A 56,819-nucleotide genomic window follows, 5' to 3' on the forward strand; every position below is an offset into this window, starting at 1 on the left:
ATAATTGACACCAATCAATTATAGGTTGTTTCTTAGCAAAGAAGCGCTAGCTTCTGTATTTCTTTTATCGAAAAAACAGGGTATGTTTTTTCTTGACATACTGGTTGTTTTGTTCAGTTTTCAAGGAACAATCTTTTATAATGTCGTTTTTAGCGACAAGATATAATTTATCATGTTTGCCATCAGATGTCAACATCTTTTTTTGAAAAACTTTTAAAAGATATTCGACAATGTTTCTAGCTGACAACAGAAATTAATATACCATAGCTATAAAATAAAATCAACGGGAATTCCTAAAAAAAGTCTCTTCAGAAATTTTTGCAATCAATCTATTGTTAATAGAATATGTAAACCAACTCATTAGCTATTATTCATTCTGTGTCTTCTTCGGTATATATCGCATACACTCTTTATCGGTTGCTACACGTCTTAATAACTGAAATAAGATTTTATACCTTTCTCTCATCGCACTCTTAACCATATTATCAATTCGATTGTCATCTAAATCAAAAATGATTTCATCTAGCTCACGTTTAATTAGATATTCCAATTCTTTTAATTCTGTTTGATTTATCATTAACCCTAGCATCATATCACCTCAACAAAATTCAACATCTTTCTATTAAATTCATCGTTTACATATACTTTCGAAAACTCATTAGTTCTATGTCGGTTATATTATATCGTTCACATTTTCGCTTAATTTATGCAACGACCTCAAAGGATTAGAATTTAAATATCTAATAACAGCTTGTTCATATTTTAATATTTGCTTCATATGATGTAATAGAAAGCTTGTTTATTTAGGGGGTAGAATAGATGAATCATTTCTATGTTGTACGACTAAATAAGTTTAAAAGATGGACATTAGTAGTTGTTCTAGCATTTTTTACAGCTGGATTCTTATGGTTTGGAGGTAATGGTGCTTTATCTGTTTTCTCAAAGGAAAAACCAGTCGCCTTAACAAAAGGGAATGCAGATGAGCCTAACATTGCGTTAACCTTTAACATTAGCTGGGGGGAACAAAAAGTTCATGATATCTTAAAACAGCTTGAGCAGCATCAGGTTCAAGCAACCTTTTTCGTCAGTGGGGAATGGGCAGAGAAGCATCCTGAAATTCTAAAAAAAATTTCCGAAAGCAAACATGAGATTGGGATGCTTGGTTATCGTTACAAGAGCTATCTAGAACAGGAAAAGGAGCAGGTTAGAAAGGACTTACAATACGCAAAAGAAATATTCGGTAAGCTAGGGTATAAAGACTTGGAGCTGGTAAGAGCACCCCATGGTCATTTTAATGATGAAATTATTGAATTAGCAGAAGGCTTAGGACACAAAGTGATTCATTGGAATGTAAATCCAAACGATTGGCAAAATCCTGGTACACAGGTGATTGTTGACCACGTCATGTCTAAAACTACAAATGGTGATATCATATTATTACATGCGTCCGACTCCGTAAAGCAAACTACTGAATCACTTAAAACAATCCTACCAGGATTAAAAAATAAAGGATTTAAATTTGTTACAGTTTCAGAAATGATTAATCAAGCACATGCAGAGTCTAAAATTGTGGAATAATAAAAAACCTGATGATTTGATTGGTAATCATCAGGTTTTTTTACATTATTCAGCTTTGTTTAACCGATGTAGCATTAGCAGTTGATATGTATTACAAACTAGTAACGTCACAATCATGATTAAAGAGAAATCTGCTCCGATCAAACCAATCCGAAGAGCAGGGACCCATTCAACAACCGTGAAAACTACCATAAAAAATAGCGCCGGGATAAATGCGTGTTTCTTGGTTTCTTTTGCCTTGATCTTTGCAATTGCCCATCCATAGATAACGATTGCCACTGCAGCTAAGATGTACCAGATAATGGATACCTCCCCTTCCGCTTCCTTATACGGAAAGTAGATTAGGTCAAAGACAATAAATGCAATCAAGAACAATTGAACGGTTGGCCAAAATGAGCGAAATATACTTAATCCGAACCTATTAACAAACAAATAGGCAAAAAAGCCAGTCTGGCTCACAGCACTATATAACAAACCATGCCCAATAAAAAATAACATAACACCAATTAAGCCCCATATATTCAACGGCTGTAAGTTATCCGTATAAGCACCATTTACATTCACGAAAAAACTCATAATAAGGCCAATTAAGCCCCCAATAGCTAGGGTTTTTATAAATAAATTTACCACTTTTCGACTATTCAACGTATACGATCCTCCTGATAAATATTAAATCCGCTTCACACAATACGTATTTTAACATGAAAGCGATCTTTTTTCCTTTATCAAGTGTATATTTTAAAAATTGTCATCCATATTAAAAGATAAGTGGAAGGAGGATTAGGCATGCAACGTGTCTTTTACTTGTCATTTATTGGTGTTTTACTCCTCTTGATGAGTGCATGCGGTGGGGAAGCTGCCACAAAAGAGACAGATTATGATACAACCAAAAAAATGGTTGTTGACATATTGCAAACAGAAGATGGCAAAAAAGCCCTAGGGGAAATCCTAGCAGATGAAAAAATGCAACAACAGCTTGTGATTGACTCTGCTGCCGTGAAACAGTCTATCAATGAAACGTTAACCTCCGATAAAGGCACTGAAATGTGGAAGAAGCTATTCGAAGACCCTAAGTTTGTGGAGTCTTATTATAAGTCCATTGAAGAGGACCAAAAAAAGTTAATGAAAAGCTTAATGAGTGATGCTGAGTATCAAAAGCAAATGCTGGATATATTACAAAATCCAGAAATGACGGAACAAACGCTACAAACCTTAAAAAGCCAACAATTTCGTGCACATCTAGAAGAAACAATTCAACAGACCCTAGAATCTCCCCTATTTCAAGCAAAAATCCAAGAGATTTTACTAAAAGCTGCTGAGGAACAGAGTAAAGGACAAGAAAAAGGCGGCGAATCTGGAGGAGAAGGCCAAGGAGGAGGATCTGGCGGTGGTGAAGGTGGATCCGAAGGTGGCGGTTAGAAGGAACTTGCAAAAAATATAGGCATATCCCCCACAGGAGATATGCCTACTTTTTATTTATTCTTCCATTTTCGCAATTACTTTCGCAGCCATTTTATGATATTCTTTTCCATTCGGATGGTCTTCTTGATAGACAGATGGCGCAAAGACGTCCTCTTCTTCATAAGGCTGCTGGATTGGAAGCTGGCCAAGCACTTTTGTGTTTAGCACTTCTGCTAGCTTCTTACCTCCACCTTGCCCAAATACATATTCTTTTTCACCAGTTTTTTCACTCTTGAAGTATGCCATATTCTCGACAACACCCAAGATTTCATGCTCCGTCTTAATTGCCATTTGACCTGCTCTAGCCGCTACAAATGCTGCTGTTGGGTGTGGCGTTGTTACAATAATTTCCTTACAAGAAGGTAATAGCTCATGAACATCCATTGCGATATCGCCCGTTCCAGGCGGTAAGTCTAGAAGTAAGTAGTCCAAGTCTCCCCACTCAACCTCTTTGAAGAAGCTATTGAGCATTTTTCCTAGCATTGGCCCACGCCAAATAATTGGTGAATTATCCTCTACAAAGAATCCCATAGAAATTACTTTAACACCAAAACGTTCTACCGGAATGATTTTTTCAGCTCGTACAACAGGTCTTTCTTCAATACCCATCATATCTGGTACGCTGAATCCATAAATATCCGCATCGATAATCCCCACTTTTTTACCTAGCCTTCTAAGTGCAATAGCAAGGTTTACCGTTACAGTTGATTTACCTACGCCACCTTTACCACTAGCGATCGCTAAGAAATGAGGTTGTTTATTGCCACCCATTAATGCTTTTTCCTTAGCACTTTCAACAGCAGGCTGGAACTTCTTAATCACTTCATCTGGAAGCTGTTCGAAACGTAGTCCGACTGTTACAGCACCATTTCGTTTTAATATTCCTACCAATTCTTGTTGGAGTTGCATTTGTTCAGCCGTGTTGGTTTTACCAATAGCAACCTTAACACTAACATGATTCTTATCTTCTTTTATGGTTATTTCTTTAATACCTTCAGTTTCTTCAAGTGTTTTATGTAAAAAAGGATCTTTTACAGGATTCAGTAATTGTACAACTTCTTCTTTCGTTAACACATAATCACCTTCCTATTTCCAGCATTCTGCCTTCTTTAAATATATGTCCAAGGCTAGTATAACATAAATCGCTTAAAATCTAAGTGATATGAATTATGGAAGGGATTACTTTTCTGACAAGAATCACTGTAAAAGCACTTTATTCTTCCGCTTCCTCCTCTGGTTCTTCGGATACGTAACGCAGAATACCTTCATAAATACTTCCTGCCATTTGTTTTTGATAGGTGCCTTGCTTTAACAACTCTCGTTCTTGTTCATTCGATAGGAAACCAATCTCCACTAATGCACCCGGAATCTCAGCATGCTTTAATAAATATAGGCTATTTATTGCTAGAGCACTCCGTTCTGTGTTTTCTAAATTACGTTTGATTTCCGCTTGTATCATCTTCGCTAGATGCTTACCCTCATCTGATTTAGGATAATAAAATGTTTGTGCTCCGCTCCACTTCGTCGATGGAATGGCATTAAGATGAATCGTGATAAAAAAGTCAGCATTCTGTGAATGGATAAATTCCATCCGTTTTCGAATATCTTCTACCTTTCTTCTAGCCAATCCCTTGGTATCCTCAGCAGCTAGGTCCGTATCCTTTTCTCTTGTAAGATAAACAGTTGCCCCTGATTGCTGCAAATAATCCCTTAGTTTTTTGGAAACATCTAATGCAATATCCTTCTCTAACGTATCATCTCTTCCAACCGCACCTCCATCAGGACCTCCATGACCCGGATCAAGCACAATCGTCTTACCAGATAACGGTAAAGAAAAGCCTGCCGTATGCTCTACAACATCTGGTAACGGGAATTTTATTAGCATTACCAGTACGACTAACCCAACTACCCAAGCAACAATTTTTCCTAATCGATTCATCCTATTCGCCCCTTTAATAATCCTCTACCTATTCTATGGGACAAGTAATTGGATTATGACTTGCGCGAATATACGACTGTGAAACATTCCTTCTAAAAGAAGTCTGGGAAATAGGTTTGCTGACGTGGTATTAATTGCTCCAATTTATTAATTGCCTGAACGTCCCCTTGTATTAACCCTAAATGATATAAATCAAGTGGTCGCTTATATCCAAGAAACATCACCGTGAACTGCTGAATGGTACAGATAACTCCTACTTCTTTTTTTGTTTCATAGGTAACCACTTTACCACCTTGATGCAAGCAGTAGGTGCCTGTATTATCCGGTAAAAATTCATCCTCCACATAAATCGAAATCGTATCATTGCTTGTAGAACTTACGAATGGATATTGCTCTAAGAACTTCCGTACGTCCACTACTCTCGCCATAAAATACGGATCCACCTTCGTCTCAAATCTTGGTTCTCTGAGAAGTAATGGAATATTATCATTCTCTGGGACAACTAATTCTGCATTCTCTGCCATGGAATCATGATTTCCAATAAATTGCATCAGTAGCTTTAATCCCTTTAGCGATTGATACGCAATCTCAATAACGGTAAATAGCTTATCCTTCACCTCAAATACAATATAACCCTCAGGCTGACCTGTCTCATGAAAAGCCATTGCAATATGGACGTCATCTTTTAACACTCGTTGCTTCCACCATTTTTCATCACGCAAAATAGGGCCGGTATAATTTTTTGCATAGTTAAGATACACGTTATTTAGTAAATCAATATCTGGTTTAATGCGTCTGACATACCCATCAACATTCCAATTTTGCTTTAGCTTGTCAAAAGGAATTTTATATAGCTTTTCATTAAAGGTGATTTCCCAGCCGTACTTACGATAAAAAGGAACGGAGAAGGGATGTAAGTAGGAGATTAATTGATCATTCTCCTTCATGTGCTGTAGGGCGTGAGCCAACAGGTATTTTACCATTCCATTTCTCCTGAATTCTGGCCAGGTAGCAACAGAGCTAATCCCCCCCATTTCAAAAGGCTTACCATGTATCGTTACCGTAAGTGGAATTAAATGTAGCTTTGCGGCAAGCTTTTCCTCTACCATCACACCCCAAATCGTATGTCGTTCTGCTTCCTGCCGCTTCTTTGCGAGGTCTTCTTCTGAAAGCTTATATTGAAAAGCAAACTGCGACAGTGTAAAAATATCGTGATAATCATGGACCAAGTTTAATTGTTTAATCAAACACCTTACCTCCTAACAGTAATGAAGGTTAATTGTATATTCTCCTAAGAAATCCGGAAGCAATCGTAAATTGCGGACCTAGGAATAATTTCCTTCATTTGGTTGATAATCTTATTAATAGCATTTAAAATAAACACTGGGTAAAAGACCATTGCGCTTTTATCTATACAAAAGGATGTTAAATTTGGACAAGCAAGAAGCACAAAAGGATTTATCTAGTTACATTGGACGAATCTTACGAGATAACTTTGGACGAGGACCCGAATCCGTTTTTGTTTCCATAAAAAAACCTTTTATCTCCGTTTATATTAGGAATTTCCTCTCCCCAATGGAAAAAGTGCTCCTTACAGAGCATCAAGAAACAGTTGTACAGACTACCCGAGATATATTAATGGCTACGTTAATTCCAGAAATAAAAGCATACATACGAATCGTAGCCGATATGGAAATTGAACAATTTTATTATGATTGGGGACTACATAATCATTCTGGAATGTTTTTCGCTATTGCCTCGGATAAAACGGATATCGACAAATTATTACATGAGGACTTCTTTGGAAAAGATGCCCTCCATAAAGAAATTGATCACATTGGACAACAAGCTGAAAAAACTCCTGAAAAGGTATTTTCCATCAAACTTAACGACAGAACCTATGCGGTCATACGCAGAGGTTTGTTTATAACCATTGAACGAGAACTAATCCGAATGGGTCAGCAAGAAGTACTAAAGCTCGCAAAAAGACGCATTGAAAAACGGCTTTTACATAATAATATGCGTTTAGAAAGTATTTTAGATGGTAAAATTGATGACTCATTTGTAGATTGGGATTTTGAACGCGATCAAAGTGTTATTTTATTTAGTGTCAATCCAAATCAACCAGGCGGTAATGAACTAGACAAATAAGCTAGACATGAGCCAAAAAGCTGTAAGCACTGCTTACTTCTTTTTGGCTTTTTTTATTGTCTTAAAACAAGGAGAGAGATTTTGAAACGTATAAACTTTTATAAAAAAGTATCAACCGAGTTATTAGGCTGCTTCTATTGCTTTACCCTAGATAAGATTGAGAAACAGATGAACGTAAGCAATATGTTATATGAAAATAGCTTAATTGAAAAAGTAGCAAAGGAAAGGGGTATTTCTCTAATTGAATTACGGATTATTGGGTATTGGATTATACAAAAGGAAAGAAACCTTATCAAGGATGAACTAGAATAGCATGGTCAAAAGTAAGAGAGTGGTTTCATACCACTCTCTTACTCGGTAATCTATTATCGTGCTAATAATCCCATTACAAGATAATGTTTCCAGTCCTTATAATCACCTAGCTTTAACCAAGGCACTGTCTCAAATTTTAACGGTGTAATAAAAGGCATGTCCATAAAGGATGACTGCATACTCTCTGTTGCAATCGTATCACCAGCTACTACCCCATTCATTACCTCAACTTGATTACCCATGAAAATGCCAGTTTCTATTGGGACTTTTTCAAGTTTACCGTCCTTGCTTAACCTCCAAATATGGTTATGAAAGAGATACTTTTCTTGAATGGTAGCAGCATTAAGTGCCTCATTCACCGTGATCGTTAGATTTGCATGGTAACCAGGTAATACAGCATCTAATTGCGAATCATCTGCAAAAGCTACATCTACTGGATAGACACTTTGCTCATTAACAGCAACATCCCCCACCGGTGAGTCACCGATACCCTGAACACTACCTTTCAATTCTTGCTCACTCTCCACCAACGTAACCTCAACTGATTGACCAGGTTCAACACTTATGCGAGCATCCTCTGTTAATTCTCCCGCAACTTGTATTTCTGTTGTTTCAATGACAATAAGTGGATCCGCTAAAGTGGAAGAGATGGATTTCACTTTCCCCTGGTATGGACTGTTGACGGTAATCGTATCTCCGCCTGCCCTCAAGTCATCTAATTGTGATTCAATGTTTTTTCCTTGCTCACGTTTTGCAACCAGCTCTTGTTCCTTCTCTATTAGAAACTGCTTTTTTTGTAACTCTGCTTCTATTGGGTCACTCGACGGTACGACGACATTTATATCTTCCTCTTCATCTGTATTAACTACCGGCACGGTAGGACTTGGGATCGTATAGGCTACCATTTCTGCAATCGCATCTTCTATCGCAGAAATTTCTCCTTTCACTTGAATCAATTGATTTTGTAATGCCGCTTCCATTGTGGCATAATCATGAACGCGATATTCAAATAGAGGATCACCTTCCGCTATTTCAGTTCCTTCCTCTACTAAGAAGCCGTCGAAACTCCCAATAGATTTATCAAAGAACACATAGTTTTCATCCGCGTAAGCAACTACTCCCTTTGCATCTACCGTTTCAAATAAATCAGTTGTATACACATTGTCCCATTCAGATACATAGCCATGTCTTGTCACTTTTCCACTATCATCTATGAAAACTAATAGAATATTTACTGCAATAAATACGAAAATGACGAACCATATTATTTTTCTCCGCATTATTCAAACCACCTATTCATGAGATGAACATCTGCATAAGCTAAAACGGCTGTTAACGTCCAAAGGATGACGTGGAATAAAATGACCGTGCTCCAAATCCACCCTTTATGTATTGCTGATAACTTACATAAAAACTTTATTTGAAAACCTATAATCCATATCTGAAATATGGAGATAGCACCGAAAAAGTAAATAAGAAATGAAATATCGGTTATATATGATGCCATTATCCCAAATGAAAAAGGAGAAACATACCAATCTAAACCGGCATATACAACAAGCGGTATCCACAGCAGCCTTTCTATTAACATGACAAAAAGAACCACCACTTGCATTAATACCAGCTTCTTATAGGGTACTTTTGTTACCCAATAAAAAAGAAGCGAAGAAAGAAACAATATAAATAATACAAACAATAACGAATAGATAACTCGTCCAATAATAAACCAAAATTTCTGCAACTCATATTCTGCAGGATCTAATAATACCGCTCCATTAGAAATAAGCGAAGAGCCGATTCCTATCACACTCATCCATGTAAATACCAACACACTAAATAAGCCAAGTAGGGTTATAATCTTCCATGGGTTTTTAATTACTTCTGCTTGCTTAATTCGAAAAATATGATCGTCTACTGCAAAAAATAGTTTGATTATTTGTATGGAGTACGTCATCGTTTCACCCTTTTCCCGATTATGAAATTGTGGGAATCTATTTTTCCTAATTTTACCTTATCATTCAGCAAATTTCTATATTTTTCAATTAATTTAGAATATAATGGTGCTTAGTACCTAGTAACCGTTTTTATCTATTAGGAACAAAGCGCATAAAAATAAAGACTTTCAATATGATGGATTGAAAGTCTTTATTTATTGTTCCTATGCGTACCGGTTTACAGAGCAATCACTCTAGTACATACATTGTTTCGTTAAACGAAAATGATTAGGTATTAATGTTGTGCTGGTTTTAATTCTTTTGCTGGTGATTCAAGCGCTTTGTTTTTCTCCGTACCACGGGACTTACCAAACAACCTACCAACCTGCCATCCAATAGCCATATTTGTCACACCCATCAGAATAAACAACAAGTAATCGCCAATAGGCTCTGGAAGCATTAGATCAACAACCAACCATCCTCCAGCTGTTGCAGCTCCAATAATAGCACCAATAACTGATTTACGGTTCATTTCGAGCATCACCCCATATTCTTAAGTTAAGAATCTATTCCGTTATATAGAAGCTTATGTGAGTAGGAGTCGCGAAATAACTAGAATTTTGCCTAATGCTCGTCCACACACATAGCTACTAATGAAAAAGCATGGTTTCTTAACAAATAAAATTAGCAAACATGTAGAAAATAAAGAAGGAAAATAGTTTAGAATGGTGGGGTAAGATGACAACCGTATTTGAAGCTGTTAAAGATTTTCTACAACTAAACTTCGATAACGAACCAAAGAATCCGTTACATGTTGGAGAAGTAATGGGCTGTTGGATGTACCTTGCATTAATGGATGAAGCAACGATTTATATTCAAATCGGGTTAAATTCCACAAATGATGACGAGGTAAAGGAATTATTAACACAAAGCCTAAAACAATGTGAAGACCAAGGAAAAAGGTTTAAGGAATTAATGAAAACCGAGGGAATTTCCTTACCTCCTACTAGTGAGCAACGACCAAACTCTGACCCCAATGCTGTACCCTTAGGCACGAAGCTAACAGATGATGAAATTATGAATGGTCTCGGATTAAAAACCGCTGCGGCAGTAGTTCAATGTGCTACAGCAGCTAGTCAGGCCATACGATCTGACGTAGGGGCACTTTTTACGCATTGCATGCTAGAAAAAATGAAGTTTGGTAGTACGTTAAAAAAAGCGATGAGAAAGAGAGGGTGGATTAAAGTACCGCCATACTATTATCCTCCAGGAATGCCCAAACAATAAAAGGTAGACTAGAGAAGCTATAATCACGCTTAATATCTTTTTAGTTAAGTTCTATTATTCAGAGGCTAAACCACAGCTCCTTAAGCTAACAAAACTCCCTTGCGGAATGCATGGGAGTTTATTGTCGACATGATTTAGTTTAAGCAAAAACCTAACAACAGAGTTAGATAAATATACATAAAGTAAGCTATGTATGAGTTGGTAGTCGCTGCGGCATAATCACATAACCACTTGCCCTCCGTGTCTTTAGAGCTTTAATTAGCTGGCTCTGTAACGTCTCATGGCATGTTATCTGTAAAATCACTTCTGTTTTACGACTAGAAAAGATTTTTAATTTGCTTTTATTGAAAAGTAATTCAATTATTAATCCTAATATAAATCCACCTACTAACCCAATTAACCCCCAAATGATTGGTCCCCAATGCCATACAAAGCCATAAATCGTTCCAAGTACCATAAAGATTGAACCACTAATCATCGCACCATCCAAAATACTTCTGCCATCAACCCGGTGAATAGAATCTAATACGTGTGTCTGAGATTCTAAGTTTTCCAAAGGCAAGGCAACGATATTCTCAGGTGGAACTCCTAATTTCTCCATGTCATGGATCACCATCTCCAAAAAGGGAGAGTGTTCAAAGGTTGCAATTATTTGTACTGCATTATTCTCGACTTTGTTTTGATGTGCCAAATTTTCATCCCTCACTCTAAGGTGCCTCATTTGTTCAATATCGAATAAGGTATTATTTTCATTTACAGATGTATATGCTTGGTAGATTGCAAAAGCATACATGGAAGGCAAGAATAGAAACCATTGCCAGTCTACAATTGCAACGGCACTGCTAAAATCTCCAAGAAAGGAGTAGAGCACGACACGAACAGCCTCTGCCTTATAGGAAACATAGATCCACCATGCTAGAATAAATGTCCCAACAATCGTACTGCCACCATAAAATTGGCCTAAGCCGGGTGATAAAGATGACCAAACCATTCCAACCCAAGGTTTTTTCTTTTCAAGGATGATAACATCAAAAAAACTAACGTCAGAAGGCGCAACAGGTGCATCTTCAATTTCGGACAAAACATGACTCTTATTAATCTCAACGGAACAGCGATAACTATCCCAAATACTATATACATATACTGCCACATAAAGTAGAACCCATTCCTGATTTAACTGCGCAGTTGCTTCCTCAAACCTGCCATGGAAGGATAAAGCAATCCCCAGGTTAATATTAGCCATACCGTTTACGACTAGCTCCCAAATAATTAACACCAATCCATGTAGAAATTTCCCTATAAACATATGGCCAAAGCCAGGGAAAATTGCTGACCAGCCTGCCGCGACCCATGGAATCCGAGGGTAGATTGAGTTAATTCCAAATACGGATATTCTCCCTTTAGAATAGCGTGGTTTTATAGCATCTGACTGAAACTTCTGATGTGGCACAGGTATCCTCTCCTACAACATAAATCCTTATTTAATATTTACAAAAACTTCCTTTACTATTCAGGTTTTGAAACGAGGTATCCGAGTCCGAACGATTAACGTAGTAAAGATAAAATAGTTCTCAGTCGCGCTTCCTCATGACTTCGATTACTAGCAATAAAAAAGACTCCCAACCATATTGGTTGAGAGCCTTGAAAACATAACTAGAATCCTCTTTAACTTTAATAACATTTTCCAGACTATTAAATAATGTATTATCCAATAATCTAATGAGTTCACATACGGTATTCCATTATAAGGATCACAGGTTATTGTTCATCACTAGCCTCCGCTATTTTATCTTTTTGAAATTGATATAACGCTTGTGCAAAATCATCAAATTTTTCTGGTGTGAGCTTTTCCTTATCTGTACCCTTACCAGCATATTTTTCTACTGTACCATCCTCAAATTGCAACCATAGTCTCCAGCTGTAACCATCTTCATACGATTCAGCATCCTCAAAAGTATAATCAGATTTCCAATCTTGTACTGCATACTTTTTCAGAATATCTTGCACTTCATGGCTATTCTCTACAGTTGTCACTCCATCTTGCGCACGAAGTCCCCTTCGACTAATAATAGGGTTTCGATATATCTCATTATTCTCTACATCAATTGCCACAGCTTTATACGGCTGATCATTACTACTTTCATCAAAAAACACCTTGATTACCTCATCAATAGCATGCTTTTCAGTTGCTTCCTGCGCTTGTTGAATATATTTAAAATCAAAAATATCCACTTGATTCATTGCATTTTCAGAGCTATCTGGCTCAGCTTTATCATCTGACGATTGACAAGCTACTAGAAATAAACAAGTTATAAAAACAAAAGAATAAATTAATATATTTCTCATTCATCTTCACCCTCATTCATGGACTTCAACATTTCTTTCATATGCTCTTTTGCCTCAGGCAAGAATTCATCCATACTGTTTAACTGCGAGTCTCTAAAATCACTTTCCTCTATCATCACTGCTCCATAGTAACTAACAAAGCCTTCCTTATTGGGTTCGTTAACCCTTTCTTCTGATGCTTGTTCCAACTGTTTAATAATCCGTTGTTCCACATCACTATACATATGAGCTGTGAGTGTTTTTCCATTACTCGTAAATGTGCCTGCATCTTGTAATGCTTTAAAGCAATTATAACATTTAAAAGAAATAACAGAACTCTGCAACGGATGATTACTAGTCGTACTCATACGACTGAAGAATCGAAGAATTAAAAGTGAGAAACAACAAAAGTCCATTTTATCTCAGAGGCTGTTCAATTCCAAATTTGGACATGAAAAAGCCCTCTCTGCTTCATAAGAGCAAAGAGGGCTAACCATTGAAATATAAGGTTTATTAACGTTTTGAGAACTGTGGTGCACGACGAGCGCCTTTAAGACCGTATTTCTTACGCTCTTTCATACGAGGGTCACGAGTTAAGAACCCTGCACTCTTAAGTGCTGCACGATAACCTGGATCTGCTTCTAGTAAAGCACGTGCGATACCATGACGGATAGCACCAGCTTGACCAGTAAATCCACCACCATCTACGTTTACTAAAACATCATAAGTTCCTTGAGTTTCAGTTGCTTGAAGTGGTTGGTTAAGAATTAAAAGTTGAGTTTCATATGGGAAATAGTCTTTTGCTTCACGACCATTGATAGTTACTGTACCATTACCCGGTACTAAACGTACACGTGCAGTTGAGCTTTTACGACGACCTGTGCCGTAATATTGTACTTGTGCCAATTGATTTACCTCCTTTTATTATCCGCGAAGTTCGTAAACTTCAGGTTTTTGTGCTGCATGATTATGTTCAGCACCTCTGTATACATGCAATTTCTTACCCATTTTACGTCCTAAAGGTCCCTTTGGAAGCATGCCTTTGATAGCAATCTCAAGCATTTGCTCAGGATATTTAGTACGCATTTCATCAGCAGTACGTTCTTTTAATCCACCTGGATGTCCAGAGTGACGGTAGTACATTTTGTCACTTAGTTTTTTACCAGTTAGTTCAATTTTGTCAGCGTTAACGATAATTACATAATCACCAGTGTCAGCGTGTGGTGTGTAAGTTGGTTTATGCTTTCCACGAAGGATAGCAGCAACTTCACTTGCTAGACGACCAAGACGTTGGCCTTCAGCATCCACAACAAGCCATTTGCGTTCGATATTGTTTTCATTCGCCATGAAAGTTGTGCGCATGATTGGTTTCCCTCCATATTTTCATTCATTAATTTAAAATTACTTTTTCGTTATTCCTATATTTTCAACACAATTAGTTCCGGGGCTAATCGCGGTTTTAGAAATAAAATGCCATAGACCATAATATATCAAATTGGGGTGAAATGTCAAGAGTATACGAGATTTATTTTAGTTAAATTATTTCTATTTGTATCTCCGTAGTCTATTATAGCTCATTCGACATCAAAACGAAACCTGTCGATATTCCCCAGGAAATATTGTCGAAAAGAAAAACTTACTGATATCGTACCTTCCACAAGTATAACCCTTGAGGTGGCGCCGTCTTACCTGCCTTATTACGATCCTTACTTTCCAACATATCCATAATCGCTGAAGGCTTTATCTTTTCCTGACCAACATCTAGCAATGTTCCTACTAAAATACGGACCATATTATAGAGAAATCCACTTCCTCGAAATACAAATACGATTTGATCATTTTCTTGCTGGCAGGATACCTCATATAACGTTCTAATTTTATTACCTTTTACGGTTGCCTTAGCAGAAGAAAACGTTGTAAAATCATGTGTTCCCTCAAAAAAATTACAGGCTTCTTGGATTGCTTGTATATTAAGTTTATATGGATAGTGCCAAACATAATTTCGTTTAAAAATATCAGGATCAATCGTGTTCTGAACAATATATCGATACTCTTTTTCTACGACATCATATCGAGCATGAAAATCCGCTGATACTTCCTCAGAATGATGCACATATACATCATTAGGCAGCAATGTATTGAGTGCTTTTTTCCAACTATTTCCCGGGATATGAAGGCTTGTATCGAAATGAATTGTCTGTCCTTTTGCATGAACCCCTGTATCGGTCCTACCGGAAGCGTGAATGCGAATTTGTTCGCCCTTGTGTATTTTCATTAGGGCGCCTTCTATCTCACCTTGTACAGTTCGTTTTTGAGGCTGGATCTGATAACCAGAATAATTTGTTCCATCATATGCAATTATACAGCTAATCTTTGGCATTACAGTCCAACCTTCCTAACCTCTAGTAATTTCTTGTAATGAGTAGCCCTGCAACAATGATTGCAAATGTAATAAAAACAAAGACGTCAATTCGTTTTATTCGCAATTGTCGTAGCTTCGTTCTTCCTTCACCACCCTGATAGCCTCTTGCCTCCATAGCCATTGCTAATTCCTCCGCTCGTTTAAATGCACTAACAAACAAAGGTACTAATAAGGGAACAATAGCTTTTAAACGTTCTTTAATCGGCCCTGTGCGGAAATCTACTCCTCTTGAGGCTTGCGCCTTCGAAATCTTATCTGTCTCTTGAAGTAATGTTGGGATGAAGCGTAGTGAAATAGACATCATCAACGCTAATTCGTGCACAGGAAACTTGATCTTCTTTAAAGGATGTAGCATATCCTCAATCGCATCGGTTATTTCAATCGGAGTTGTAGTTAATGTTAGTAACGATGTGATTAAAATTAATAAGAAAAACCTTAACGAGATAGCAAATCCTTGAATTACAGCACCAGAATATATGTTAAATCCAATAATCTCAACTAACACTTCTCCTTCTTTCGTAACAATTAAATGAAGGATAAATGTGAAGATGATTAAAAACCATACTGGTTTTAATCCCTTCAATATAAAGCGAATTGGAATTTTAGTTAATGCCGTTGTTACCAATGCAAATACAGTTAAAATACTATAGCTAGCTATGTTATTCGCAAAAAATACAATAATGACAAATAAGAAAATAATCGTAATCTTGGTTCTTGGATCTAATCGATGCACGAGAGAATTTCCTGGGACATATTGACCGATAATCATCGAATTATTCATCTGAGTCAGCCTCCTTTAGGACATGCCGAATCTCAGAGGCTAATTCCTGAACTGTCTGTCTCGTAAAAGGAATGGATGCGCCAAAACGTGTCTCAAATGCATGTAAAAATTGAATCATTTCTGGTACGTCTAATTGAACCTGATTTAATGCTTCAGGATTCGTAAATACCTCTTTAGGATTGCCTTCCATGTATTTTGTGCCTTTATTCATAATAATGACATGGTCAGCGTATTTAACCGCATCCTCCATGCTATGCGTAACTAATACGGTAGTAAGCTTCTGTTTTTGATGCAGATCATAAAACATATCCATCATTTCTTGTTGTCCTCTTGGGTCAAGTCCAGCTGTAGGTTCATCTAGGACAAGCACCCTAGGCTTTAGTGCTAACACGCCAGCAATTGCTACTCTTCTCATTTGGCCCCCACTCAAATCAAATGGGGATCGTTCAAGTAATTTCTCATCTAACCCAACTGCAGGGATAATTTCCTTTATTCTTCTTTGAATCTCTATTTTAGAAACACCAAAATTCTCAGGGCCAAACGCAATATCCTTTGCAACCGTCTCCTCAAACAATTGATGCTCTGGATATTGGAATACAACACCTACTTTACTACGCAACTCCTTAAGGTTCTCTGGCTTTTTCTCAGAATTAATGGTGTATTCACCTATTTGTACTTCTCCTTTAGTTGGGGCTAATAGTCCATTCAAATGCTGTATTAACGTTGACTTACCAGAACCCGTATGCCCAATAATTGCTACAAATGTTCCTGATGGTACGTGAAAAGAAAGGTTTTCTAATGCTTTATGCGAAAAAGGTGAGTTTGCTTGATAGATATAGCTCACATTGTTGAATGTAATGTCCATAATTCCTCCAGTAATTCATCATGATTCAAAGGTTCACTAGTAATCATCAAATCATTCTTTTTCAGTTCGTCAGCAAGAATGGCAATAAATGGAACATCTAAGCCGATCTTTCGTAACGCATCTTTTTTGGCAAATACCTCTCTTGGTGTTGCTTCATCCCATACTTCCCCATCATTCATGACTATCACGCGCTCTGCCTGGGTAACCTCTTGCAAATCATGGGTAATGGTAATCAGTGAGATTTCATTCTGATCTTGAATATCAGATACCGTCCGCATTATTTCCTTACGTCCTTTAGGATCTAACATAGCAGTTGCTTCATCCAGAATGAGTACCTCTGGTTTAATTGCAAGTACACTAGCAATTGCTACACGTTGCTTCTGTCCACCAGAAAGACGATGTGGCTCAGTTAAACGATAATCCTGCATCTTCACTGCGTTTAATACCTCATCAATCCGCTTTATCATTTCTTCTCTAGGCACACCACGATTTTCCATACCAAATGCAACATCATCTTGAACTGTTGTGCCTACAAATTGGTTGTCTGGATTCTGAAATACCATTCCTACCTGTTTACGTATATCCCAGACACTCTCTTCTGTCACAGGTACCCCATTAATGCGTATTTCTCCTTTTTGTGGGAATAGCAATCCATTCATTAACTTCGCAATTGTAGATTTACCAGATCCATTGTGACCGATAATTGCAACCCACTCGTCCTTATATATGTTAAAAGAAACATTCTTCAATACCCAAGCCTGCTCTTCTCCGTATCGAAATGATACATCTCTAAACTCTATAAATATCTCTCTCATCTTAATCCTCCTCTAACTATTCAATGCCTGGGTTTTAGTGCTTTATGTTATGTATTTTACTACTTATCTTGCTTTATGTTAAATAATAATGGGCTAATCAAACAACGAACACTTACTAGAATAAGTCGTTACTAATACGTGCACACTATTTATTCGTAATTGTACAAAATCACGTACAAAAAAAGGGCTTGGATTTCACCTCGTGGAAGAGATTCAGTCCTGCCCTTAACGCGTATGGATTGATTAAACTAGCTCAATAATTGCCATTTTCGCTCCATCACCTTGACGTTCACCTAATTTAAGAACGCGTGTATATCCACCTTGTCGATCCTCATAGCGTGCAGCTACATCATTGAAAAGCTTTTGAAGAACAGAATCTTCTTCTCCTGCTTCCTTATTGTATAGGAACGCTGCAGCTTGACGACGAGCATGAAGATCACCACGTTTACCTAACGTAATCATTTTATCTACGATAGATTTAAGTTCTTTCGCCTTTGCTTCTGTCGTTTCAATCCGTTCATGAATAATTAAATCAGAAGCAAGGTTACGAAGTAGCGCCATACGAGCGTCTGTAGTACGTCCTAGTTTTCTAGCCATGGACTATCCCTCCCTTTCTTGAAACTCTAAAGATGTCTGATATTATTAGTCGTCTTTACGTAAGCCCAGTCCTAAATCAGTAAGTTTTACTTTAACTTCCTCTAGAGATTTACGACCAAGGTTACGTACTTTCATCATATCTTCTTCAGATTTATTTGAAAGCTCTTGAACTGTATTAATGCCAGCACGTTTTAGACAATTGTAAGATCGTACAGATAAATCTAGTTCTTCAATTGTCATTTCCATTACTTTTTCTTTTTGGTCTTCTTCTTTTTCGACCATGATTTCTACGTTCTGCGCTTCGTCAGTTAAACCAACAAAGATGTTTAAATGCTCAGATAGGATTTTTGCACCTAAAGAAATAGCTTCCTCTGGGCGAATGCTACCATCTGTCCATACATCTAGTGTTAGTTTATCGTAGTTTGCACTTTGACCTACACGAGTATTTTCTACTTGGTAAGTTACACGTGATACCGGTGTGAAAATGGAATCAACTGGAATAACACCAATTGGTTGATCTTCATGTTTATTTGCATCAGCTGGAACATAACCGCGACCACGTTGTGCCGTAATTTTCATACGCAAGTTACCTTTTGCATTTAACGTTGCAATCGGTAATTCCGGATTCAATACTTCTACATCACTATCATAGGTTAGATCAGCAGCAGTAACTACACCTTCTCCTTGCACATCAATTTCTAATGTTTTCGGTTCATCTGAGTAGATTTTTAGGGCAAGCTTTTTCAAATTCAAAATGATTGTCGTAACATCTTCAACTACTCCATCAATAGTTGAAAACTCATGTAAGGCACCATCAATTTGAACTGATGTTACAGCAGCACCTGGAAGTGAGGATAGTAGGATACGACGCAAGGAGTTTCCTAGAGTTGTACCGTAACCACGTTCGAGCGGCTCTACCACAAATTTTCCAAATGTAGCATCATCACTAATCTCAACCGTTTCAATCTTTGGCTTTTCTATTTCAATCATTCCAAATACCCTCCTTTAAAACGTCGAAACCCCGGTTAGATACATATCTAACCGAAATTCCTCAAATAGGCAGTTGGCGTTTCTGCACTACCTGTATAGTTTTTCGTACTATTTTGTCTTTGCGATGCTGTATAGCAAGGTTTTCGTAAAAGAAAATATAAGCCATAAGCCGAATGGCTTTTTAGCTTAGTAATTTCTTTTCGGTAACCTTGGTGATCTTTTCTGTGTAATATTTATCTTCACCATATACTTTTAGTCATCATAACCCATTATAGACAGGGTGACAAATAATATACGTTAAAATTATACACGACGACGTTTTGGTGGGCGGCAACCGTTATGAGGTACTGGAGTTACGTCTTTAATTGCAGTAACTTCTAGTCCTGCTGCTTGCAATGAACGAATAGCAGCTTCACGTCCAGCTCCTGGACCTTTAACTGATACTTCTAGAGTTTTCATACCATTGTCAACTGCAGTTTTTGCAGCTGTTTCAGCAGCCATTTGAGCAGCAAATGGAGTTGATTTACGAGAACCTTTGAAACCAAGCGCACCAGCAGAACTCCAACCAACAACATTACCTTGAACATCAGTGATCGTTACAATAGTATTGTTGAAAGTAGAACGGATGTGTGCAACACCGGTCTCAATATTCTTTTTCACACGACGTTTTCGTGTATTAGTTTTACGAGCCATTTATTCGTTTACCTCCTTCACGTTATTTTTTCTTATTAGCGATTGTGCGACGCGGACCTTTACGTGTACGAGAGTTGTTTTTCGTGTTTTGTCCACGAACTGGTAATCCACGACGGTGTCTTAATCCACGATACGAACCGATTTCAATTAAACGTTTAATGTTAAGAGAAATCTCACGACGAAGATCCCCTTCGATAGTGTAAGCATCAACTGCTTGACGAATTCTTCCTAACTCATCTTCCGTTAAATCACGAACACGAGTTTCTTCAGAAACGCCTGCTTCTTTAAGGACATCCTGTGCAGTTTTCTTACCGATACCATAAATGTAAGTTAAAGAAATAACTACACGCTTTTCACGTGGAATATCTATACCTGCAATACGTGCCATATTATTTGCGCACCTCCTTCAATTATCCTTGTTTTTGCTTGTGTTTCGGATTTTCACAAATCACCATTACTTTGCCTTTTCGTTTAATGACTTTGCATTTTTCACAAATTGGCTTAACAGATGCTCTTACTTTCATCATCTTTACCTCCTTTTATATCGGAGCTCGCTTATTTATAACGGTACGTAATTCGTCCTCTTGTTAGATCGTACGGAGAGAGTTCTACCGTTACTTTATCACCTGGTAATATACGAATGAAGTGCATACGAATTTTACCAGATACATGTGCCAAGACCGTATGGCCGTTTTCAAGCTCTACATTAAACATCGCATTTGGCAATGTTTCCGTTACGGTTCCTTCCACTTCAATTACATCATCTTTCGCCATCGTGTTGATCTCCCTTCTTTAAATCAGTCACAATATTGCTTTCACAAAACATGCAAATCGTATTTTCTATTTGTGACACGACCAGTATCTAGAAGGCTGTTTTGGACTTCTGGAGACGTATAATCCATAATTCAATATGATGTGTGCTCTTTCTCTTTGGTCGATCATATTTACGTTTTCCCCATCTGCTACCAAGACATAACGACCATCAATCACTAAAAATCGATAATGTCCTGCTTCACGCCCTTGCAAAATACGAACAACTTGACCTATTCGTGGAATCGAATCAGTTTCGCTCAACAACGTCTACCTTTAAGAGGGTTTTATTGTCAAATACATGCTGTGCTATCTATCAACATATATAACGTCACGACTCATATTATTTTAGAACAAATAGAATTGTCTATTCGTGCAAGCCTACAGTAATTGCTTAATTTTCAATAACTGATTGAATATCCTGAAAAACTTTATCGATTTCTTGATCGCCATCGATGTTTACAAGATATCCTTTATCATCATAAAAGTCTAGTAACGGCTTCGATTGTTCGATATTAATCGCCAAACGATTTTTTACCGTTTCTGGTTTATCATCATCACGTTGAATTAACGCCTGACCATCTCTATCACATATTCCCTCTTGTTTAGGAGGGTTATACATAACATGATATGCTCTACCACATGTTGGACAAATTCTACGACCGGATAAACGCTCCACTAATTTTTCTTCTGGTACATTCACGTGCAATACATGATCAATTTCTTGATTCAATTCGGATAGAAGCGTTTGTAAAGCTTCAGCTTGTGCAATGGTTCTTGGAAAACCATCTAACAAGAACCCTTTCTCACAATCAGCTTTACTTAAACGTTCTTTTACAATACCAATTGTAACTTCATCCGGAACAAGTGCTCCTTGGTCCATAAAGCTTTTAGCTTTCTTACCAAGTTCTGTTCCTTCTTTTATTGCAGAACGGAACATATCTCCTGTTGAAATATGAGGGATGTTATATTTTTCGCTTATTTTCTCTGCCTGTGTACCTTTACCAGCACCAGGAAGACCCATCAAAAGTAAATTCAAAAATTTCCCCTCGCTTCATTGGCAGATTCTTACTTAATAAATCCTTTGTAGTGTCGCTTCACAAGTTGACCTTCTAGCTGCTTCATTGTTTGAATTGCTACACCTACAACGATTAGTAGACTTGTGCCGCCGATTTGAACTGCTTGAGGTAGACTAGCAAGTTTCCCAAATAAGACAGGTAAGACAGCAACCGCAGCTAAGAATAGCGCTCCAACAAATGTCAATCGATTGACAACACGTGTTAGATAGGTTTCTGTATTCTTACCAGGTCGAATTCCTGGAATATAGCCACCTTGTTTTTGCAGATTTTCAGCCATTTGCTCTGGGTTAACCTGAACAAACGTATAGAAATAAGAAAACGCAATGATTAATACTACATAGATAAGCATACCTATAGGTGTTGTATAATCAAAGATTTTTCCAATTGTCTCAGCAACACTTCCCTCAAAGAAGCTCGCAACTGTACTTGGTGCCATTATGAATGCAACTGCAAAAATTACCGGAATAACTCCTGCTGCATTTACTTTAATCGGTAAATGTGCGGAATGACCACCAACTGGAGAACGATTGACAAGTTTCTTTGCATACTGAATAGGGATTTTACGTAATGCTTGGTTTACAAAGATAATTCCAACAATTATCGCAACAGCAACCAAAGCAATAATCGCTATAATTACAATATTAATGAACAATTCATCTCCAGGATTTGTAAAATACTGGGCATATAATTGTTCAACGCCATTTGGTACGGCAGCTACGATACCCGCAAAAATGATAATCGAGATCCCATTCCCAACTCCATTTGCAGTGATCTGTTCACCTAACCACATTAAGAATGTTGTGCCTGCAGTTAATACAAGTGCAATGATTAGGAATTTTAGTGCACCAGGGTTTGTAATTAATAGACCTTGTGCCATAGCATTAAAGCCGATTGACATAGCGATTGCTTGAAGAAACGCTAGAACAACCGTTCCATAACGGGTAACCTGTGCTAATTTCTTTCTACCCATTTCGCCTTGCTTTTTCCATTCGGTAAACTTAGGTACTACATCCATTTGTAGTAATTGCATAATAATTGATGCTGTAATGTAAGGCATAATCCCCATTGCAAAAACGGAGAAGTTTTGTAATGCCCCACCACCAAATGTATTGAGAAAACCCAATACATTTCCTTGTTGGGTAATAGACACTAGTGCATCTTTATTTGTGAATGGCACAGGAATAAATGTGCCTAGACGGAATACAATTAACATTAACAATGTAAAAATTATCTTCCGTCTAATGTCAGCCACGCGCATAAAATTGGAGAATGTACGGAACATTAGATCACCTCTACTTTACCGCCCGCTTCTTCGATAGCTGCTTTCGCTGAAGCAGAGAACTTATGAGCTTTAACGGTATATTTGTTTTCGACAGAACCATTACCAAGTACTTTAACACCTGATCTTAAGTTCGATACGACACCTGTTTCAAGTAGTAGCTCAGGAGTGATTTCTGTGCCGTCTTCAAATCGATTTAAAACGTCTAAGTTCACTATAGCATATTCTTTGCGGTTTATGTTTGTAAATCCACGTTTTGGTAAACGTTGGAATAGTGGCATCTGTCCACCCTCAAATCCTGGGCGAACGCCACCGCCTGAACGTGCTTTTTGTCCTTTGTGTCCTCTACCGGAAGTCTTTCCGTTACCAGATGATGTTCCGCGTCCTACACGATTGCGTTCTTTACGTGTTCCTTCTGCTGGCTTCAATTCATGAAGTTTCATACGAGCACCTCCTCTTTACGCTTTGTATTTATTAACCTTCTTTAACCGTTACAAGATGAGATACTTTGTTAACCATTCCTCGAATAGCCGGAGTATCCTCAAGAACTACGGTTTGACGAATCTTTTTTAAACCTAGTGCTTCAACAGTTTTAATTTGTTTTTCTTTTGCACCTATAACACTGCGTGTGAGGGTGATTTCTAATTTTTTAGACATAATGTTTCCCTCCTTATCCTAACAGTTCTTCTACAGACTTTCCTCGTAGTTTTGCTACTTCTTCAGCACGCTTAAGGTTGCTTAAACCATTCATAGTCGCGCGAATCATGTTGATTGGTGTGTTTGAACCTAGTGATTTTGTTAAAATGTCACCTACACCTGCAAGCTCTAGTACCGCACGAACTGGACCACCAGAGATAACTCCAGTACCTTCAGAAGCTGGTTTCATTAATACTCTACCAGAACCGAATTCACCATGAATTTCGTGTGGAATTGTTGTACCTACGATTGGTACAGTAATTAAGTTTTTCTTCGCATCATCAACTGCTTTTTTGATAGCATCTGGTACTTCTTGTGCTTTACCAGTACCAAAGCCAACATTACCGTTTTTATCACCAACAACAACTAATGCAGCGAAACGGAAACGACGTCCACCTTTAACTACTTTAGCTACGCGGTTAACGGCAACAACGCGTTCTTCAAGATCTAATTTATTAGGATCGATTACTGTTTTCATCTGTGTCCCTCCTTTAACGATTAAAATTCAAGACCTGCCTCACGAGCAGAATCTGCCAAAGCTTTTACACGTCCATGATAAAGGTAGCCTCCACGATCAAATACGACTGATTTATAACCTTTATCTTGGGCACGTTTAGCGATCAATTCTCCAACTTTAGTTGCAGCATCAACACTGCTAGTTGAATCCACGCTTAACTCTTTATCAACTGTAGATGCGCTAGCTAATGTAACACCGTTAGTGTCATCAATTAACTGTGCGTAAATGTGTTTATTTGAACGATACACGTTTAAACGAGGACGTTCTGCAGTTCCGAATAAATTCTTACGAACACGGTTATGTCTTCTTTTACGTGCAACATTTTTGTCAGGTTTTGTGATCATCTGGGTCACTCCTTTCTCGCCTAACTAACCTTACTTAGCAGTTTTACCTTCTTTACGACGTACATATTCATCAACATAGCGAATACCTTTGCCTTTATATGGCTCAGGTGGTCTGATAGCTCTGATGTTAGCAGCAACTGCGCCAACTTTTTCTTTATCAATACCTCTAACCACAACAGATGTGTTATTTGGTACATCGATTTCAATACCTTCAATTGGATCTAACTCAACTGGATGAGAATACCCAGCATTCACGACAACTTTATTACCTTGTTTTTGTGCACGATAACCGACACCAATGATTTGAAGTTGTTTTTCGAAGCCTTTTGATACACCTTCAACCATGTTAGCGATTATGCTACGAGTTGTTCCGTGTAATGAACGATGTTGTTTGTTTTCACTTGGACGTTCAACTGTTAAAACATTATCCGTAACAACAACTTTCATATCACTATGAAAATCTCTTGTTAGTTCACCCTTAGGGCCTTTTACTGTTATTGTATTACCGTTAAGTTTTACTTCTACACCACTCGGAATCTCAATTGGCTTAAGTCCTATACGAGACATTCCATGCACCTCCTCATCAAAAAAATTAATTACCAAACATATGCAAGAACTTCGCCACCAACAGCTTGTGCGCGCGCTTCTTTATCAGAAAGTACACCTTTAGATGTTGATACGATAGCAATACCTAGACCGTTAAGTACACGTGGTACTTCGTCAGCTTTTGCATAAACACGTAGTCCTGGCTTACTAATACGCTTAATTCCTGTAATTACTCGTTCCTCATTTGCACCGTACTTAAGGAATAAACGCAGAACGCCTTGTTTGTTATCTTCTATAACTTCATAATCACGTACAAAACCTTCTCGTTTTAGAATATCAGCGATATCAGTTTTAATTTTAGAAGCAGGAAGCTCTAATTTTTCATGTTTAACCATGTTAGCATTACGAATACGAGTTAGCATATCTGCGATTGGATCTGTCATAACCATTACTAATTACCTCCTTCCCGAATCGGGGTTTACCAGCTTGCTTTTTTGACACCAGGAATTTGACCTTTGTAGGCAAGTTCACGGAAACAAATACGGCAAAGTTTAAATTTACGAATTACAGAATGCGGACGACCGCAACGTTCACAACGAGTATATTCTTGAACTTTATACTTTTGTGGGCGTTTTTGTTTCGCAATCATTGATTTTTTAGCCACAATTTTCCCTCCTTGTATTAGCTCACGTCTATTTTTGGAAAGGCATGCCAAGCTGAGCTAAAAGTTCGCGTGCTTCTTCATCAGTATTAGAAGTTGTTACAATAACAATATCCATACCGCGCACTTTGTTTACTTTATCGTAATTAATTTCTGGGAAAATTAATTGTTCTTTAACACCTAAAGTGTAGTTACCACGACCATCAAAAGCTTTCTTAGAAATACCGCGGAAGTCACGTACACGTGGTAGTGAAACTGCGATTAGCTTTTGTAGGAATTCATACATGCGCTCACCACGTAGGGTAACTTTCGCACCAATCGGCATTCCTTCACGTAGACGGAAACCAGCGATTGATTTTTTAGCACGTGTAATCATAGGTTTTTGACCAGAAATTAATGCTAGTTCTTCAACAGCACTATCTAGTGCCTTAGAGTTTTGAACTGCATCACCAACACCCATGTTGATAACGATTTTCTCAACCGCTGGCACTTCCATTACAGACTTATAGTTAAATTTATTCATTAAAGATGATACTATTTCATCTTGGTATTTTTGTCTTAATTGATTCACCATGTTGCCCTCCTTTCACAGCACATACTATTTATCTAATGCTTCACCGGAACTTTTAGCGATGCGGACTTTCTTTCCATCACGTACTTCGTAACCAACGCGGGTTGGTTTACCGGATTTTGGATCTACTGGCATCACGTTAGAAACATGAATTGGAGCTTCTTGGTTAAGAATTCCACCTTGTGGATTTTCTTGTGAAGGCTTCGCGTGTTTTTTAATCATGTTAACGCCCTCTACAAGAACACGATCCTTCTTTGGATATGCTTCTAAAATAGTGCCTGTTTTTCCACGGTCTTTACCGGACATAACGATAACTTTATCACCTTTTTTTACATGCATGCTTTACGCACCTCCTTGACAAGGTAATTCTCTTTCTTATAGAACTTCTGGAGCTAGAGATACGATTTTCATGAACTGTGCATCACGTAATTCACGTGCAACTGGTCCGAAGATACGAGTACCTCTTGGACTTTTGTCGTCACGAATGATTACTGCAGCATTTTCATCAAAACGAATATATGAGCCGTCTTTACGACGTACACCAGACTTAGTACGAACGATTACTGCTTTAACAACGTCACCTTTTTTGACAACGCCTCCTGGTGTTGCTTGTTTTACAGAACAAACGATAACATCACCAATGTTAGCAGTCTTACGACCAGAGCCACCTAGTACTTTGATAGTAAGCAACTCACGCGCACCAGAGTTATCTGCAACTTTTAAACGAGTTTCTTGTTGAATCAACTCTTGCGACCTCCCTTCGGATACCTTCCGAGCGAACTTTAATTATATAATTACCGCTTCTTCAACTACTTCAACTAGACGGAAACGTTTAGTTGCTGATAGCGGACGAGTTTCCATGATACGAACAACATCGCCAGTTTTAGCTTGATTGTTTTCATCATGAGCTTTAAATTTCTTAGAATATTTAACGCGTTTACCATATAGCTTATGAGTTTTGTAAGTTTCAACTAAAACAGTAATTGTTTTATCCATTTTATCTGAAACGACACGGCCTGTATATACCTTACGATCATTACGTTCAGTCATTTTGAGGCTAACCTCCTCTCATTATCAGTTGTTTACGCTTAGTTCACGATGACGTACAACAGTTTTCATACGAGCAATAGTCTTTCTTACTTCACGGATACGTGCAGTGTTTTCAAGTTGACCAGTTGCTAGTTGGAAGCGTAAATTAAATAATTCTTCTTTTAACGATTTAAGTTTTTGTTCAATTTCGGCAGTGGTTAGTTCTCTGATATCATTAGCCTTCATTGATTTCACCACCAATTTCTTCACGTTTTACGAATTTAGTTTTGATCGGCAGTTTGTGTGAAGCAAGACGCAACGCTTCGCGTGCAACCTCTTCAGAAACTCCAGCGATCTCGAACATTACTTTACCTGGTTTAACTACAGCTACCCAGCCCTCAGGAGCACCTTTACCAGAACCCATTCGGACTTCAAGAGGCTTTGCAGTATAAGGTTTATCTGGGAAAATTTTAATCCAAACTTTACCGCCACGTTTCATGTAACGAGTCATAGCGATACGAGCAGCTTCGATTTGACGACTTGTAATCCAAGAAGCTTCAAGAGCTTGTATTCCATATTCACCAAATGTAACTTGAGTACCACCTTTAGCTTGGCCTCTCATTTTACCACGATGTTGTCTACGATATTTAACACGTTTAGGCATTAACATAATGCATCTGCCCCCTTCCTTATTTTTTTGATTTAGTTGGAAGGACTTCACCACGATAAATCCACACTTTAATACCTAGTTTACCGTATGTTGTATCAGCTTCAGCTGTTGCATAATCGATATCAGCACGAAGTGTGTGTAGTGGTACTGTTCCTTCACTATAATGTTCAGCACGAGCAATATCCGCGCCACCTAGACGACCAGATACTTGTGTTTTGATTCCTTTTGCACCTGCGCGCATTGCACGTTGGATAGATTGCTTTTGTGCACGACGGAATGAAATACGATTTTCTAATTGACGAGCAATGTTTTCAGCAACTAACTTAGCATTTACATCAACTTTTTTAATTTCAACAATGTTAATGTGAACGCGTTTGCCAGTTAAGCTATTTAATGAGTTACGTAGAGCTTCTACTTCAGATCCGCCTTTACCGATAACCATTCCTGGTTTACCAGTGTGAATCGTAACGTTAACACGATTAGCTGCACGTTCAATTTCGATATGGGAAACAGCAGCAGTTTTTAAGCGGTTTTCAAGATATTCTCTAATTTTAATATCTTCGTGTAGTAAGTCTGCATAATCTTTGCCAGCGTACCACTTAGACTCCCAGTCTTTGATGATACCTACGCGAAGACCTGTTGGATTCACTTTTTGACCCACTAACTATCCCTCCTTCTTTTCTGTTAGCACCACTGTAATGTGGCTAGTGCGCTTGTTAATTCTGCTTGCACGTCCTTGCGCACGTGGACGGAAACGTTTCAATGTTACACCTTCATTTACGAATGCCTCAGATACTACTAAGTTATCTGTATCCATTTCATAGTTGTGTTCTGCGTTTGCGATTGCAGATTTCAACACTTTTTCTACGACCGGAGAAGCACCGCGTTGTGTGTGGCGTAGAATAGCAATTGCTTCGCCAACTTGTTTTCCTCGAATTAAATCAACGACTAATCGCACTTTACGAGGAGCAATACGAACTGATTTTGCTACGGCTTTAGCTTGCATACCTTAAGCGCCTCCTCTCATTAGCGTTTTGTTTTCTTATCGTCATTTGCGTGCCCTTTGTACGTACGTGTTGGCGCAAATTCACCTAATTTATGTCCAACCATGTCCTCTGTAACAAATACAGGTACATGCTTACGTCCATCATATACAGCAATAGTATGACCGATAAATGTCGGGAATATTGTAGAACGACGTGACCAAGTTTTAATCACTTGCTTCTTGTCAGATTCATTCAATTGATCAATCTTTTTCATTAGATGGTCATCTGCAAAAGGTCCTTTTTTTAAGCTACGACCCATGGATAAACCTCCTTTCGAAGTTCAGAAACAGGATAATAATCCCATTCAACGTTACATTTATTTTTTACGTTTACGCACAATAAACTTATCTGAAGCTTTATTACGTTTACGTGTTTTGTAACCAAGTGTTGGTTTGCCCCATGGTGACATTGGTGATTTACGTCCGATTGGAGCGCGTCCTTCACCACCACCGTGTGGGTGATCATTCGGGTTCATTACAGATCCACGTACAGTTGGGCGGATACCCTTCCAACGAGAACGTCCAGCTTTACCAACACGAATTAATTCATGCTCGATGTTTCCTACTTGACCGATAGTTGCGCGGCAAGTTGATAACACTAAACGTACTTCACCTGAAGCTAAACGAACAAGTGTATATTTTTCTTCACGACCTAGGATTTGAGCTTCAGCACCCGCAGAACGAGCTAACTGTCCACCGTTTCCTGGTTTAAGTTCAATATTATGAATAATTGTACCAACTGGAATGTTTGATAATGGAAGTGCATTACCCACTTTAATATCAGCAGCTTCTCCAGATTCAATTACTTGCCCTACTTGTAAACCTTTTGGAGCAAGGATATAACGCTTTTCACCATCAGCGTAGTTGATTAATGCAATGTTAGCGGTACGGTTTGGATCGTACTCAATTGTAGCAACGTTTCCTGGTATACCATCTTTATCGCGTTTAAAATCAATAATACGATATTGACGCTTATGACCGCCACCTTGATGACGAACCGTTAATTTCCCTTGGTTGTTACGTCCACCGCGTTTTGCTAATGGAGCAAGTAGGGATTTTTCCGGTTTGTCTGTAGTGATCTCAGCGAAATCAGAAACAGACATATTACGTCTACCATTTGAGGTAGGTTTGAATTTTTTAATCGCCATCTTATTTTCCCTCCTTCACTTATTTTCTCTTAGCCTTCAAAGAAATCTAAATCTTTGCTGTCTGCTGAAAGCTGCACAACAGCTTTTTTGCGATTCGGACGGAAACCACCGTAACGTCCCATTCGCTTGAACTTACCTTTTAGATTCAATGTGTTTACTTTTTCAACTTTAACACCAAAGATTTCTTCAACAGCATCTTTGATTTGAGTTTTGTTAGCTTTTGTACTAACTTCGAACGTATATTTCTTTTCTGCCATTAGGTCAGCAGAATGTTCTGTGATGACAGGGCGCTTAATAATATCACGTGCATCAGTCATTATGCAAGCACCTCCCCTGCTTTTTCAGCTGCATCTTTAGTTAAGATTAGCTTGTCATGCGTTAACAAATCTAGAACGTTAACTTCAGTTACTGATAGTACTTTTACTCCTTGAAGGTTATTCGCAGAACGAATAACGTTCTCGTTAGTATCAGCAGTAACGATTAGAGCTTTTTCGTTTACATTTAAAGCACCAAGCATTTTTACAACTTCTTTTGTTTTAGGAGCATCTAATGCGATGTTCTCTAACACAACTACGTTTTCTTCTTGTACTTTAGAAGACAATGCAGATTTAAGCGCTAAACGACGTACTTTTTTAGGTAGTTTGTAGCTGTAGCTACGTGGAGTTGGACCGAATACAGTACCACCGCCAACCCATTGAGGTGAGCGAATAGAACCTTGACGTGCGCGTCCAGTTCCTTTTTGACGCCATGGTTTACGACCACCGCCGCGTACTTCAGAACGATTTTTAACAGCGTGTGTACCTTGACGCATAGAAGCACGTTGCATTACTACTGCTTCATGTAATACATGTGTATTTGGTTCAATACCAAAAACGGAATCGTTTAATTCGATTTCTCCCGCTTGTGAACCATCTTGTTTAAATAGTGCTACTTTAGGCATGACATATCCTCCCTTCGTATATATGATTAGTTAGCCTTGATTGCACTCGTGATTTTTACGAATGATTTTTTTGCACCTGGTACATTACCTTTAATTAGTAGAAGATTGCGCTCAGCATCAACACTTACTACTTCAAGGTTTTGGATTGTTACTTGTTCTTGACCCATGTGACCTGGTAATTTTTTACCTGGGAATACGCGCATTGCGTCGATTGATCCCATAGAACCAGGAGCTCTGTGGTAGTGAGAACCGTGAGACATTGGTCCACGAGATTGACCATGGCGTTTAATAGAGCCTTGGAATCCTTTACCTTTAGATGTTCCAGTTACATCAACCATTTCGCCAGCTTGGAAAATTTCAACGCTGATTTCTTGACCGACTTCATAGCCATCAAGTTCTGCGTCACGGATTTCACGAACGTAGCGCTTAGGGGCTGTGTTTGCTTTTTCAGCATGACCTTTTTCCGCTTTGTTAGTACGTGATTCCTTTAAATCTTGAAAACCGATTTGAATTGCTTCATACCCATCGTTTTCAACAGTTCTTTTTTGTAATACAACGTTAGGCTCAGCTTGCACAACTGTTACCGGAATTAATTCTCCGCTTTCGTTAAATAGCTGTGTCATGCCGATTTTACGACCTAAGATTCCTTTCGTCATCCGTTACACCTCCTATTTTAAAAACAAAATTTTATAGTTTAATTTCAATGTCAACACCAGATGGTAAATCAAGACGCATTAGCGAATCAACTGTTTGTGGTGTTGGGTTTACAATATCGATTAGACGCTTATGTGTACGCATTTCGAATTGCTCACGTGAGTCCTTGTATTTATGAACTGCACGCAAAATTGTGTAAACAGCTTTCTCAGTAGGTAGTGGAATTGGTCCAGAAACTTTTGCTCCAGAACGTTTCGCAGTATCTACGATTTTTTCAGCAGATTGATCTAAAATACGGTGATCATATGCTTTTAAACGGATTCTAATCTTCTCTTTTGCCATTATTTTCCCTCCTTTTCGCCCATATTATTATAGACATACTCCGTGAAAATTCCTTAGCAACCGCCCATGGCAAAGGGGCCGGGTGTGCCAACAACCTTCCACATCATCGCCTTTAGTGACCAACATTCTTATTATATAGAATATACACGGCCAATGCAACCTTTTTTTAAGGAAATCTATCCCGTTGCACATCTACTAATTATACTTACCAATTTAAGTGATTGCAAGGTTTTATACATATTTTTTATTGGGAAAGTTTGGTGGTTATTTATCACCACCAACAGACAGTGTTCTTTCATTAATACTTTATTACCATTAATGAAACCTCGTATTCAATTATTCAAATAAAAAAACAGGTAACGTCGTCACGTTACCTGTTCCTTGATAGTACATAATTATTTTGTAATAGATGAAACTACACCTGATCCAACAGTACGTCCACCTTCACGAATAGAGAAGCGAGTACCGTCTTCAATAGCGATTGGAGAAATTAGCTCAACAACCATTTCGATGTTGTCTCCAGGCATTACCATTTCTACTCCTTCTGGTAAGTTAATAACACCAGTTACGTCAGTTGTACGGAAGTAGAACTGTGGACGATAGTTTGAGAAGAATGGAGTGTGACGTCCACCCTCTTCTTTAGATAGTACATAAACTTCAGCTTTGAAGTTAGTGTGTGGTGTAATCGTACCTGGTTTAGCAAGTACTTGACCGCGGTTGATATCTTCACGAGATACACCACGAAGTAATGCACCAATGTTATCTCCAGCTTCAGCATAGTCAAGAAGCTTACGGAACATTTCAACACCAGTTACAGTTGTTTTACCAGACTCTTCTTGAAGACCGATAATTTCTACTTCGTCACCAACTTTAACTTGACCGCGCTCTACACGACCAGTTGCAACAGTACCACGACCAGTGATAGAGAATACATCCTCAACTGGCATCATGAATGGTTTGTCAGTGTCACGTTCTGGAGTTGGAACGTACTCATCAACAGCGTTCATTAATTCAACGATAGCGTCTTCGTATTGAGCATCGCCTTCTAGTGCTTTAAGAGCAGAACCTTTGATTACTGGTACATCATCACCAGGGAAGTCATATTCAGATAATAGATCACGTACTTCCATTTCAACTAGTTCTAGTAATTCTTCGTCATCAACCATATCTACTTTGTTTAGGAATACTACAATTGTAGGTACACCTACGTTACGAGATAATAGGATGTGCTCACGAGTTTGTGGCATTGGACCATCAGCAGCAGATACTACTAGGATAGCTCCGTCCATTTGTGCAGCACCAGTGATCATGTTTTTAACATAGTCAGCGTGGCCTGGGCAGTCTACGTGTGCATAGTGACGAGTGTCAGTTTCATACTCAACGTGAGAAGTAGCGATTGTAATTCCACGTTCTTTTTCTTCTGGAGCACCATCAATTTGGTCATAAGCCATTGCAGTACCTTTACCAGATTTCTTGTGCATTACAGTTGTAATAGCAGCTGTTAGAGTAGTTTTACCATGGTCAACGTGTCCAATTGTTCCAATGTTAACGTGACTTTTCGAGCGGTCGAATTTTTCTTTAGCCATTTATATTTCCTCCTTTAAATAATTGAAAGATTTTTTAAGTATATGTTGGAGCCAAGAAATAACAGCTTGTGTTATTTCTTAGCCTACAATAAAAGTTATACTTGAGAATGATGAAAAAATCAATTATTCTCCAGCATTTTTCTTAATAATTTCTTCTGATACACTCTTTGGTACTTCTTCATAGTGGTCAAAGTGCATGGTGTATTGTCCACGACCTTGCGTGTTAGAACGCAATGCAGTTGCATAGCCAAACATTTCAGCAAGTGGTACGAACGCTTTAATAACTTGCAGTTGTCCACGCGCTTCCATTCCTTCCATACGACCACGACGAGAAGTAATATCACCGATGATATCACCCATGTACTCTTCAGGCACAACTACTTCTACTCTTTCAATTGGTTCAAGTAGAACTGGGTTACACTTGTTCTTAGCAGCTTTAAGTGCCATAGATGCAGCAATCTTAAACGCCATTTCATTTGAGTCAACATCATGGTAGCTACCATCGTATAATGAAGCTTTAACGTCAATTAATGGATAACCAGCTAATACACCATTTTCCATTGCTTCTCTAACACCTTGTTCAACAGCAGGGATGTATTCGCGTGGTACAACACCACCGACGATTTTGTTTTCGAATTCAAAGCCAGCACCTTCTTCGTTTGGCTCGAATTTGATCCAAACGTGACCAAATTGTCCACGTCCACCTGACTGACGTACGAATTTACCTTCAACTTCAGCCGCTGTACGGAATGTTTCACGGTATGCAACCTGTGGTGCACCAACGTTAGCTTCCACTTTGAATTCACGTTTCATACGGTCAACAATGATGTCAAGGTGAAGCTCACCCATACCAGAGATAATTGTTTGACCAGTCTCAGGGTTTGTTTCTGTTCTAAATGTTGGGTCTTCCTCAGCAAGTTTGCCAAGTGCAATACCCATTTTATCTTGGTCTGCTTTTGTTTTTGGTTCAATAGCAACTGAGATAACTGGTTCAGGGAACTCCATTGATTCAAGAATAACTAGATTCTTTTCATCACATAGCGTATCACCTGTTGTAGTATCTTTTAGACCTACAGCAGCAGCAATTTCCCCAGAATAAACTGTTGAAATCTCCTCACGAGAGTTTGCGTGCATTTGTAGGATACGACCTACACGTTCGCGCTTATCCTTTACAGAGTTACGAACGTATGAACCTGAATCAAGTGTTCCAGAGTAAACGCGGAAGAAAGTTAACTTCCCAACAAATGGGTCAGTCATTACTTTAAACGCTAACGCTGAGAACGGTGCATCATCTGAAGATGGACGAGTAACTTTTTCTTCTGAGTCAGGAAGAGTACCTTCGATATCTGGTACATCTGTTGGCGCAGGAAGAAAATCAATTACACCATCAAGCATTAATTGAACACCTTTGTTTTTGAATGCAGATCCACAGAATACTGGGTAAAGTTCTACATTGATTGTTGCTTTACGAATAGCTTCTTTAAGTTCTTCGTTAGAGATTTCTTCTCCTTCTAAGTACTTCATCATAAGCTCTTCGTCTAGTTCAGATACAGCTTCAAGAAGGCTACTGCGTAATTCTTCAGCTTTAGCTCTATATTCTTCAGGAATTTCACGTGATTCAGCACGAGTTCCTAAGTCATCTTCATAGTAGTATGCAACCATATCAATAAGATCAATAATACCTTCAAACTCATCCTCAGCACCAATCGGAAGCTGAACCGGGTGAGCGTTTGCTCCCAAACGTTCTTTTAAAGTTCCGGTTGAGTACATGAAATCCGCACCGATTTTATCCATTTTGTTGATAAACACGATACGTGGAACACCGTAAGTTGTCGCTTGACGCCAAACAGTTTCTGTTTGAGGTTCTACACCTGATTGTGCATCTAGTACAGTTACCGCACCGTCAAGCACGCGTAGAGAACGCTCAACTTCAACGGTGAAGTCTACGTGTCCTGGTGTATCAATGATATTGATACGGTGGTTTTTCCATTGAGCAGTCGTAGCAGCAGATGTAATGGTAATTCCGCGCTCTTGCTCTTGTTCCATCCAGTCCATTTGTGAAGCACCTTCATGTGTTTCACCAATCTTGTGAATGCGTCCTGTATAGAAAAGAATACGCTCAGTAGTTGTGGTCTTACCTGCATCAATGTGTGCCATAATACCAATATTGCGCGTCTTTTCCAAGGAGAACTCTCTTGCCATGTATTCTTCTCCTTCCTGTTATAACCTTTATTTTTGTTTAGATTACCAACGGTAGTGAGCGAATGCTTTGTTCGCTTCTGCCATTTTGTGCATATCTTCGCGTTTCTTAACAGAAGCTCCTGTATTGTTAGAAGCATCTAGGATTTCATTAGCTAAACGTTCTTCCATTGTTTTTTCTCCGCGTAAACGTGCGTAGTTAACAATGTAACGTAGACCTAGAGTTTGACGACGTTCTGGGCGAACCTCAACTGGTACTTGGTAGTTTGAACCACCAACACGGCGTGCACGTACTTCTAGTACAGGCATTACGTTTTTCATAGCTTGTTCAAATACTTCCATTGGATTTTGTCCGCTGCGTTGTTCAACTAGTTCAAACGCATTATAAAGAAGTTTTTGAGCAATGCCTCGTTTACCGTCAACCATAATTTGGTTGATTAAACGAGTTACTAGTTTTGAGTTATAAAGTGGATCTGGCAAGACATCGCGCTTAGGTACTGGTCCTTTACGTGGCATATGTCCCCCTCCTTTCCTAAATCATAGTTGTTATGCTATTTGCTTATTTTTTCTCTTTAGGGCGTTTCGTTCCGTATTTAGAACGACCTTGCATACGACCGTCTACTCCAGCAGTATCAAGTGCTCCACGAACAATGTGGTAACGTACCCCTGGTAAGTCTTTTACACGTCCTCCACGGATTAGAACTACACTGTGTTCCTGTAGGTTATGTCCAATACCAGGAATGTATGCAGTTACCTCCATGTTGTTAGATAAACGAACACGAGCATATTTACGTAGTGCTGAGTTCGGTTTCTTTGGAGTTAGTGTACCAACACGTGTACAAACACCACGTTTTTGCGGTGAGTTCTCATCAGTCAATGACTTTTTGAAGCTGTTGTACCCTTTGTTTAGTGCTGGTGAGTCAGATTTCTTAGGTTTGTTTACGCGTCCTTTGCGCACAAGTTGATTAATTGTAGGCATTTATGTTGTCCTCCCTTCTTCTTTACTATCATAGAATTATAGCTAGTAATCACCTTGTTGTAATCCCACACATCCAGGTGGTTCATCCTTGAGCAAAAAACAAAGCTTTCACGATTTCACAATCGCCAAAACCATCATTTTTTAATTGCTACTGTTGATGCGCCAACGTCAATACCACACGCTGCGCCTAGCTTTTTCTTGGAATCAACACGTTGGCAAGGTATGCCAAGCGTTTTAGCTAATTCTTCAATACTTTGTGTCATATAGCGGTCAGCATCTTCTGCTATATACACTTCACTTATTTGACCATTTTTCATAGCCTTAAGCGTTTGCTTCATACCAATCATAATTTGCGATTTTAATTGCGTCACTTTTTCATAAGACATCATTTAATATCCTCCAAAGTAACAAATATAAATCGGAAGCACCTTGAATATATTATCATTCTCGTTTTTTAATGTCAACTCAAATTTCAAATATTTTTGGTGCTTCCGAATTAAATTCTTGTTTGTAGATACCCACTATCATTCAATACTAGAAATTATTGAACTGGCTGTTCAACCTCTTCTACAACTTCTTCTTCCTCAACAGCCGGAAGCTGAATTTTACGGTAGCGTTGCATTCCAGTTCCTGCCGGCACAAGCTTACCGATAATAACATTCTCTTTTAACCCTAGTAATTCATCACGCTTACCTTTGATTGCTGCATCTGTAAGTACTCTTGTTGTTTCTTGGAAGGATGCTGCTGATAAGAATGAATCAGTTTCTAGTGAAGCTTTTGTAATACCTAGTAGTACCGGTCTACCAACAGCTGGTTGGTTGCCCTCAAGAAGTACTTTTCGGTTCGCTTCTCTAAACTGGTGTAGTTCTAGTAATGATCCTGGAAGAACTTCCGTATCTCCAGCGTCAATTACACGAACCTTACGAAGCATTTGTCTCACCATTACCTCTACGTGTTTATCGCCGATTTCTACACCTTGCATACGATATACGCGTTGCACTTCACGTAGCAAGTAATCCTGAACTCCAGCAATACCTTGAACACGTATTAGTGCTTTTGGATCAACTGAACCCTCTGTTAATTCTTGACCAGCAGTTACTTCGTCACCAACAGAAACCTTTAATCGAGCATTATAAGGAACTGCATAGGAACGTTGCTCTACATCGCCTTGTATGACAATCTCTTGCTTATCTTTTACTTCATGTATTTCTAATACAGTACCATGAACCTCACTAATGATCGCTTGACCTTTCGGGTTACGCGCTTCAAATAGCTCTTGGATACGAGGTAAACCTTGTGTAATATCGTCACCTGCTACCCCACCAGTGTGGAACGTACGCATGGTTAACTGAGTACCTGGTTCACCAATTGATTGTGCGGCAATAATACCAACTGCTTCTCCTACTTCAACCTCTGAACCAGTTGCTAAATTACGGCCATAGCATTTCTTACATACGCCATGTTTTGTATTACATGTGAATACGGTACGAATTGTAACTGTTTCGATTCCCGCTTCTATAATTTGTTTAGCTTGATCCTCAGAGATAACCGTATCGAAATCAACAATAACCTCTTTAGATTCTGGATGCACAACTGATTCAAACGCAGTACGACCAACCAAACGGTCAAATAATGGTTCAATTACTTCATTGCCATCCATTAATGCTGTTACTGGTAATCCTCTGTCTGTTCCGCAATCCGTTTCACGAACAATAACGTCCTGTGCAACATCTACTAAACGACGAGTCAAGTAACCAGAGTCAGCTGTTTTAAGTGCTGTATCCGCAAGACCTTTACGCGCACCGTGTGTTGAAATAAAGTACTCTAATACCGTTAAACCTTCACGGAAGCTTGATTTAATTGGTAGTTCGATGATACGTCCAGCCGGGTTGGCCATTAGACCACGCATACCAGCAAGCTGTGTGAAGTTTGATGCGTTACCCCTTGCTCCTGAATCACTCATCATGAAGATTGGGTTACGATTATCTAGTGACTCCATTAGCTTATCTTGAATTGTATCTTTTGCTTGAGACCAGATCGCGATAACTCTGTCATAACGCTCTTCCTCCGTAATTAAACCACGACGGAACTGCTTCAACACATTATCAACTTTATTCTGAGCCTCATCTAGAATTCCTTCTTTTTCAGGTAATACAACAATATCTGAGATACCAACTGTCATACCTGCAGTTGTTGACATACTGAATCCTAGATCTTTCATACGGTCAAGCATTTTAGATGTTTCTGTAATCTTAAAGCGTTTGAAGACCTCAGCGATAATATCACCTAAGAAGCCTTTTTTGAACGGTTTAATGATGTCACGATTTTTAATCTCTTCTTTAATATTCGTGCCTTTTTCAACAAAGTAATGTTCAGGAGTACGTACCTCAAGATTACTCTTAGTTGGTTCGTTAATATAAGGGAATGAATCTGGAAGAATCTCATTGAATATTAATTTACCAACAGTTGTTAATAGCAATTGGTTGTTCTGCTCCGCTGTGAACGTTTTGTTGCTTAAGCTAGACGCTTGAACAGCAATACGCGTATGCAAGTGAACATACCCATTTTGATAAGCTGTACGAGCTTCATCCACATTTGTGAATACAGTACCTTCTCCAACTGCACTTTCTCGCTCTAACGTTAAATAATAGTTACCTAATACCATATCCTGAGATGGTGTAACAACAGGCTTACCATCCTTAGGATTTAAAATGTTTTGGGCAGCTAACATTAGTAGTCGAGCTTCTGCTTGTGCTTCTGCAGATAGCGGAACATGGACAGCCATTTGGTCTCCATCAAAGTCAGCATTGTATGCTGTACATACTAATGGATGCAAACGAATTGCACGACCTTCAACCAACGTTGGTTCAAAAGCCTGAATACCAAGTCTGTGAAGAGTAGGGGCACGGTTAAGTAATACCGGATGCTCCTTAATAACATCTTCCAGCACATCCCACACATCAGGATGAACACGTTCAATCTTACGTTTAGCAGATTTAATATTATGTGCAATACCACGTTCTACTAGTTCTTTCATAATGAATGGCTTGAATAGCTCAAGTGCCATTTCTTTCGGTAATCCACATTGATACATTTTTAGGTTTGGTCCCACGACAATAACAGAACGTCCTGAGTAGTCAACACGCTTACCTAGTAAGTTTTGACGGAAACGACCTTGTTTACCTTTTAGCATATGTGAAAGTGATTTTAATGGACGGTTACCAGGCCCTGTTACAGGTCGGCCACGACGACCATTGTCAATCAACGCATCAACTGCTTCTTGTAGCATACGTTTTTCATTTTGCACGATAATGCTAGGTGCACCTAAATCTAATAGTCTCTTTAGACGATTGTTTCGGTTAATAACACGACGATATAAATCGTTTAGGTCAGAAGTTGCAAAACGTCCACCATCAAGCTGAACCATTGGTCGAATCTCTGGAGGAATAACTGGTAGAACATCTAAAATCATCCAAGAAGTTTCATTTCCTGAGTTACGGAATGCTTCTAAAACTTCAAGACGTTTAATTGCTCTTGTTCGACGTTGACCTTGAGCAGTTTTTAATTCTTCTTTCAACGAATCTACTTCTTTATCAAGATCAATATCTTGTAACAATTTCCGAATTGCTTCTGCACCCATTTGTGCCTTAAATGTATTACCGTATTTTTCATAGTAAGCACGATATTCTTTTTCAGAAAGTAATTGTTTTTTCTCTAAAGGCGTACTTCCTGGCTCTGTAACAATATAGGCAGCAAAATAAATTACTTCCTCCAATGCACGAGGAGACATATCTAATACTAACCCCATACGGCTCGGTATTCCTTTAAAATACCAAATATGTGATACTGGAGCAGCTAATTCAATGTGTCCCATACGCTCACGGCGAACTTTAGACTTTGTAACTTCTACACCACAGCGATCACAAACAACACCTTTATAACGTACACGCTTATATTTACCACAATGGCATTCCCAGTCTTTCTGAGGACCAAAGATGCGTTCACAGAACAATCCATCTTTTTCTGGCTTTAGAGTTCGATAGTTAATGGTTTCTGGTTTTTTAACCTCACCATATGACCAAGAACGAATCTTTTCAGGTGAAGCTAAACCTATTTTCATAAATTCAAAGTTATTTACATCTAGCAAGGGTATACCTCCCTTTTTAATGTCCGATTTTACTTAAGATTTTTCTTGAAAATGAGCTATTGGGGAAAGACATAAAGTCAATTCCCCTCACCCATTAATTTTCTTCAACCTCTAAATTCAACTTACTTGCCGCTTGTGTTTCTTCTTCTTCTAAATCACGCATCTCAATTTCTGATTCATCACCAGCGAGAATCTTAACGTCTAAACCTAGACTTTGTAATTCTTTGATCAGTACCTTAAATGATTCCGGTACTCCTGGCTCTGGAACATTGTCGCCTTTAACAATTGATTCATATGTTTTAACACGACCAACAACGTCGTCTGATTTAACAGTTAAGATTTCTTGAAGCGTATAGGCAGCACCATATGCTTCTAATGCCCAAACCTCCATCTCACCGAAACGCTGTCCACCAAATTGTGCTTTACCACCCAGTGGTTGCTGCGTAACAAGTGAATATGGTCCAGTAGAACGAGCGTGTAACTTATCATCAACCATGTGCGCTAGTTTAATCATATACATGACCCCAACAGATACGCGGTTGTCGAATGGTACCCCTGTTCTTCCATCATATAAGATTGTTTTGGCATCCCTTGGCATGCCCGCTTCTTCAAGCGTATCCCAAACATCCTGTTCATTTGCTCCATCAAAAACTGGTGTTGCAACGTGAATTCCAAGTTGTCTAGCAGCCATACCTAAATGTAATTCAAACACCTGTCCGATGTTCATACGAGAAGGTACCCCTAATGGGTTAAGCATGATATCAACTGGTGTACCATCTGGTAAATATGGCATATCTTCTTCTGGTAATATTCTAGAGATTACACCCTTATTACCATGTCGACCAGCCATTTTATCTCCTTCGTGTATTTTACGTTTTTGAACAATATATACACGAACTAGTTCATTTACACCTGGTGGTAATTCGTCACCATCTTCACGGTTAAACACTTTAACATCTAATACAATACCACCTGCACCATGAGGCACACGTAATGATGTATCACGTACTTCACGAGCTTTTTCTCCGAAGATCGCATGTAGTAAACGCTCTTCCGCTGAAAGCTCGGTTACTCCCTTAGGTGTAACCTTACCAACTAAGATATCACCGTCAGATACCTCTGCTCCAATACGGATAATACCTTGCTCGTTAAGATTTTTAAGGGCATCTTCACCAACGTTTGGAATATCCCTTGTGATTTCTTCTGGTCCAAGCTTTGTATCACGAGCTTCAGATTCATATTCTTCAATATGAATAGAAGTATAAACATCATCTTTCACCAATCGCTCACTCATAATGATGGCATCCTCGTAGTTGTAACCTTCCCATGTCATGAACGCAACTAATACGTTACGACCTAAAGCAAGTTCTCCTTTTTCCATAGAAGGACCATCAGCAAGCACTTCGCCTTTGGTAACACGATTGCCTTCACTCACGATTGGACGTTGGTTATAACAAGTACCTTGGTTAGAACGAATAAACTTTTGAAGCTTATAACGATCTAAATCACCTTTTACTTCTTTACCATCTACTTCAGATATACGTCGTACTAATACTTCTTTCGCTTCAACACGCTCGACAATACCTTCATGCCTACAGATAATCGCAGCTCCAGAGTCTTTACCAGAAACATACTCCATACCCGTACCAACAATAGGAGCCTCAGGGTTTAATAATGGAACTGCCTGACGTTGCATGTTCGCACCCATTAGAGCACGGTTTGAGTCATCATTTTCTAAGAATGGAATACACGCTGTCGCAGCTGATACAACCTGCTTCGGTGATACATCCATATAATCGATTTTCTCACGAGCTACTACGGTGTTTTCACCACGGAAACGAGCGATAACTTCATCATCCGTAAATGTTCCATCATCACTTAATCTCGCATTCGCCTGTGCTACAACATAATTGTCTTCTTCATCGGCTGTAAGATAGTCAATTTGTGCTGTAACCTTACCTGTATCAGGATCTACACGACGATAAGGAGTTTCAATAAATCCAAACTTATTTACCTTCGCATACGATGACAGCGAGTTAATTAATCCAATGTTCGGTCCCTCTGGCGTTTCAATCGGACACATACGGCCATAGTGTGAGTAGTGAACGTCACGCACTTCAAAGCCTGCACGCTCACGCGTTAACCCACCTGGTCCTAATGCGGATAGACGACGCTTATGTGTTAATTCTGCTAATGGATTCGTTTGATCCATGAACTGAGATAGCTGTGAACTACCAAAGAACTCTTTAATCGAAGCGATTACCGGACGAATATTAATTAATTGTTGCGGCGTCACGCTAGATGTGTCTTGAATAGACATACGCTCACGAACAACCCGTTCCATACGAGATAACCCAATACGGAATTGGTTTTGTAATAATTCACCAACAGAACGAAGTCTACGGTTACCTAAATGATCGATATCATCTGTGTCCCCAACTTGGTGAAGTAAGTTAAAGAAATAGCTAATGGATGCTAATATATCTGCTGGTGTAATATGTTTTACACTTGTATCAATATTGGCATTACCAAGTACATTAAGTGCTCTTTCTCCACTTGGATCTGTAGGATCAACAATTTTTATTGATTGAATACGAATAGGGTCCTCTAACACACCATCATGTGGTTCAAGAACTCTTTCCCCTAAGATTACTTCATCATTCTCTAAGTAAGGGATTATTTTATCTAAAAGTCTACGCTCTACTTTATCACCAGCTTGCGCCAAAACTTCTCCTGTTTCTGAGTCTACAATTGGCTCAGCAAGCACTTGGTTGAACAAGCGATTCTTGATGTGAAGTTTTTTATTGATCTTATAGCGTCCTACATGAGCAAGGTCATAACGCTTTGGATCAAAGAAACGTGAAATTAATAAGCTTTTTGCATTCTCAACAGTAGGTGGTTCACCCGGACGCAAACGCTCATAAATTTCAAGTAGCGCTTTTTCAGTTGTTTCGGTATTATCTTTTTCTAGGGTGTTAATGAGATATTCATTCTCACCAATCAGATCAATAATTTCTTGATCTGAACCAAAGCCTAGAGCACGTAAAAGAACCGTAATTGGCAACTTACGTGTACGATCAATACGGACATAAGCAACATCTTTCGCATCTGTTTCAAACTCTAACCAAGCTCCTCGGTTAGGGATTACAGTTGCTGCTACTCCTCTTTTTCCGTTTTTATCGATTTTTTCATTGAAGTAGACACTTGGTGAACGAACAAGCTGTGATACGATAACACGTTCAGCTCCGTTAATAACGAATGTACCAGTATCTGTCATGAGAGGGAAGTCTCCCATAAAGACTTCTTGCTCTTTCACTTCGCCAGTTTCGTTATTAATCAAACGAACCTTGACACGAAGCGGAGCATTGTAAGTAACATCTCTTTCTTTCGATTCATCTACAGGATATTTAGGTTCTCCCAAACTATAATCTACAAATTCTAACGATAGATTTCCTGTAAAATCCTCAATTGGAGAAATGTCTTGAAACATTTCTCGCAAACCTTCTTCCATAAACCATTGATATGAAGCGGTTTGGATTTCGATAAGATTCGGCAATTCTAATACTTCACTGATGCGCGCATAACTTCTGCGTTGGCGGTGCCGTCCATACTGAACTAGTTGACCTGTCAACTGCTTCACCTCTCAAATCATGCATATTTTATTTGCGAGCTACTGCCCACATTTGAAAATAACTAATATATTGTTAGAAAACAGCATTATCTAGGAAGATAACCCTAGAAGGGTAGTTTTCTAATACCACAAAACGTTGTAAAAATGCTAATATGTCTCATACAAATAGCGACTCAAGAACTTCTACTATAAAACAAGATTTTATGTAATATCTCATTTGTTTCAAGAAAATAATTACTTGCCATACCCAAAATAATGGGTTATCATTTTAGAATAGAAAAGCAACAAGCCCCTCCAAAACCTTCTCAATAAATGAGAAAAATAGATAGAACGCCCACAAACTCGATTCTATCATTGTTTCCGATAAGCAATGAATTATACACTTTTCTTTAATTCATAAAAATTCCTCTTGACAAGGAAGTCCCATATTAGCATTTTATTATATTATCACACTCTAAATCAAGAAGTCAAATGTTTTTGGCGCACAAAATATAGTAGCCTTTACTGCGCGTTACGGTTTCACAGTTCCCAAATAACGATTCAAGCTTTTCAATTGCTGATGGCGCACCTTGTTTTTTTTGAATAACAACCCAAAGCTCCCCACCTTTTAGCAGACTAGCTTTACCGCCCTCAAACATTCCATGAACAACCTTTTTCCCAGCCCTTATCGGCGGATTTGTTACTATCGCAGCAAATTGCCTACCTTCTAAGTTCGTGAATTGATCACTTTGCACAAACTCAACATTTGCTATGCCATTATGCTTGGAATTGGATTCCGCAAGTGCTAACGCTCGCTCATTCACATCAGCCATCACCACTTGGCGATCCGGCAAGTAATCAGCAATCGTCATCCCCATCGGCCCATAACCACAACCTAAATCCAAGATATCTCCATCAACTTCTGGTGCAGTAAATGCCTCTACTAACAATCTCGTTCCAAAATCTATTTCATTCTTTGAAAAAACACCGATATCACTTGTAAAGCTATAGTTTTTTCCTCGTAATTGATAATTCCATGTCTTGGGTGAACTTTTTGATTGGGGTTTTTGTGAAAAGTAATGCTCAGACATTCCAGCACCTACTTTACTGTATTATGTAATCAGAAGAATTCAAGTGTAAATATAGAGCCCGTCGATAAACACGACGAGCTCTTTTAATTTTAATAGAATCAATCCATTAAATTATTTAACTTCTACAGTAGCGCCTGCTTCTTCAAGTTTAGCTTTAACTTCTTCAGCTTCTTCTTTAGCAACGCCTTCTTTAACAGCTTTAGGAGCGTTATCAACTAAGTCTTTAGCATCTTTTAAGCCAAGACCAGTGATTTCGCGTACCGCTTTAACAACTTTGATTTTAGAAGCACCAGCGTCAGCAAGTACAACATCAAATTCAGTTTTTTCAGCAGCAGCGTCTCCACCAGCAGCTCCACCAGCAACAGCAACAGGTGCTGCAGCAGTTACTCCAAATTCTTCTTCAATAGCTTTAACAAGATCGTTAAGATCTAGTACTGACATTTCTTTAATAGCATCGATAATTTGCTCTTTAGTCATTTTTAGTTCCTCCTAATTTTTATAAGTTTTTATGATGAGACTGTTTGTTGATATCGTATCAACTTACGCGCCTTGTTCTTCTTTCTGTTCTGCAATTGCTTTTGTAACATAAGCGAAATTGCGGACTGGTGCTTGTAGTACGCTGAGTAGCATAGAAAGCATACCCTCGTAGTTTGGTAGGTCTGCAAGCTCCTTGATTTGATCAAGTGTTACAATTTGGCCTTCTAGTACGCCGCCTTTAATTTCCAAAGCTTCATGTTCTTTCGCAAAGTTGCTTAGGATTTTAGCGGGAGCAATTACATCATCCTTACTGAATGCAATAGCAGTTGGTCCAACTAGTGCTTCGTTCAACTCACCTAGATTAGCATCTTCAGCAGCACGGCGTGTCATTGTGTTTTTGTAAACTTTAAATTCAACACCAGCATCACGAAGTTCTTTACGAAGTTGAGTTACTTCCGCAACATCAAGACCACGGTAGTCAACCAATACAGTTGATTGGCTTTCACGAAGTTTATCAGCGATTTCTTGCACTAATTGTTGTTTCTTTTCTAATACGTTTGACATTGTTCCACCTCCCGTTAGTTTTATCCATTATACCGTTCGGGTTTCAATCATTAAGAGAGCCCCCATGTAGACATGGAGGCTCGAATAAACAAATTTATCTATTTGTCTCAAACACCTCGGCAGGAAATTAAGCTTCATCAGCACCTACTGTCTACGGTACAACGTATTCAATTATTCAACGAAATTTAGTATACCGAATATGCTGTGAAAAGTCAATTACCAATTAACGGTAGTTTGAAACGTCAACTCTGATTCCAGGTCCCATAGTTGAAGTAATTGCTACATTACGCATATAAATCCCTTTTGCAGCTTGAGGCTTAACTTTAACGATTGTTTCTACAAGCGCTACAAAGTTTTCAACTAGCTTTTGATCATCGAAAGAGATTTTTCCGATTGGAACGTGGATGTTTGATTGTTTATCTACACGATATTCAACCTTACCAGCTTTAATTTCTTTAACAGCTTTTTCCACTTCGAATGTAACAGTACCTGTTTTAGGGTTTGGCATTAAGCCTTTAGGTCCTAGAACACGTCCTAATTTACCAACCTCAGCCATCATATCAGGAGTCGCAACAATCACATCAAACTCGAACCAACCTTGGTTGATTTTGTTGATTAGATCTTGATCCCCTACATAATCTGCTCCAGCTGCTTCTGCTTCTTTAAGTTTTTCACCTTTAGCGAAAACCAATACACGTTGTGTTTTACCAGTTCCGTGTGGTAAAACAAAAGCACCACGAATTTGTTGGTCTGCTTTCTTAGGGTCAACCCCTAGACGAAAAGCAACTTCAACTGTTTCGTCAAACTTAGCTTTAGCTGTTTCTTTTAATAAAGTTACAGCTTCGTTTATTTCATAAGATTTAGAACGATCAACAAGCTTCACAGCTTCTTGATATCTTTTACCTTTTTTAGCCATTTTAAAATTTCCTCCTCTATTGTGGTAATAACGGTAATACCTCCCACTTATAAAAGCACGGATGCTTTTATAAAGCTTACACAAATAATTTATAGGCTCATAAATTATCACGAAAAAGGTTGCGCGAAACGGAAGACCATCACCGCAACCTTAAGTTAGTAACATTTGAAAGTATTAGTCTTCGATAACAATACCCATGCTACGTGCAGTTCCTTCAACCATGCGCATCGCTGCTTCTACGTCAGCGGCGTTTAAATCTGGCATCTTAGTTTCTGCAATTTCTCTTACTTTATCACGTTTCAAAGTCGCAACTTTGTTTTTATTAGGCTCTCCAGAACCTGACTCTAAGCCAGCTGCTTTTTTAAGCAATACTGCTGCAGGTGGAGTTTTCGTAATAAACGTAAATGAACGGTCTTCAAATACTGTGATTTCAACCGGAATAATTAAACCAGCTTGATCTTGCGTACGAGCATTGAATTCTTTACAGAATCCCATGATATTAACACCGGCTTGACCAAGTGCAGGTCCTACTGGCGGTGCTGGGTTCGCTTTACCAGCTGGAATTTGCAATTTTACTAATTTGATAACTTTTTTAGCCACGAGACACACCTCCTTAAAGTCCGTGATGTGGTAATTGGGACACTTCGTCCCTCCCACTCATTTTTTCCATTACCCTGTTGTCTCAAGGGCATGAATAACAAAAGAATTTTAGCATGAAAACACAAAAAATGCAAGGCCTTAATTATATGAAAGCCTTAAATCTTTTCAATTTGAGAGAAATCCAATTCAACTGGAGTTTCTCTACCGAACATATTAACATGAACCTTAAGCTTTTGTTTATCAACATCAATATGTTCAATAGATCCTGTGAAGTTTGAAAACGGACCATCTATAACACGGACATTTTCCTTCAATTCAAAATCAACTTGAACGACCTTCTCTGCCATACCCATACGCTTTAAGATTGTGTCCACTTCATCTGGCATTAATGGTGTTGGTTTTGTTCCACCACCACTAGAACCGATAAAGCCCGTTACCCCTGGCGTGTTACGTACAACATACCAAGAGTCATCAGTCATAATCATCTCTGCCAAAACATAGCCAGGGAAAACTTTCTTCTTTAATACCTTCTTTTTACCATTTTTAATTTCTGTTTCTTCTTCTTCTGGTACGATTACTCGGAAGATTTTATCTTCCATTCCCATTGTTTCAACACGTTTTTCTAAATTCGCTTTTACTTTATTTTCATACCCAGAATATGTATGAATAACAAACCAGTTTTTCTCCATTTCTTCAGGACAATACCTTGCCCTTCCCTCCCTTTGTAGGTGATTTCAACTTGTTCATACAACTAAAAAAATCGTATTAAAAAAACCCGTAATTTTTCCGGGTTTTTAATAATAATCTCTATTCACTTTCATTATAGCATACTTATAGGAAATTTATTCAAAAAAATAAGTTCAAGAGTTCTGATATTCCTAAATCAATTAATCCAAAGAAAACAGCCATAAACACCACTGTTGAAATAACGACAACCGTATAGCTTGTCAATTCTTTTCCTTTTGGCCAGCTAACCTTTTTCATTTCTCTAGATACATTTTTAAGAAACTTAAACATACTTGTACCCTCCCCAAACTCAACCTGAAGATGCATAGAAACTTTATTAAAATCGATTTATTTTGTTTCGCGATGCAATGTATGTTGCCCACATGTCTTGCAATATTTACGCACTTCCAAACGTGAAGTTTGTGTGGATACATTCTTACTAGTTGTATAATTTCTGCTAGAGCAAATTGCACACGCTAAAGTAATTTTTTTCGTCATCATGTCACCCCGTTACGGGTTATTCCTCATATAAATGTAGCATGGTTGTCCAATTGTGTCAACGCCACCTATGAATTCACTTCATTCGTTTCCATAAGCTGCTCTAATTTTCGTTTTACGCGTTGGAGCGCATTATCAATTGATTTCACATGCCTATCTAAGTCCACTGAAATCTCTTGATACGACCTACCTTCTAAGTATAAATGGAGTACTCTCTTTTCAAATTCACTTAACAATTCAGATAACTTGACTTCCATATCTCCGAATTTCTCTTGATTCACTAATAACTCCTGAGGATCTATTGCTTTCGAACCTGCAATAACATCGAGTAAGGTTCGATCTGACTCTTCGTCATAAATAGGCTTGTCCAGTGATACATATGAATTTAAAGGAATATGTTTTTGTCTTGTAGCTGTCTTAATTGCCGTAATAATTTGTCTTGTAATACATAGCTCTGCAAATGCTTTAAAGGATGTTAACTTTTCACCATCATAATCGCGGATTGCCTTATACAGGCCAATCATCCCCTCTTGGATGATATCCTCTTTATCGGCACCGATTAAGAAATAAGTTCTAGCTTTAGCCCGGACAAAATTCTTGTACTTATGGATTAGATAATCCAACGCTTGGGTATCCCCTTGATGGATTCGCATTAAAATTTCATCATCATCAAGCTTAAGTAAATTGTCGTTGTTTTTGATTAATTGCTTGATGTTCACTCCGGAAAGCCTCCTTGAACAAGCTGTAGTCAATATTAAAAATATTATACAGTAAGCGCTTCGATAACTCAATAGCCTAAATCTTCTAAACAATATTAAACGCTAATCGTAAAAGCAAGTGATTAACATGTTTTCACGCACAAATAGCCTCAGCATTTTACTTAAAAGCAAATTTTGGGTTTGCAACGTAAAACAAACAAATTCATGAAATGACTTTAGAACACGAATTTACAATAAAAAAATGGAGAAGCAGGAAGTTCCGGTACTATATATCCCCTCTTCTCCATTTTTCAAACTTCTCTAAGACATCTTTTTCCAGTGGAATTTTTGATTTTGGCTTTGCTTTTAAGTGCTGCGTAACACTATGCTTTATTTCACGTTCCAGGTTTTCAAATTCAATCTCTAATTCCCTTGCTGACTTTCGCAATGCTCCTTGCCCAAAAATAATGCGTTGTTCAGCATAATCAGAAGTAGCAACATAGACTTGTGTTTTCACGTTTTTCAACTTCTTCACGAGACGTTCAATACATTCATCTGCTGTTTCCTTCTCTTTTGTATAAATTACCTCGACCTTATACTGCTTTAATTTATTTTCAATTCCTCGTACATAATAAGCATCAAAAACAATAATGACGCGGTATCCAGAATATGCCTGGTACTCAGCCATCATCTCTATTAACCGATCACGTGCTTGTCCAATATCCTTTTGCTTTAATTGCTTTAATTCATCCCAATCACCAATGATGTTATATCCGTCTACCACTAATACAACCATTTGTTATTCACCAATTGGATACCTTTTACGGTAGACCTCATAAAGCAATAAACTACAAGCAACCGATGCATTTAGCGAGGAAACCTTGCCCTTCATCGGAAGACTAACTGTCCAATCACATTTTTCCCGCACCAATCTACTCATACCTTTTCCTTCATTACCAATTACTAATGCAATCGGCAAGGTACCATCGAGCTGTCGATAATCCTCCGTTGCCTCCGCTTCTGTTCCTACTACCCAAACATTTCGTTGCTTCAGCTCTTCAATCGTTGTGGCAATATTTGTTACACGTACAACGGGAATATGTTCAAGTGCACCTGCTGCTGTCTTCGCAACGGTTGCCGTAAGCCCCACAGATCGTCTTTTGGGAATAATTACGCCGTGTGCTCCCGTTGCATCAGCGGTTCTTAATATAGAACCTAGGTTATGCGGATCCTCCAATTCATCCAAGATAATGAAAAAAGGATCTTCATTTCTCTCTTCGGATCGGGCAAATAAATCTTCCAGGGATGCATATTGATAGGAAGCCACATAAGCGATAACTCCCTGGTGATTTCCATCTGATAGTTGGTCAAGCTTTGTTTTAGGAACCTTTTGTACAATTGTTCCGGCAGACTTACCTTGCTGAATAATTTTCCCTTGAACACTTCCAGTTAATTGTTCTGAAATGAGCACTTTGTTTACGGAACGCCCTGATTTTAATGCTTCTAATACTGGATTTTTTCCAATAATCATTTCCTGATCCATTTAAGCATTCCTCCCTTCAAGATTGTGTATCGCTAATTCTATTAATTCGTTTAAACGCAATTTATTATTCGAAAGATAATGGTAGCCAATTAACGCCTCAAATGCCGTACTATAGCGATAGGTTTGTACACTTGTGTTTTTAGGGACTGAGCCAGATTTAGCATTTCTTCCCCTCGACACAATTTGCTTTTCTTCGTCAGAAAGAATCTCTTGCTCTAGCCAGTTTAACAACACCCAAGCTTGCGCCTTCGCAGATACAAAGGTGATTGCTTCCTGATGTAGTTGATTCGGTTTTACGGTTCCAGCTTGAAGTAAATGTTCGCGAACATACACTTCATAGATTGCGTCGCCCATATAGGCGAGGGCTAAACTCTTCATTTGTTTAATATTTGTTTGCATGAGTTAGCCCCTCTTCCATCGTACCCCTTGTGGTGTATCTTCTAAAATAATGTTTTTTGCTTTTAATAAATCTCGAATTTCATCCGCACGAGCAAAATTTCGTTCTTTTCGCGCTTGATTTCTTTCTTCAATTAACCTCTCTATGTCTTCATCAAGCAATGCTTCATTGCTTTCAATTGTAATCCCAAGTGTTTCTAATAATGATTTTATTGTATCTTGGAATACGGTAATGACCGCTTCTGCTGTATGAGCAGAATTCAAGTAAACATTCGCTTCCTTTGTAAGATCGAATAGGACAGAGATTGCATTAGCAGTATTAAAGTCATCATCCATTTCTGCTTCAAATTGCTTCTTTAAGGTATCAACTTTAGCAAGCCATTCGTTTGTATCGTGTTCCAGATTAGTACTAGAAGCCTTACGATGCTCCAAGTTATGATAGGCTGTTCTTACACGCTCCAAGCTGCTTTTTGCTGATTCCAATAGCTCTTCTGAAAAATTAATAGGATGACGGTAATGCACACTTAACATAAAGAAACGAATAACATTAGGGTCATGCTGTTTTAATAGGTCTCTTGTTAAGACAAAATTACCTAGTGATTTAGACATCTTTTCATTATTAATATTAATATACCCATTATGCATCCAATAGTTTGCAAAAGTTTTGCCATTGTTAGCTTCTGATTGCGCAATTTCATTTTCGTGGTGTGGGAAGGTTAAGTCCTGTCCCCCAGCATGTATATCAATCGTCTCACCTAGATATCGTTTTGCCATTGCGGAGCATTCGATATGCCATCCAGGTCGTCCCTTACCCCAAGGAGAGTCCCAAGCAATTTCTCCTTCCTTTGCACCTTTCCATAATGCAAAATCAAGAGGATCGTCTTTTTTCTCACCAATTTGTATTCTCGCACCTGACCTTAACTCATCAATTGACTGATGGGATAGTTTTCCATAGTTTTCAAAGGCTCTAGGTTTAAAGTAAACATCTCCGTCCGCTTCGTATGCAAAACCTTTTTTCACTAAATCATCAATGAACTGAATGATATCTTCCATTGTGTCGGTTACCCTTGGGTTATAGGTAGCTTTTTTTACACCTAATGTACTTACATCCTCCATATAAGCATCAATAAATCGATTGGAAACATCAAATACATTTTCACCTAGTTCATTGGCTGTTTTAATAATTTTATCGTCAACGTCGGTAAAATTTAGTACATAGCTAACTTCATATCCTTTGTATTCCAAATATCTACGTACCGTATCAAAAACAATAGCTGGACGAGCATTTCCAATATGAATGTAGTTGTACACTGTCGGGCCACACACATACATGCGTACCTTTCCTTCTTCAATCGGTTTAAATTCCTGCTTATCTCTTGTCAGCGTGTTATAGATTGTAATTGTCATACGCTACTTCCCTTCCTTTAGTTGAGCAATTTCTAATTTTAATTGATCAATTTCCTTCTGCATTTCTGTACATTTATCCGCGACAGGATCCGGTAATTTATGATGCTCTAAATCTTTTTGTACCTTTTCACCATTTTGAACTACAACGGTCCCTGGTATCCCGACGACTGTTGAATGATCAGGAACATCTTTTAATACAACTGACCCAGCTCCGACCTTCGCACTTTCCCCGATGGTAATAGAGCCTAGCACCTTTGCACCAGAAGCAATTAGAGCATTATCCTTAACAGTAGGGTGCCGTTTCCCTTTTTCTTTTCCGGTACCGCCTAAGGTTACGCCTTGAAATATGGTTACATTATTCCCAATTTCACAGGTTTCCCCAATGACAACCCCCATGCCATGATCAATAAATAATCTTCGGCCAACTTTTGCGCCTGGATGTATTTCAATTCCAGTAAAAAATCGGCTTACTTGTGAGATGACCCTCGCAATGAAAAAAAGCTTTCGTTTATAAAATGCATGTGCGATCCGGTGGGACCAAACAGCATGCAAACCTGAATACGTTAAAAACACTTCGAAATAGGTTCTAGCAGCTGGATCTTGCTCAAACACAACATCCATATCTTCTTTCATCCGTTTAAATATCCCCATGAGAATCCCCCATTTCTAAATAAGCTACTCGTGAAACTATCCCCACACAATATTAAAAAGCGTCTCTGTGTATGATACACAGAGACGCTTTAGCGCGGTTCCACTCTGTTTGAAGGCAGTACCTCCCAACTCTGTTCTAATAACGGTAGACAACCGCCGTTATGTACTAAGATTCCATAACGGACTCCAAGGTGCACTTCATAGTCTGAGATTAAAATCACTTTCAGCCAAGGTGATTATCTCTGTGTAATCAAGCAGACTACTACTTTCCCTTTTCAACGTTCCTTTTATATTGTATTACTACTATATTATATTTCACCCAAAATGTGAATTAGAATAACTTGAAGTGAACAAGCTTATGCACCTAGTTCTTTTAATAAATCATCTAAACGCTCTAGGATAACTTCTTTTCCAAGTAATTCAATTGCTAATGGAAGTTCTGGACCATGGGTTTGCCCAGTTGTTGCGACACGAATTGGCATAAATAGCTTTTTCCCACGATGACCAGTTTCTTTTTGTGTTGCCTTTATTTGGTCTTTAATCGTATCTTTATTAAATTCATCTAAATGAATTAATTTATCCGTGAATACTTGTAATACTTCAGGCACCTGTTCTTCATCGAGGACTGCTTTTGCTTCTTCATTATATTCAATCGCTTTATGGAAGAACATTTCGGTAAGCTCCACAATCTCTTGGCCATAACGTAATTGTTCACGGTATAATTCAATTACTTTCTCCGTCCAAGCTCTTGTACGCTCATCCATATTTTCAGGTATTCTTCCAGCTTCAATTAAATGCGGCATTGCTAATCCGATTACAGTATCTAAATCAGCTGCTTTAATATATTCATTGTTCATCCATTTTAATTTTTGAACGTCAAAAATTGCTGGAGAAGTCGACAGACGTTTTGGCTCAAAAATTTCAATTAGCTTTTCTTTACCAAAGATTTCTTCTTCACCAACAGGAGACCAACCAAGCAGGGCAATAAAATTAAATAAAGCCTCTGGAAGATATCCTAAATTACGATATTGCTCAATAAACTGTAAAATATGCTGATCTCGTTTACTTAGCTTCTTACGATTTTCGTTTAAGATTAATGTCATATGCCCGAAAGTTGGAGCTTCCCAACCAAATGCTTGATATACCATAAGCTGTTTTGGAGTATTAGAGATATGCTCTTCTCCGCGTAAGACATGGGTAATACCCATCAAATGATCATCAATTGCTACCGCAAAGTTATAGGTTGGTACACCATTCTTCTTTACTATAACCCAATCGCCAATATCACTTGATTCAAACTTAATGGTTTCACGAACCATATCATCAAATGTAAAGGTTACATTTTCAGGTACGCGGAATCGAATACTTGGCTTACGACCTTCCGCTTCAAAACTAGTGATTTGTTCTGGAGTAAGATCTCGATGCTTACCTGAGTATTTAGGAGCCTGTCCACTTGCAATTTGTTCTTCGCGTTCTTGCTCTAATTCCTCTTCTGTCATATAACACTTGTATGCTAGTCCTCTATCAAGTAGTTCTGCAACATACTTATTATAAAGATCTAAGCGCTCCATTTGACGATAAGGACCATAATCTCCACCAACATCTGCTCCTTCATCCCACTCAACGCCTAACCATTTCAAAAACTTGAGCTGGCTTTCTTCTCCACCTTCTACGTTTCTCTTATCATCTGTATCTTCAATACGAATAATAAACTTTCCATCAAAATGTTTTGCAAATAAATAATTAAATAAAGCGGTACGTGCATTACCAATATGCAGATGCCCAGTTGGGCTCGGTGCATAGCGTACGCGAACTTCCTTTGTCATAATTTAGTCTCGTCCTTTCGCAATAACTTTTCACTCTTGAATTTTATGTATTGTATCGTCAATTACTCGATAGCATAACACGTTCTTCTAATTAAACCAAAAGTGATAACATCGCTATGTTATCACTTTTTTATTTGACAATATAAGTTATACCTTTTTTACAGTGCTTTTTCAAGTAATTTTGGTTTTGCAAATATCATCCGACCTGCAGAAGTTTGTAAAACACTAGTTATAAGTACTTCAATCGTTTTGCCTATATAATTTCTACCTTCTTCCACAACAATCATCGTACCATCGTCTAGATATGCAATACCTTGATTTTGTTCTTTTCCATCTTTAATTACTTGAACCATTAACTCTTCACCAGGTAATACAACTGGTTTGACCGCATTGGCAAGATCGTTAATGTTTAATACACGAACTC

74 protein-coding genes, 1 pseudogene and 2 other annotated features (1 of these 77 running past the window's edge) are annotated in these 56,819 nt (G+C 38.4%); of the genes and pseudogenes, 5 read left to right on the forward strand and 70 right to left on the reverse strand.

All coding sequences use genetic code 11. The features are described 5' to 3' along the window. Positions 1–367: 367 nt before the first annotated feature. Positions 368–589: a hypothetical protein gene (locus ABC228_RS17975; RefSeq protein ID WP_345826634.1), complete on the reverse strand. Its 222-nt coding sequence runs from the start codon at positions 587–589 to the stop codon at positions 368–370. A 230-nt stretch (positions 590–819) separates the two neighbouring features. Between ABC228_RS17975 and pdaB the strand changes: the two genes are divergently transcribed. Continuing rightward, positions 820–1,578 (forward strand): polysaccharide deacetylase family sporulation protein PdaB, encoded by a 759-nt coding sequence (pdaB, locus tag ABC228_RS17980; protein ID WP_345826564.1) that lies wholly within the window; start codon positions 820–822, stop codon positions 1,576–1,578. Between the two features lie 45 nt (positions 1,579–1,623). Here the strand turns inward: pdaB and ABC228_RS17985 are convergent, their stop codons facing one another. After that, entirely contained in the window at positions 1,624–2,223 is a 600-nt protein-coding gene (locus ABC228_RS17985) for a KinB-signaling pathway activation protein (protein ID WP_345826565.1), read from the reverse strand. Positions 2,224–2,364: 141 nt separating this feature from the next. Between ABC228_RS17985 and gerD the strand changes: the two genes are divergently transcribed. After that, positions 2,365–2,997 (forward strand): spore germination lipoprotein GerD, encoded by a 633-nt coding sequence (gene gerD / locus ABC228_RS17990; RefSeq protein ID WP_345826566.1) that lies wholly within the window; start codon positions 2,365–2,367, stop codon positions 2,995–2,997. Between the two features lie 57 nt (positions 2,998–3,054). Here the strand turns inward: gerD and ABC228_RS17995 are convergent, their stop codons facing one another. The 3 genes from ABC228_RS17995 to ABC228_RS18005 form a co-directional block, all read right to left on the reverse strand. Beyond that, positions 3,055–4,113, reverse strand: a complete 1,059-nt coding sequence (locus ABC228_RS17995; protein WP_345826567.1) for an Mrp/NBP35 family ATP-binding protein — start codon at positions 4,111–4,113, stop codon at positions 3,055–3,057. A gap of 139 nt (positions 4,114–4,252) precedes the next feature. Further along, positions 4,253–4,924, reverse strand: coding sequence for an N-acetylmuramoyl-L-alanine amidase CwlD (gene cwlD, locus ABC228_RS18000; protein WP_427902240.1), 672 nt, complete (start codon positions 4,922–4,924; stop codon positions 4,253–4,255). 146 nt (positions 4,925–5,070) lie between these two features. Continuing rightward, positions 5,071–6,225 (reverse strand): GNAT family N-acetyltransferase, encoded by a 1,155-nt coding sequence (locus ABC228_RS18005; protein ID WP_345826569.1) that lies wholly within the window; start codon positions 6,223–6,225, stop codon positions 5,071–5,073. Between the two features lie 184 nt (positions 6,226–6,409). Between ABC228_RS18005 and ABC228_RS18010 the strand changes: the two genes are divergently transcribed. Together ABC228_RS18010 and ABC228_RS18015 are read left to right on the forward strand one after the other, a co-directional pair. Beyond that, positions 6,410–7,129 (forward strand): Na-translocating system protein MpsC family protein, encoded by a 720-nt coding sequence (locus tag ABC228_RS18010; protein WP_427902241.1) that lies wholly within the window; start codon positions 6,410–6,412, stop codon positions 7,127–7,129. 81 nt (positions 7,130–7,210) lie between these two features. Next, positions 7,211–7,441: a hypothetical protein gene (locus tag ABC228_RS18015; RefSeq protein ID WP_345826570.1), complete on the forward strand. Its 231-nt coding sequence runs from the start codon at positions 7,211–7,213 to the stop codon at positions 7,439–7,441. A 53-nt stretch (positions 7,442–7,494) separates the two neighbouring features. Here ABC228_RS18015 and ABC228_RS18020 read toward each other — a convergent pair whose 3' ends face one another. The 3 genes from ABC228_RS18020 to ABC228_RS18030 form a co-directional block, all read right to left on the reverse strand. After that, complete coding sequence (locus tag ABC228_RS18020; protein ID WP_345826572.1) at positions 7,495–8,721, reverse strand: efflux RND transporter periplasmic adaptor subunit; 1,227 nt, start codon at positions 8,719–8,721, stop codon at positions 7,495–7,497. After that, positions 8,721–9,395, reverse strand: coding sequence for a hypothetical protein (locus tag ABC228_RS18025; protein ID WP_345826573.1), 675 nt, complete (start codon positions 9,393–9,395; stop codon positions 8,721–8,723). Before ABC228_RS18025 ends, ABC228_RS18020 begins: the two co-directional genes overlap by 1 nt. 275 nt (positions 9,396–9,670) lie before the next feature. Next, positions 9,671–9,907 (reverse strand): hypothetical protein, encoded by a 237-nt coding sequence (locus ABC228_RS18030; protein ID WP_345826574.1) that lies wholly within the window; start codon positions 9,905–9,907, stop codon positions 9,671–9,673. A gap of 206 nt (positions 9,908–10,113) precedes the next feature. Here ABC228_RS18030 and ABC228_RS18035 point away from each other — a divergent pair, with 206 nt between their 5' ends. Then, positions 10,114–10,662 (forward strand): DUF3231 family protein, encoded by a 549-nt coding sequence (locus ABC228_RS18035; protein WP_345826575.1) that lies wholly within the window; start codon positions 10,114–10,116, stop codon positions 10,660–10,662. Between the two features lie 187 nt (positions 10,663–10,849). Here ABC228_RS18035 and ABC228_RS18040 read toward each other — a convergent pair whose 3' ends face one another. From ABC228_RS18040 to ABC228_RS18345, 62 genes and pseudogenes are all read right to left on the reverse strand, one after another. After that, a complete protein-coding gene (locus tag ABC228_RS18040) occupies positions 10,850–12,112 on the reverse strand; it encodes a hypothetical protein (RefSeq protein WP_345826576.1) in 1,263 nt (420 codons plus the stop codon). 308 nt (positions 12,113–12,420) lie between these two features. After that, positions 12,421–13,008, reverse strand: coding sequence for a hypothetical protein (locus ABC228_RS18045; RefSeq protein WP_345826577.1), 588 nt, complete (start codon positions 13,006–13,008; stop codon positions 12,421–12,423). Continuing rightward, complete coding sequence (locus tag ABC228_RS18050) at positions 13,005–13,355, reverse strand: hypothetical protein (RefSeq protein ID WP_345826578.1); 351 nt, start codon at positions 13,353–13,355, stop codon at positions 13,005–13,007. Before ABC228_RS18050 ends, ABC228_RS18045 begins: the two co-directional genes overlap by 4 nt. Before the next feature lie 145 nt (positions 13,356–13,500). Further along, a complete protein-coding gene (gene rpsI / locus ABC228_RS18055; RefSeq protein WP_345826579.1) occupies positions 13,501–13,893 on the reverse strand; it encodes a 30S ribosomal protein S9 in 393 nt (130 codons plus the stop codon). An 18-nt stretch (positions 13,894–13,911) separates the two neighbouring features. Beyond that, positions 13,912–14,349, reverse strand: a complete 438-nt coding sequence (gene rplM, locus ABC228_RS18060; protein ID WP_345826580.1) for a 50S ribosomal protein L13 — start codon at positions 14,347–14,349, stop codon at positions 13,912–13,914. Between the two features lie 274 nt (positions 14,350–14,623). Next, positions 14,624–15,367 (reverse strand): tRNA pseudouridine(38-40) synthase TruA, encoded by a 744-nt coding sequence (truA, locus tag ABC228_RS18065; protein ID WP_345826581.1) that lies wholly within the window; start codon positions 15,365–15,367, stop codon positions 14,624–14,626. 22 nt (positions 15,368–15,389) lie between these two features. Next, positions 15,390–16,190, reverse strand: coding sequence for an energy-coupling factor transporter transmembrane component T family protein (locus tag ABC228_RS18070; RefSeq protein ID WP_345826582.1), 801 nt, complete (start codon positions 16,188–16,190; stop codon positions 15,390–15,392). Then, positions 16,183–17,055: an energy-coupling factor ABC transporter ATP-binding protein gene (locus ABC228_RS18075; protein WP_345826583.1), complete on the reverse strand. Its 873-nt coding sequence runs from the start codon at positions 17,053–17,055 to the stop codon at positions 16,183–16,185. The genes ABC228_RS18070 and ABC228_RS18075 overlap by 8 nt, the downstream gene beginning before the upstream one ends. Further along, positions 17,031–17,870 (reverse strand): energy-coupling factor ABC transporter ATP-binding protein, encoded by an 840-nt coding sequence (locus ABC228_RS18080; RefSeq protein ID WP_345826584.1) that lies wholly within the window; start codon positions 17,868–17,870, stop codon positions 17,031–17,033. Before ABC228_RS18080 ends, ABC228_RS18075 begins: the two co-directional genes overlap by 25 nt. A gap of 243 nt (positions 17,871–18,113) precedes the next feature. After that, entirely contained in the window at positions 18,114–18,467 is a 354-nt protein-coding gene (rplQ, locus tag ABC228_RS18085; RefSeq protein WP_345826585.1) for a 50S ribosomal protein L17, read from the reverse strand. Between the two features lie 45 nt (positions 18,468–18,512). Then, positions 18,513–19,457: a DNA-directed RNA polymerase subunit alpha gene (locus ABC228_RS18090; RefSeq protein WP_345826586.1), complete on the reverse strand. Its 945-nt coding sequence runs from the start codon at positions 19,455–19,457 to the stop codon at positions 18,513–18,515. A 303-nt stretch (positions 19,458–19,760) separates the two neighbouring features. After that, entirely contained in the window at positions 19,761–20,150 is a 390-nt protein-coding gene (rpsK, locus tag ABC228_RS18095) for a 30S ribosomal protein S11 (RefSeq protein ID WP_345826587.1), read from the reverse strand. 22 nt (positions 20,151–20,172) lie between these two features. Then, positions 20,173–20,538 (reverse strand): 30S ribosomal protein S13, encoded by a 366-nt coding sequence (rpsM, locus tag ABC228_RS18100; protein WP_345826588.1) that lies wholly within the window; start codon positions 20,536–20,538, stop codon positions 20,173–20,175. A 22-nt stretch (positions 20,539–20,560) separates the two neighbouring features. Next, positions 20,561–20,674 (reverse strand): 50S ribosomal protein L36, encoded by a 114-nt coding sequence (gene rpmJ / locus ABC228_RS18105; RefSeq protein WP_010095733.1) that lies wholly within the window; start codon positions 20,672–20,674, stop codon positions 20,561–20,563. A 31-nt stretch (positions 20,675–20,705) separates the two neighbouring features. Continuing rightward, complete coding sequence (infA, locus tag ABC228_RS18110) at positions 20,706–20,924, reverse strand: translation initiation factor IF-1 (RefSeq protein ID WP_010095735.1); 219 nt, start codon at positions 20,922–20,924, stop codon at positions 20,706–20,708. Further along, positions 20,911–21,224 (reverse strand): annotated as a pseudogene (locus tag ABC228_RS18115) (KOW domain-containing RNA-binding protein). The gene infA and the pseudogene ABC228_RS18115 overlap by 14 nt, the downstream one beginning before the upstream one ends. Positions 21,225–21,354: 130 nt before the next feature. After that, positions 21,355–21,999 (reverse strand): adenylate kinase, encoded by a 645-nt coding sequence (locus ABC228_RS18120; RefSeq protein WP_345826590.1) that lies wholly within the window; start codon positions 21,997–21,999, stop codon positions 21,355–21,357. A 29-nt stretch (positions 22,000–22,028) separates the two neighbouring features. After that, positions 22,029–23,321 (reverse strand): preprotein translocase subunit SecY, encoded by a 1,293-nt coding sequence (gene secY, locus ABC228_RS18125; RefSeq protein WP_345826591.1) that lies wholly within the window; start codon positions 23,319–23,321, stop codon positions 22,029–22,031. Then, complete coding sequence (gene rplO, locus ABC228_RS18130; protein ID WP_345826592.1) at positions 23,321–23,761, reverse strand: 50S ribosomal protein L15; 441 nt, start codon at positions 23,759–23,761, stop codon at positions 23,321–23,323. Before rplO ends, secY begins: the two co-directional genes overlap by 1 nt. Positions 23,762–23,792: 31 nt before the next feature. Further along, on the reverse strand, positions 23,793–23,975 hold the full coding sequence (rpmD, locus tag ABC228_RS18135; RefSeq protein WP_345826593.1) for a 50S ribosomal protein L30: 183 nt from the start codon (positions 23,973–23,975) through the stop codon (positions 23,793–23,795). 13 nt (positions 23,976–23,988) lie between these two features. Beyond that, a complete protein-coding gene (rpsE, locus tag ABC228_RS18140; protein WP_345826594.1) occupies positions 23,989–24,492 on the reverse strand; it encodes a 30S ribosomal protein S5 in 504 nt (167 codons plus the stop codon). A gap of 20 nt (positions 24,493–24,512) precedes the next feature. Next, a complete protein-coding gene (rplR, locus tag ABC228_RS18145) occupies positions 24,513–24,875 on the reverse strand; it encodes a 50S ribosomal protein L18 (protein WP_345826595.1) in 363 nt (120 codons plus the stop codon). Between the two features lie 30 nt (positions 24,876–24,905). Next, positions 24,906–25,442 (reverse strand): 50S ribosomal protein L6, encoded by a 537-nt coding sequence (gene rplF / locus ABC228_RS18150; RefSeq protein WP_345826596.1) that lies wholly within the window; start codon positions 25,440–25,442, stop codon positions 24,906–24,908. Positions 25,443–25,471: 29 nt separating this feature from the next. Beyond that, complete coding sequence (gene rpsH, locus ABC228_RS18155; RefSeq protein WP_345826597.1) at positions 25,472–25,870, reverse strand: 30S ribosomal protein S8; 399 nt, start codon at positions 25,868–25,870, stop codon at positions 25,472–25,474. A gap of 29 nt (positions 25,871–25,899) precedes the next feature. Beyond that, complete coding sequence (locus ABC228_RS18160; RefSeq protein ID WP_010652082.1) at positions 25,900–26,085, reverse strand: type Z 30S ribosomal protein S14; 186 nt, start codon at positions 26,083–26,085, stop codon at positions 25,900–25,902. 28 nt (positions 26,086–26,113) lie between these two features. Next, entirely contained in the window at positions 26,114–26,653 is a 540-nt protein-coding gene (gene rplE, locus ABC228_RS18165) for a 50S ribosomal protein L5 (protein ID WP_345826636.1), read from the reverse strand. A gap of 27 nt (positions 26,654–26,680) precedes the next feature. Beyond that, complete coding sequence (gene rplX / locus ABC228_RS18170; protein WP_345826599.1) at positions 26,681–26,992, reverse strand: 50S ribosomal protein L24; 312 nt, start codon at positions 26,990–26,992, stop codon at positions 26,681–26,683. 36 nt (positions 26,993–27,028) lie between these two features. Then, positions 27,029–27,397 carry a 50S ribosomal protein L14 gene (rplN, locus tag ABC228_RS18175; RefSeq protein ID WP_010095756.1) on the reverse strand — a complete coding sequence of 123 codons (369 nt, stop codon included), beginning with the start codon at positions 27,395–27,397 and terminating at the stop codon, positions 27,029–27,031. Positions 27,398–27,439: 42 nt separating this feature from the next. Beyond that, positions 27,440–27,703 carry a 30S ribosomal protein S17 gene (rpsQ, locus tag ABC228_RS18180; RefSeq protein WP_047981956.1) on the reverse strand — a complete coding sequence of 88 codons (264 nt, stop codon included), beginning with the start codon at positions 27,701–27,703 and terminating at the stop codon, positions 27,440–27,442. Between the two features lie 24 nt (positions 27,704–27,727). Then, positions 27,728–27,928 (reverse strand): 50S ribosomal protein L29, encoded by a 201-nt coding sequence (gene rpmC, locus ABC228_RS18185; RefSeq protein ID WP_345826600.1) that lies wholly within the window; start codon positions 27,926–27,928, stop codon positions 27,728–27,730. After that, positions 27,918–28,352 carry a 50S ribosomal protein L16 gene (gene rplP, locus ABC228_RS18190; RefSeq protein ID WP_010095762.1) on the reverse strand — a complete coding sequence of 145 codons (435 nt, stop codon included), beginning with the start codon at positions 28,350–28,352 and terminating at the stop codon, positions 27,918–27,920. The genes rpmC and rplP overlap by 11 nt, the downstream gene beginning before the upstream one ends. Positions 28,353–28,371: 19 nt before the next feature. Next, a complete protein-coding gene (rpsC, locus tag ABC228_RS18195; RefSeq protein ID WP_345826601.1) occupies positions 28,372–29,013 on the reverse strand; it encodes a 30S ribosomal protein S3 in 642 nt (213 codons plus the stop codon). Between the two features lie 3 nt (positions 29,014–29,016). Next, positions 29,017–29,358, reverse strand: coding sequence for a 50S ribosomal protein L22 (gene rplV, locus ABC228_RS18200; protein WP_345826602.1), 342 nt, complete (start codon positions 29,356–29,358; stop codon positions 29,017–29,019). Positions 29,359–29,378: 20 nt separating this feature from the next. Beyond that, positions 29,379–29,657: a 30S ribosomal protein S19 gene (gene rpsS / locus ABC228_RS18205; RefSeq protein ID WP_345826603.1), complete on the reverse strand. Its 279-nt coding sequence runs from the start codon at positions 29,655–29,657 to the stop codon at positions 29,379–29,381. A 57-nt stretch (positions 29,658–29,714) separates the two neighbouring features. Then, positions 29,715–30,545 carry a 50S ribosomal protein L2 gene (gene rplB / locus ABC228_RS18210; RefSeq protein ID WP_345826604.1) on the reverse strand — a complete coding sequence of 277 codons (831 nt, stop codon included), beginning with the start codon at positions 30,543–30,545 and terminating at the stop codon, positions 29,715–29,717. A gap of 29 nt (positions 30,546–30,574) precedes the next feature. Next, a complete protein-coding gene (gene rplW, locus ABC228_RS18215) occupies positions 30,575–30,862 on the reverse strand; it encodes a 50S ribosomal protein L23 (protein WP_345826605.1) in 288 nt (95 codons plus the stop codon). Then, on the reverse strand, positions 30,862–31,485 hold the full coding sequence (rplD, locus tag ABC228_RS18220; RefSeq protein WP_345826606.1) for a 50S ribosomal protein L4: 624 nt from the start codon (positions 31,483–31,485) through the stop codon (positions 30,862–30,864). Before rplD ends, rplW begins: the two co-directional genes overlap by 1 nt. Before the next feature lie 26 nt (positions 31,486–31,511). Beyond that, positions 31,512–32,141, reverse strand: a complete 630-nt coding sequence (gene rplC, locus ABC228_RS18225) for a 50S ribosomal protein L3 (protein ID WP_345826607.1) — start codon at positions 32,139–32,141, stop codon at positions 31,512–31,514. Between the two features lie 31 nt (positions 32,142–32,172). Then, on the reverse strand, positions 32,173–32,481 hold the full coding sequence (gene rpsJ / locus ABC228_RS18230) for a 30S ribosomal protein S10 (RefSeq protein ID WP_010095771.1): 309 nt from the start codon (positions 32,479–32,481) through the stop codon (positions 32,173–32,175). Between the two features lie 395 nt (positions 32,482–32,876). After that, positions 32,877–34,067: an elongation factor Tu gene (gene tuf, locus ABC228_RS18235; protein ID WP_345826608.1), complete on the reverse strand. Its 1,191-nt coding sequence runs from the start codon at positions 34,065–34,067 to the stop codon at positions 32,877–32,879. A 123-nt stretch (positions 34,068–34,190) separates the two neighbouring features. Next, entirely contained in the window at positions 34,191–36,269 is a 2,079-nt protein-coding gene (fusA, locus tag ABC228_RS18240) for an elongation factor G (protein WP_345826609.1), read from the reverse strand. 42 nt (positions 36,270–36,311) lie between these two features. Further along, entirely contained in the window at positions 36,312–36,782 is a 471-nt protein-coding gene (gene rpsG / locus ABC228_RS18245; protein WP_345826610.1) for a 30S ribosomal protein S7, read from the reverse strand. Between the two features lie 43 nt (positions 36,783–36,825). Beyond that, positions 36,826–37,245 carry a 30S ribosomal protein S12 gene (gene rpsL / locus ABC228_RS18250; protein WP_345826611.1) on the reverse strand — a complete coding sequence of 140 codons (420 nt, stop codon included), beginning with the start codon at positions 37,243–37,245 and terminating at the stop codon, positions 36,826–36,828. Between the two features lie 134 nt (positions 37,246–37,379). Beyond that, positions 37,380–37,631: a ribosomal L7Ae/L30e/S12e/Gadd45 family protein gene (locus tag ABC228_RS18255; protein ID WP_345826637.1), complete on the reverse strand. Its 252-nt coding sequence runs from the start codon at positions 37,629–37,631 to the stop codon at positions 37,380–37,382. A 155-nt stretch (positions 37,632–37,786) separates the two neighbouring features. Next, entirely contained in the window at positions 37,787–41,392 is a 3,606-nt protein-coding gene (gene rpoC / locus ABC228_RS18260; RefSeq protein ID WP_345826612.1) for a DNA-directed RNA polymerase subunit beta', read from the reverse strand. 94 nt (positions 41,393–41,486) lie between these two features. Next, positions 41,487–45,023 carry a DNA-directed RNA polymerase subunit beta gene (gene rpoB, locus ABC228_RS18265; protein WP_345826613.1) on the reverse strand — a complete coding sequence of 1,179 codons (3,537 nt, stop codon included), beginning with the start codon at positions 45,021–45,023 and terminating at the stop codon, positions 41,487–41,489. 467 nt (positions 45,024–45,490) lie between these two features. Beyond that, positions 45,491–46,093 carry a class I SAM-dependent methyltransferase gene (locus tag ABC228_RS18270; RefSeq protein ID WP_345826614.1) on the reverse strand — a complete coding sequence of 201 codons (603 nt, stop codon included), beginning with the start codon at positions 46,091–46,093 and terminating at the stop codon, positions 45,491–45,493. 111 nt (positions 46,094–46,204) lie between these two features. Then, a complete protein-coding gene (rplL, locus tag ABC228_RS18275; RefSeq protein WP_345826615.1) occupies positions 46,205–46,570 on the reverse strand; it encodes a 50S ribosomal protein L7/L12 in 366 nt (121 codons plus the stop codon). A 63-nt stretch (positions 46,571–46,633) separates the two neighbouring features. Further along, the gene (rplJ, locus tag ABC228_RS18280) at positions 46,634–47,134 is read right to left on the reverse strand and encodes a 50S ribosomal protein L10 (protein WP_345826616.1); all 501 of its coding nucleotides are present in this window, start codon (positions 47,132–47,134) and stop codon (positions 46,634–46,636) included. A 43-nt stretch (positions 47,135–47,177) separates the two neighbouring features. Further along, positions 47,178–47,309, reverse strand: a sequence feature (ribosomal protein L10 leader region). 48 nt (positions 47,310–47,357) lie between these two features. After that, a complete protein-coding gene (rplA, locus tag ABC228_RS18285; RefSeq protein ID WP_345826617.1) occupies positions 47,358–48,050 on the reverse strand; it encodes a 50S ribosomal protein L1 in 693 nt (230 codons plus the stop codon). A 174-nt stretch (positions 48,051–48,224) separates the two neighbouring features. Beyond that, on the reverse strand, positions 48,225–48,650 hold the full coding sequence (rplK, locus tag ABC228_RS18290) for a 50S ribosomal protein L11 (RefSeq protein WP_345826638.1): 426 nt from the start codon (positions 48,648–48,650) through the stop codon (positions 48,225–48,227). A 155-nt stretch (positions 48,651–48,805) separates the two neighbouring features. Further along, positions 48,806–49,339, reverse strand: coding sequence for a transcription termination/antitermination protein NusG (gene nusG, locus ABC228_RS18295; RefSeq protein ID WP_345826618.1), 534 nt, complete (start codon positions 49,337–49,339; stop codon positions 48,806–48,808). A 157-nt stretch (positions 49,340–49,496) separates the two neighbouring features. Further along, positions 49,497–49,667 carry a preprotein translocase subunit SecE gene (secE, locus tag ABC228_RS18300; protein WP_345826619.1) on the reverse strand — a complete coding sequence of 57 codons (171 nt, stop codon included), beginning with the start codon at positions 49,665–49,667 and terminating at the stop codon, positions 49,497–49,499. A 57-nt stretch (positions 49,668–49,724) separates the two neighbouring features. Beyond that, positions 49,725–49,874 carry a 50S ribosomal protein L33 gene (rpmG, locus tag ABC228_RS18305; RefSeq protein ID WP_345826639.1) on the reverse strand — a complete coding sequence of 50 codons (150 nt, stop codon included), beginning with the start codon at positions 49,872–49,874 and terminating at the stop codon, positions 49,725–49,727. Between the two features lie 68 nt (positions 49,875–49,942). Further along, positions 49,943–50,593: an RNA polymerase sporulation sigma factor SigH gene (sigH, locus tag ABC228_RS18310; protein WP_345826620.1), complete on the reverse strand. Its 651-nt coding sequence runs from the start codon at positions 50,591–50,593 to the stop codon at positions 49,943–49,945. A gap of 265 nt (positions 50,594–50,858) precedes the next feature. Further along, positions 50,859–51,368, reverse strand: coding sequence for an NYN domain-containing protein (locus ABC228_RS18315; protein WP_345826621.1), 510 nt, complete (start codon positions 51,366–51,368; stop codon positions 50,859–50,861). Between the two features lie 3 nt (positions 51,369–51,371). After that, positions 51,372–52,115, reverse strand: a complete 744-nt coding sequence (rlmB, locus tag ABC228_RS18320) for a 23S rRNA (guanosine(2251)-2'-O)-methyltransferase RlmB (RefSeq protein WP_345826622.1) — start codon at positions 52,113–52,115, stop codon at positions 51,372–51,374. Continuing rightward, a complete protein-coding gene (locus ABC228_RS18325) occupies positions 52,116–52,514 on the reverse strand; it encodes a Mini-ribonuclease 3 (RefSeq protein ID WP_345826623.1) in 399 nt (132 codons plus the stop codon). A gap of 3 nt (positions 52,515–52,517) precedes the next feature. After that, the gene (gene cysS / locus ABC228_RS18330; protein ID WP_345826624.1) at positions 52,518–53,918 is read right to left on the reverse strand and encodes a cysteine--tRNA ligase; all 1,401 of its coding nucleotides are present in this window, start codon (positions 53,916–53,918) and stop codon (positions 52,518–52,520) included. A gap of 3 nt (positions 53,919–53,921) precedes the next feature. Next, the gene (gene cysE, locus ABC228_RS18335; protein WP_345826625.1) at positions 53,922–54,569 is read right to left on the reverse strand and encodes a serine O-acetyltransferase; all 648 of its coding nucleotides are present in this window, start codon (positions 54,567–54,569) and stop codon (positions 53,922–53,924) included. 77 nt (positions 54,570–54,646) lie between these two features. Further along, positions 54,647–54,857 (reverse strand) — a binding site (T-box leader). 68 nt (positions 54,858–54,925) lie between these two features. Beyond that, on the reverse strand, positions 54,926–56,395 hold the full coding sequence (gltX, locus tag ABC228_RS18340) for a glutamate--tRNA ligase (RefSeq protein WP_345826626.1): 1,470 nt from the start codon (positions 56,393–56,395) through the stop codon (positions 54,926–54,928). A gap of 158 nt (positions 56,396–56,553) precedes the next feature. Then, positions 56,554–56,819, reverse strand: the 3' end of a protein-coding gene (locus ABC228_RS18345; RefSeq protein WP_345826627.1) for a PIN/TRAM domain-containing protein. Its footprint extends 832 nt past the window's final position; only the last 266 of its 1,098 coding nucleotides appear in the window; its start codon lies off the right edge, out of view — the gene reads right to left on this strand; it ends in the stop codon at positions 56,554–56,556.

This window comes from Ornithinibacillus xuwenensis (assembly GCF_039614845.1).
In the GTDB taxonomy this organism is placed as follows: domain Bacteria; phylum Bacillota; class Bacilli; order Bacillales; family Amphibacillaceae; genus Ornithinibacillus; species Ornithinibacillus xuwenensis.

Bases quoted from the DNA above. Each gene is read 5' to 3' on its own strand.
- rplP (WP_010095762.1), bottom strand. From the start codon at position 28,352: ATGTTAATGCCTAAACGTGTTAAATATCGTAGACAACATCGTGGTAAA.
- ABC228_RS18080 (WP_345826584.1), bottom strand. From the start codon at position 17,870: ATGAGAGAGATATTTATAGAGTTTAGAGATGTATCATTTCGATACGGA.
- cwlD (WP_427902240.1), bottom strand. From the start codon at position 4,924: ATGCTAATAAAATTCCCGTTACCAGATGTTGTAGAGCATACGGCAGGC.
- nusG (WP_345826618.1), bottom strand. From the start codon at position 49,339: ATGGAGAAAAACTGGTTTGTTATTCATACATATTCTGGGTATGAAAAT.
- ABC228_RS18325 (WP_345826623.1), bottom strand. From the start codon at position 52,514: ATGCAAACAAATATTAAACAAATGAAGAGTTTAGCCCTCGCCTATATG.
- cysS (WP_345826624.1), bottom strand. From the start codon at position 53,918: ATGACAATTACAATCTATAACACGCTGACAAGAGATAAGCAGGAATTT.
- rpmD (WP_345826593.1), bottom strand. From the start codon at position 23,975: ATGTCTAAAAAATTAGAAATCACCCTCACACGCAGTGTTATAGGTGCA.
- rplR (WP_345826595.1), bottom strand. From the start codon at position 24,875: ATGATCACAAAACCTGACAAAAATGTTGCACGTAAAAGAAGACATAAC.
- rlmB (WP_345826622.1), bottom strand. From the start codon at position 52,115: ATGGATCAGGAAATGATTATTGGAAAAAATCCAGTATTAGAAGCATTA.
- ABC228_RS18025 (WP_345826573.1), bottom strand. From the start codon at position 9,395: ATGACGTACTCCATACAAATAATCAAACTATTTTTTGCAGTAGACGAT.
- secY (WP_345826591.1), bottom strand. From the start codon at position 23,321: ATGTTCCGTACATTCTCCAATTTTATGCGCGTGGCTGACATTAGACGG.
- cysE (WP_345826625.1), bottom strand. From the start codon at position 54,569: ATGGGGATATTTAAACGGATGAAAGAAGATATGGATGTTGTGTTTGAG.
- ABC228_RS18315 (WP_345826621.1), bottom strand. From the start codon at position 51,368: ATGGTTGTATTAGTGGTAGACGGATATAACATCATTGGTGATTGGGAT.
- rplQ (WP_345826585.1), bottom strand. From the start codon at position 18,467: ATGGCTAGAAAACTAGGACGTACTACAGACGCTCGTATGGCGCTACTT.
- rplD (WP_345826606.1), bottom strand. From the start codon at position 31,485: ATGCCTAAAGTAGCACTATTTAAACAAGATGGTTCACAAGCGGGAGAA.
- rpmJ (WP_010095733.1), bottom strand. From the start codon at position 20,674: ATGAAAGTAAGAGCATCTGTTAAGCCAATTTGTGAAAAATGCAAAGTC.
- rplV (WP_345826602.1), bottom strand. From the start codon at position 29,358: ATGCAAGCTAAAGCCGTAGCAAAATCAGTTCGTATTGCTCCTCGTAAA.
- infA (WP_010095735.1), bottom strand. From the start codon at position 20,924: ATGGCGAAAGATGATGTAATTGAAGTGGAAGGAACCGTAACGGAAACA.
- ABC228_RS17975 (WP_345826634.1), bottom strand. From the start codon at position 589: ATGCTAGGGTTAATGATAAATCAAACAGAATTAAAAGAATTGGAATAT.
- gerD (WP_345826566.1), top strand. From the start codon at position 2,365: ATGCAACGTGTCTTTTACTTGTCATTTATTGGTGTTTTACTCCTCTTG.
- rpsL (WP_345826611.1), bottom strand. From the start codon at position 37,245: ATGCCTACAATTAATCAACTTGTGCGCAAAGGACGCGTAAACAAACCT.
- ABC228_RS18045 (WP_345826577.1), bottom strand. From the start codon at position 13,008: ATGAGAAATATATTAATTTATTCTTTTGTTTTTATAACTTGTTTATTT.
- ABC228_RS18090 (WP_345826586.1), bottom strand. From the start codon at position 19,457: ATGATTGAAATAGAAAAGCCAAAGATTGAAACGGTTGAGATTAGTGAT.
- tuf (WP_345826608.1), bottom strand. From the start codon at position 34,067: ATGGCTAAAGAAAAATTCGACCGCTCGAAAAGTCACGTTAACATTGGA.
- truA (WP_345826581.1), bottom strand. From the start codon at position 15,367: ATGCCAAAGATTAGCTGTATAATTGCATATGATGGAACAAATTATTCT.
- rpmG (WP_345826639.1), bottom strand. From the start codon at position 49,874: ATGACGAAAAAAATTACTTTAGCGTGTGCAATTTGCTCTAGCAGAAAT.
- ABC228_RS18070 (WP_345826582.1), bottom strand. From the start codon at position 16,190: ATGAATAATTCGATGATTATCGGTCAATATGTCCCAGGAAATTCTCTC.
- ABC228_RS18035 (WP_345826575.1), top strand. From the start codon at position 10,114: ATGACAACCGTATTTGAAGCTGTTAAAGATTTTCTACAACTAAACTTC.
- ABC228_RS18030 (WP_345826574.1), bottom strand. From the start codon at position 9,907: ATGAACCGTAAATCAGTTATTGGTGCTATTATTGGAGCTGCAACAGCT.
- rplL (WP_345826615.1), bottom strand. From the start codon at position 46,570: ATGACTAAAGAGCAAATTATCGATGCTATTAAAGAAATGTCAGTACTA.
- ABC228_RS18075 (WP_345826583.1), bottom strand. From the start codon at position 17,055: ATGGACATTACATTCAACAATGTGAGCTATATCTATCAAGCAAACTCA.
- rplX (WP_345826599.1), bottom strand. From the start codon at position 26,992: ATGCATGTAAAAAAAGGTGATAAAGTTATCGTTATGTCCGGTAAAGAC.
- rplF (WP_345826596.1), bottom strand. From the start codon at position 25,442: ATGTCTCGTATAGGACTTAAGCCAATTGAGATTCCGAGTGGTGTAGAA.
- rpsE (WP_345826594.1), bottom strand. From the start codon at position 24,492: ATGAAAACAGTAATCGATCCTAATAAATTAGATCTTGAAGAACGCGTT.
- ABC228_RS18255 (WP_345826637.1), bottom strand. From the start codon at position 37,631: ATGTCTTATGAAAAAGTGACGCAATTAAAATCGCAAATTATGATTGGT.
- rplO (WP_345826592.1), bottom strand. From the start codon at position 23,761: ATGAAACTTCATGAATTGAAGCCAGCAGAAGGAACACGTAAAGAACGC.
- rpsM (WP_345826588.1), bottom strand. From the start codon at position 20,538: ATGGCACGTATTGCAGGTATAGATATTCCACGTGAAAAGCGTGTAGTT.
- pdaB (WP_345826564.1), top strand. From the start codon at position 820: ATGAATCATTTCTATGTTGTACGACTAAATAAGTTTAAAAGATGGACA.
- ABC228_RS18020 (WP_345826572.1), bottom strand. From the start codon at position 8,721: ATGCGGAGAAAAATAATATGGTTCGTCATTTTCGTATTTATTGCAGTA.
- secE (WP_345826619.1), bottom strand. From the start codon at position 49,667: ATGTTTAAGTTTCTTAAAAATGTATCTAGAGAAATGAAAAAGGTTAGC.
- rplJ (WP_345826616.1), bottom strand. From the start codon at position 47,134: ATGTCAAACGTATTAGAAAAGAAACAACAATTAGTGCAAGAAATCGCT.
- rpsQ (WP_047981956.1), bottom strand. From the start codon at position 27,703: ATGACTGAACGTAATGATCGTAAGGTATATACAGGCCGTGTCGTTTCA.
- rpsG (WP_345826610.1), bottom strand. From the start codon at position 36,782: ATGCCACGTAAAGGACCAGTACCTAAGCGCGATGTCTTGCCAGATCCA.
- rplC (WP_345826607.1), bottom strand. From the start codon at position 32,141: ATGACGAAAGGAATCTTAGGTCGTAAAATCGGCATGACACAGCTATTT.
- ABC228_RS18050 (WP_345826578.1), bottom strand. From the start codon at position 13,355: ATGAGTACGACTAGTAATCATCCGTTGCAGAGTTCTGTTATTTCTTTT.
- rpsK (WP_345826587.1), bottom strand. From the start codon at position 20,150: ATGGCTCGTAAAACTAATACACGAAAACGTCGTGTGAAAAAGAATATT.
- rplM (WP_345826580.1), bottom strand. From the start codon at position 14,349: ATGCGCACAACTTTCATGGCGAATGAAAACAATATCGAACGCAAATGG.
- ABC228_RS18270 (WP_345826614.1), bottom strand. From the start codon at position 46,093: ATGTCTGAGCATTACTTTTCACAAAAACCCCAATCAAAAAGTTCACCC.
- rpsH (WP_345826597.1), bottom strand. From the start codon at position 25,870: ATGGTTATGACAGATCCAATCGCAGATATGCTAACTCGTATTCGTAAT.
- rplW (WP_345826605.1), bottom strand. From the start codon at position 30,862: ATGACTGATGCACGTGATATTATTAAGCGCCCTGTCATCACAGAACAT.
- fusA (WP_345826609.1), bottom strand. From the start codon at position 36,269: ATGGCAAGAGAGTTCTCCTTGGAAAAGACGCGCAATATTGGTATTATG.
- rpmC (WP_345826600.1), bottom strand. From the start codon at position 27,928: ATGAAGGCTAATGATATCAGAGAACTAACCACTGCCGAAATTGAACAA.
- rplB (WP_345826604.1), bottom strand. From the start codon at position 30,545: ATGGCGATTAAAAAATTCAAACCTACCTCAAATGGTAGACGTAATATG.
- rpsJ (WP_010095771.1), bottom strand. From the start codon at position 32,481: ATGGCAAAAGAGAAGATTAGAATCCGTTTAAAAGCATATGATCACCGT.
- rplA (WP_345826617.1), bottom strand. From the start codon at position 48,050: ATGGCTAAAAAAGGTAAAAGATATCAAGAAGCTGTGAAGCTTGTTGAT.
- gltX (WP_345826626.1), bottom strand. From the start codon at position 56,395: ATGACAAAGGAAGTTCGCGTACGCTATGCACCGAGCCCAACTGGGCAT.
- rpsS (WP_345826603.1), bottom strand. From the start codon at position 29,657: ATGGGTCGTAGCTTAAAAAAAGGACCTTTTGCAGATGACCATCTAATG.